The organism is Clostridioides sp. ZZV14-6150, from assembly GCF_020657875.1.
GTDB lineage: Bacteria > Bacillota > Clostridia > Peptostreptococcales > Peptostreptococcaceae > Clostridioides.
The window spans coordinates 1-57,078 of the sequence record NZ_JAGWDA010000020.1 but is presented as its reverse complement, the minus strand read 5'-3'; the positions used below and the strand labels follow the sequence as shown (position 1 = coordinate 57,078).

The 57,078-nt window shown below is 26.9% G+C and carries 74 protein-coding genes and 1 pseudogene; 16 read left to right on the top strand and 59 right to left on the bottom strand.

Annotated elements, in window-relative coordinates; translation table 11 throughout:
• The 39 genes and pseudogenes from KGF41_RS18295 to KGF41_RS18105 all read right to left on the bottom strand — a co-directional run.
• A partial coding sequence (locus KGF41_RS18295; protein WP_227857034.1) for a hypothetical protein occupies positions 1–396 on the bottom strand: 396 nt, incomplete at its 3' end.
• 327 nt (positions 397–723) lie between these two features.
• The gene (locus tag KGF41_RS18290; protein WP_227829918.1) at positions 724–2,379 is read right to left on the bottom strand and encodes a glycine rich domain-containing protein; all 1,656 of its coding nucleotides are present in this window, start codon (positions 2,377–2,379) and stop codon (positions 724–726) included.
• A gap of 128 nt (positions 2,380–2,507) precedes the next feature.
• Positions 2,508–2,645, bottom strand: a complete 138-nt coding sequence (locus KGF41_RS18285) for an XkdX family protein (protein WP_227829919.1) — start codon at positions 2,643–2,645, stop codon at positions 2,508–2,510.
• Between the two features lies 1 nt (position 2,646).
• Entirely contained in the window at positions 2,647–2,970 is a 324-nt protein-coding gene (locus KGF41_RS18280) for a hypothetical protein (protein WP_227829920.1), read from the bottom strand.
• The gene (locus tag KGF41_RS18275; RefSeq protein ID WP_227829921.1) at positions 2,971–4,011 is read right to left on the bottom strand and encodes a hypothetical protein; all 1,041 of its coding nucleotides are present in this window, start codon (positions 4,009–4,011) and stop codon (positions 2,971–2,973) included. It lies immediately after the preceding gene.
• A gap of 13 nt (positions 4,012–4,024) precedes the next feature.
• Positions 4,025–4,240 carry a hypothetical protein gene (locus KGF41_RS18270; protein WP_227829922.1) on the bottom strand — a complete coding sequence of 72 codons (216 nt, stop codon included), beginning with the start codon at positions 4,238–4,240 and terminating at the stop codon, positions 4,025–4,027.
• Positions 4,241–4,272: 32 nt separating this feature from the next.
• The gene (locus KGF41_RS18265; RefSeq protein WP_227830497.1) at positions 4,273–4,455 is read right to left on the bottom strand and encodes a hypothetical protein; all 183 of its coding nucleotides are present in this window, start codon (positions 4,453–4,455) and stop codon (positions 4,273–4,275) included.
• The gene (locus tag KGF41_RS18260; protein WP_021402023.1) at positions 4,455–4,667 is read right to left on the bottom strand and encodes a hypothetical protein; all 213 of its coding nucleotides are present in this window, start codon (positions 4,665–4,667) and stop codon (positions 4,455–4,457) included. The genes KGF41_RS18265 and KGF41_RS18260 overlap by 1 nt, the downstream gene beginning before the upstream one ends.
• A 9-nt stretch (positions 4,668–4,676) precedes the next feature.
• Positions 4,677–5,315, bottom strand: a complete 639-nt coding sequence (locus KGF41_RS18255; protein ID WP_227830496.1) for a hypothetical protein — start codon at positions 5,313–5,315, stop codon at positions 4,677–4,679.
• Positions 5,316–5,328: 13 nt separating this feature from the next.
• A complete protein-coding gene (locus KGF41_RS18250) occupies positions 5,329–6,414 on the bottom strand; it encodes a phage tail protein (protein WP_227850729.1) in 1,086 nt (361 codons plus the stop codon).
• Positions 6,415–6,876: pseudogene (locus KGF41_RS18245) on the bottom strand (putative phage tail protein); the annotation flags it as partial.
• Positions 6,877–6,888: 12 nt separating this feature from the next.
• A complete protein-coding gene (locus tag KGF41_RS18240; RefSeq protein WP_227829869.1) occupies positions 6,889–7,032 on the bottom strand; it encodes a hypothetical protein in 144 nt (47 codons plus the stop codon).
• A 1-nt stretch (position 7,033) separates the two neighbouring features.
• Positions 7,034–8,086: a baseplate J/gp47 family protein gene (locus KGF41_RS18235; protein WP_227483715.1), complete on the bottom strand. Its 1,053-nt coding sequence runs from the start codon at positions 8,084–8,086 to the stop codon at positions 7,034–7,036.
• Positions 8,079–8,510: a DUF2634 domain-containing protein gene (locus tag KGF41_RS18230; protein ID WP_227829870.1), complete on the bottom strand. Its 432-nt coding sequence runs from the start codon at positions 8,508–8,510 to the stop codon at positions 8,079–8,081. The genes KGF41_RS18235 and KGF41_RS18230 overlap by 8 nt, the downstream gene beginning before the upstream one ends.
• A complete protein-coding gene (locus KGF41_RS18225; protein WP_227829871.1) occupies positions 8,510–8,836 on the bottom strand; it encodes a DUF2577 family protein in 327 nt (108 codons plus the stop codon). Before KGF41_RS18225 ends, KGF41_RS18230 begins: the two co-directional genes overlap by 1 nt.
• Positions 8,837–8,850: 14 nt before the next feature.
• The gene (locus KGF41_RS18220; RefSeq protein ID WP_255287872.1) at positions 8,851–10,380 is read right to left on the bottom strand and encodes an NlpC/P60 family protein; all 1,530 of its coding nucleotides are present in this window, start codon (positions 10,378–10,380) and stop codon (positions 8,851–8,853) included.
• Between the two features lie 239 nt (positions 10,381–10,619).
• Positions 10,620–11,255 (bottom strand): LysM peptidoglycan-binding domain-containing protein, encoded by a 636-nt coding sequence (locus KGF41_RS18215; RefSeq protein WP_227829873.1) that lies wholly within the window; start codon positions 11,253–11,255, stop codon positions 10,620–10,622.
• Positions 11,256–11,265: 10 nt separating this feature from the next.
• Positions 11,266–14,655: a phage tail tape measure protein gene (locus KGF41_RS18210; RefSeq protein ID WP_227829874.1), complete on the bottom strand. Its 3,390-nt coding sequence runs from the start codon at positions 14,653–14,655 to the stop codon at positions 11,266–11,268.
• A 3-nt stretch (positions 14,656–14,658) separates the two neighbouring features.
• Complete coding sequence (locus KGF41_RS18205) at positions 14,659–14,808, bottom strand: hypothetical protein (RefSeq protein WP_227829875.1); 150 nt, start codon at positions 14,806–14,808, stop codon at positions 14,659–14,661.
• Positions 14,809–14,834: 26 nt separating this feature from the next.
• The gene (locus KGF41_RS18200) at positions 14,835–15,251 is read right to left on the bottom strand and encodes a phage tail assembly chaperone (RefSeq protein ID WP_227829876.1); all 417 of its coding nucleotides are present in this window, start codon (positions 15,249–15,251) and stop codon (positions 14,835–14,837) included.
• Between the two features lie 15 nt (positions 15,252–15,266).
• Positions 15,267–15,707, bottom strand: coding sequence for a phage tail tube protein (locus KGF41_RS18195; RefSeq protein WP_227437126.1), 441 nt, complete (start codon positions 15,705–15,707; stop codon positions 15,267–15,269).
• A 15-nt stretch (positions 15,708–15,722) separates the two neighbouring features.
• Positions 15,723–16,778, bottom strand: a complete 1,056-nt coding sequence (locus KGF41_RS18190) for a phage tail sheath subtilisin-like domain-containing protein (protein ID WP_227437124.1) — start codon at positions 16,776–16,778, stop codon at positions 15,723–15,725.
• Positions 16,779–17,228 carry a DUF6838 family protein gene (locus tag KGF41_RS18185; protein ID WP_227829877.1) on the bottom strand — a complete coding sequence of 150 codons (450 nt, stop codon included), beginning with the start codon at positions 17,226–17,228 and terminating at the stop codon, positions 16,779–16,781.
• Between the two features lie 8 nt (positions 17,229–17,236).
• Positions 17,237–17,593 (bottom strand): HK97 gp10 family phage protein, encoded by a 357-nt coding sequence (locus KGF41_RS18180; RefSeq protein WP_169470315.1) that lies wholly within the window; start codon positions 17,591–17,593, stop codon positions 17,237–17,239.
• Positions 17,593–17,940 carry a hypothetical protein gene (locus KGF41_RS18175; RefSeq protein WP_227829878.1) on the bottom strand — a complete coding sequence of 116 codons (348 nt, stop codon included), beginning with the start codon at positions 17,938–17,940 and terminating at the stop codon, positions 17,593–17,595. Before KGF41_RS18175 ends, KGF41_RS18180 begins: the two co-directional genes overlap by 1 nt.
• 11 nt (positions 17,941–17,951) lie before the next feature.
• On the bottom strand, positions 17,952–18,332 hold the full coding sequence (locus KGF41_RS18170) for a phage head-tail connector protein (RefSeq protein ID WP_227829879.1): 381 nt from the start codon (positions 18,330–18,332) through the stop codon (positions 17,952–17,954).
• Complete coding sequence (locus tag KGF41_RS18165; RefSeq protein WP_227829880.1) at positions 18,316–18,597, bottom strand: Rho termination factor N-terminal domain-containing protein; 282 nt, start codon at positions 18,595–18,597, stop codon at positions 18,316–18,318. The genes KGF41_RS18170 and KGF41_RS18165 overlap by 17 nt, the downstream gene beginning before the upstream one ends.
• A gap of 11 nt (positions 18,598–18,608) precedes the next feature.
• Positions 18,609–19,532, bottom strand: coding sequence for a hypothetical protein (locus KGF41_RS18160; RefSeq protein WP_021382814.1), 924 nt, complete (start codon positions 19,530–19,532; stop codon positions 18,609–18,611).
• Between the two features lie 24 nt (positions 19,533–19,556).
• A complete protein-coding gene (locus KGF41_RS18155; protein WP_227829881.1) occupies positions 19,557–20,159 on the bottom strand; it encodes a DUF4355 domain-containing protein in 603 nt (200 codons plus the stop codon).
• Between the two features lie 58 nt (positions 20,160–20,217).
• Positions 20,218–20,973, bottom strand: coding sequence for a minor capsid protein (locus KGF41_RS18150; RefSeq protein ID WP_227829882.1), 756 nt, complete (start codon positions 20,971–20,973; stop codon positions 20,218–20,220).
• A complete protein-coding gene (locus KGF41_RS18145; RefSeq protein ID WP_227829883.1) occupies positions 20,951–22,228 on the bottom strand; it encodes a phage portal protein in 1,278 nt (425 codons plus the stop codon). Before KGF41_RS18145 ends, KGF41_RS18150 begins: the two co-directional genes overlap by 23 nt.
• Positions 22,229–22,250: 22 nt before the next feature.
• Positions 22,251–23,990 (bottom strand): hypothetical protein, encoded by a 1,740-nt coding sequence (locus KGF41_RS18140; protein ID WP_227850730.1) that lies wholly within the window; start codon positions 23,988–23,990, stop codon positions 22,251–22,253.
• Between the two features lie 304 nt (positions 23,991–24,294).
• Positions 24,295–24,852, bottom strand: coding sequence for a recombinase family protein (locus tag KGF41_RS18135; protein ID WP_227829885.1), 558 nt, complete (start codon positions 24,850–24,852; stop codon positions 24,295–24,297).
• A gap of 223 nt (positions 24,853–25,075) precedes the next feature.
• Positions 25,076–25,531 carry a helix-turn-helix domain-containing protein gene (locus tag KGF41_RS18130; RefSeq protein ID WP_021382780.1) on the bottom strand — a complete coding sequence of 152 codons (456 nt, stop codon included), beginning with the start codon at positions 25,529–25,531 and terminating at the stop codon, positions 25,076–25,078.
• A 204-nt stretch (positions 25,532–25,735) separates the two neighbouring features.
• Entirely contained in the window at positions 25,736–26,380 is a 645-nt protein-coding gene (locus KGF41_RS18125) for a tyrosine-type recombinase/integrase (protein ID WP_227829886.1), read from the bottom strand.
• Between the two features lie 3 nt (positions 26,381–26,383).
• Positions 26,384–26,926, bottom strand: a complete 543-nt coding sequence (locus KGF41_RS18120) for a hypothetical protein (RefSeq protein ID WP_227829887.1) — start codon at positions 26,924–26,926, stop codon at positions 26,384–26,386.
• Positions 26,927–26,940: 14 nt separating this feature from the next.
• The gene (locus tag KGF41_RS18115; RefSeq protein WP_227829888.1) at positions 26,941–27,618 is read right to left on the bottom strand and encodes a Bro-N domain-containing protein; all 678 of its coding nucleotides are present in this window, start codon (positions 27,616–27,618) and stop codon (positions 26,941–26,943) included.
• A 252-nt stretch (positions 27,619–27,870) separates the two neighbouring features.
• Entirely contained in the window at positions 27,871–28,059 is a 189-nt protein-coding gene (locus KGF41_RS18110; protein WP_227437227.1) for a hypothetical protein, read from the bottom strand.
• A gap of 25 nt (positions 28,060–28,084) precedes the next feature.
• Positions 28,085–29,221: a Fic family protein gene (locus tag KGF41_RS18105; protein ID WP_227829889.1), complete on the bottom strand. Its 1,137-nt coding sequence runs from the start codon at positions 29,219–29,221 to the stop codon at positions 28,085–28,087.
• Between the two features lie 296 nt (positions 29,222–29,517).
• Here KGF41_RS18105 and KGF41_RS18100 point away from each other — a divergent pair, with 296 nt between their 5' ends.
• The 3 genes from KGF41_RS18100 to KGF41_RS18090 all read left to right on the top strand — a co-directional run bounded on the left by KGF41_RS18100 (position 29,518) and on the right by KGF41_RS18090 (position 34,623).
• Positions 29,518–30,273, top strand: a complete 756-nt coding sequence (locus KGF41_RS18100) for a LytR/AlgR family response regulator transcription factor (protein ID WP_227829890.1) — start codon at positions 29,518–29,520, stop codon at positions 30,271–30,273.
• A 280-nt stretch (positions 30,274–30,553) separates the two neighbouring features.
• Positions 30,554–31,939 (top strand): ADP-ribosyltransferase, encoded by a 1,386-nt coding sequence (locus KGF41_RS18095; RefSeq protein WP_227829891.1) that lies wholly within the window; start codon positions 30,554–30,556, stop codon positions 31,937–31,939.
• 50 nt (positions 31,940–31,989) lie between these two features.
• The gene (locus tag KGF41_RS18090; protein WP_227829892.1) at positions 31,990–34,623 is read left to right on the top strand and encodes a binary toxin-like calcium binding domain-containing protein; all 2,634 of its coding nucleotides are present in this window, start codon (positions 31,990–31,992) and stop codon (positions 34,621–34,623) included.
• Positions 34,624–34,943: 320 nt separating this feature from the next.
• Here the strand turns inward: KGF41_RS18090 and KGF41_RS18085 are convergent, their stop codons facing one another.
• The 11 genes from KGF41_RS18085 to KGF41_RS18035 all read right to left on the bottom strand — a co-directional run bounded on the left by KGF41_RS18085 (position 34,944) and on the right by KGF41_RS18035 (position 38,834).
• On the bottom strand, positions 34,944–35,384 hold the full coding sequence (locus KGF41_RS18085; protein ID WP_227829893.1) for an RNA polymerase subunit sigma: 441 nt from the start codon (positions 35,382–35,384) through the stop codon (positions 34,944–34,946).
• A gap of 121 nt (positions 35,385–35,505) precedes the next feature.
• Positions 35,506–35,784 carry a hypothetical protein gene (locus KGF41_RS18080; RefSeq protein ID WP_227829894.1) on the bottom strand — a complete coding sequence of 93 codons (279 nt, stop codon included), beginning with the start codon at positions 35,782–35,784 and terminating at the stop codon, positions 35,506–35,508.
• Positions 35,785–35,798: 14 nt separating this feature from the next.
• Positions 35,799–35,948, bottom strand: a complete 150-nt coding sequence (locus KGF41_RS18075; protein ID WP_227829895.1) for a hypothetical protein — start codon at positions 35,946–35,948, stop codon at positions 35,799–35,801.
• An 11-nt stretch (positions 35,949–35,959) separates the two neighbouring features.
• A complete protein-coding gene (locus KGF41_RS18070; protein ID WP_227829896.1) occupies positions 35,960–36,172 on the bottom strand; it encodes a hypothetical protein in 213 nt (70 codons plus the stop codon).
• A gap of 16 nt (positions 36,173–36,188) precedes the next feature.
• A complete protein-coding gene (locus tag KGF41_RS18065) occupies positions 36,189–36,353 on the bottom strand; it encodes a hypothetical protein (RefSeq protein WP_227829897.1) in 165 nt (54 codons plus the stop codon).
• A gap of 3 nt (positions 36,354–36,356) precedes the next feature.
• Entirely contained in the window at positions 36,357–36,644 is a 288-nt protein-coding gene (locus tag KGF41_RS18060) for a hypothetical protein (protein ID WP_227829898.1), read from the bottom strand.
• Between the two features lie 24 nt (positions 36,645–36,668).
• Positions 36,669–36,884, bottom strand: coding sequence for a hypothetical protein (locus KGF41_RS18055; RefSeq protein WP_227829899.1), 216 nt, complete (start codon positions 36,882–36,884; stop codon positions 36,669–36,671).
• On the bottom strand, positions 36,871–37,185 hold the full coding sequence (locus tag KGF41_RS18050) for a hypothetical protein (RefSeq protein ID WP_227829900.1): 315 nt from the start codon (positions 37,183–37,185) through the stop codon (positions 36,871–36,873). Before KGF41_RS18050 ends, KGF41_RS18055 begins: the two co-directional genes overlap by 14 nt.
• Before the next feature lie 363 nt (positions 37,186–37,548).
• Entirely contained in the window at positions 37,549–38,421 is an 873-nt protein-coding gene (locus tag KGF41_RS18045; RefSeq protein ID WP_227829901.1) for a conserved phage C-terminal domain-containing protein, read from the bottom strand.
• Positions 38,422–38,450: 29 nt separating this feature from the next.
• Positions 38,451–38,657, bottom strand: coding sequence for a hypothetical protein (locus KGF41_RS18040; protein WP_227829902.1), 207 nt, complete (start codon positions 38,655–38,657; stop codon positions 38,451–38,453).
• A gap of 3 nt (positions 38,658–38,660) precedes the next feature.
• Complete coding sequence (locus tag KGF41_RS18035) at positions 38,661–38,834, bottom strand: hypothetical protein (RefSeq protein ID WP_227829903.1); 174 nt, start codon at positions 38,832–38,834, stop codon at positions 38,661–38,663.
• Between the two features lie 157 nt (positions 38,835–38,991).
• Here KGF41_RS18035 and KGF41_RS18030 point away from each other — a divergent pair, with 157 nt between their 5' ends.
• Entirely contained in the window at positions 38,992–39,366 is a 375-nt protein-coding gene (locus tag KGF41_RS18030) for a helix-turn-helix domain-containing protein (protein WP_227829904.1), read from the top strand.
• 9 nt (positions 39,367–39,375) lie between these two features.
• Here the strand turns inward: KGF41_RS18030 and KGF41_RS20975 are convergent, their stop codons facing one another.
• The 3 genes from KGF41_RS20975 to KGF41_RS18020 all read right to left on the bottom strand — a co-directional run bounded on the left by KGF41_RS20975 (position 39,376) and on the right by KGF41_RS18020 (position 41,234).
• Positions 39,376–39,510 carry a hypothetical protein gene (locus KGF41_RS20975; RefSeq protein WP_255287871.1) on the bottom strand — a complete coding sequence of 45 codons (135 nt, stop codon included), beginning with the start codon at positions 39,508–39,510 and terminating at the stop codon, positions 39,376–39,378.
• A gap of 846 nt (positions 39,511–40,356) precedes the next feature.
• On the bottom strand, positions 40,357–40,629 hold the full coding sequence (locus KGF41_RS18025; RefSeq protein WP_227857033.1) for a hypothetical protein: 273 nt from the start codon (positions 40,627–40,629) through the stop codon (positions 40,357–40,359).
• Between the two features lie 209 nt (positions 40,630–40,838).
• A complete protein-coding gene (locus KGF41_RS18020) occupies positions 40,839–41,234 on the bottom strand; it encodes a hypothetical protein (protein ID WP_227829905.1) in 396 nt (131 codons plus the stop codon).
• 236 nt (positions 41,235–41,470) lie between these two features.
• Here KGF41_RS18020 and KGF41_RS18015 point away from each other — a divergent pair, with 236 nt between their 5' ends.
• Both KGF41_RS18015 and KGF41_RS18010 read left to right on the top strand, forming a co-directional pair.
• Positions 41,471–41,782: a DUF6442 family protein gene (locus KGF41_RS18015; RefSeq protein ID WP_169470180.1), complete on the top strand. Its 312-nt coding sequence runs from the start codon at positions 41,471–41,473 to the stop codon at positions 41,780–41,782.
• A 4-nt stretch (positions 41,783–41,786) separates the two neighbouring features.
• The gene (locus tag KGF41_RS18010) at positions 41,787–41,993 is read left to right on the top strand and encodes a helix-turn-helix transcriptional regulator (RefSeq protein WP_227829906.1); all 207 of its coding nucleotides are present in this window, start codon (positions 41,787–41,789) and stop codon (positions 41,991–41,993) included.
• Positions 41,994–42,373: 380 nt separating this feature from the next.
• Here the strand turns inward: KGF41_RS18010 and KGF41_RS18005 are convergent, their stop codons facing one another.
• Positions 42,374–42,892 (bottom strand): FxLYD domain-containing protein, encoded by a 519-nt coding sequence (locus KGF41_RS18005; protein WP_227829907.1) that lies wholly within the window; start codon positions 42,890–42,892, stop codon positions 42,374–42,376.
• Positions 42,893–43,550: 658 nt separating this feature from the next.
• Between KGF41_RS18005 and KGF41_RS18000 the strand changes: the two genes are divergently transcribed.
• The 5 genes from KGF41_RS18000 (at position 43,551) to KGF41_RS17980 (ending at position 48,755) form a co-directional block, all read left to right on the top strand.
• Positions 43,551–44,258: a hypothetical protein gene (locus tag KGF41_RS18000; RefSeq protein WP_227829908.1), complete on the top strand. Its 708-nt coding sequence runs from the start codon at positions 43,551–43,553 to the stop codon at positions 44,256–44,258.
• Positions 44,259–44,506: 248 nt separating this feature from the next.
• A complete protein-coding gene (locus tag KGF41_RS17995; protein WP_227829909.1) occupies positions 44,507–44,701 on the top strand; it encodes a hypothetical protein in 195 nt (64 codons plus the stop codon).
• Between the two features lie 1,284 nt (positions 44,702–45,985).
• Positions 45,986–47,200, top strand: coding sequence for a replication initiation protein (locus KGF41_RS17990; RefSeq protein ID WP_227437176.1), 1,215 nt, complete (start codon positions 45,986–45,988; stop codon positions 47,198–47,200).
• Positions 47,201–47,403: 203 nt separating this feature from the next.
• Positions 47,404–47,553 (top strand): type I toxin-antitoxin system toxin, encoded by a 150-nt coding sequence (locus tag KGF41_RS17985; protein ID WP_227829910.1) that lies wholly within the window; start codon positions 47,404–47,406, stop codon positions 47,551–47,553.
• 818 nt (positions 47,554–48,371) lie between these two features.
• Positions 48,372–48,755, top strand: a complete 384-nt coding sequence (locus tag KGF41_RS17980; protein WP_227829911.1) for a hypothetical protein — start codon at positions 48,372–48,374, stop codon at positions 48,753–48,755.
• Positions 48,756–49,004: 249 nt separating this feature from the next.
• On the opposite strand, the gene KGF41_RS17975 is transcribed toward KGF41_RS17980, so the two are convergent.
• Positions 49,005–49,316 (bottom strand): hypothetical protein, encoded by a 312-nt coding sequence (locus KGF41_RS17975; RefSeq protein WP_227829912.1) that lies wholly within the window; start codon positions 49,314–49,316, stop codon positions 49,005–49,007.
• A 45-nt stretch (positions 49,317–49,361) separates the two neighbouring features.
• Positions 49,362–49,874, bottom strand: a complete 513-nt coding sequence (locus KGF41_RS17970; RefSeq protein WP_227829913.1) for a nitroreductase family protein — start codon at positions 49,872–49,874, stop codon at positions 49,362–49,364.
• A gap of 291 nt (positions 49,875–50,165) precedes the next feature.
• Between KGF41_RS17970 and KGF41_RS17965 the strand changes: the two genes are divergently transcribed.
• From KGF41_RS17965 to KGF41_RS17945, 5 genes are all read left to right on the top strand, one after another.
• Positions 50,166–50,708: an RNA polymerase sigma factor gene (locus KGF41_RS17965; RefSeq protein ID WP_227437164.1), complete on the top strand. Its 543-nt coding sequence runs from the start codon at positions 50,166–50,168 to the stop codon at positions 50,706–50,708.
• Complete coding sequence (locus KGF41_RS17960) at positions 50,701–51,405, top strand: DUF4367 domain-containing protein (RefSeq protein ID WP_227437162.1); 705 nt, start codon at positions 50,701–50,703, stop codon at positions 51,403–51,405. The genes KGF41_RS17965 and KGF41_RS17960 overlap by 8 nt, the downstream gene beginning before the upstream one ends.
• A 452-nt stretch (positions 51,406–51,857) precedes the next feature.
• A complete protein-coding gene (locus KGF41_RS17955) occupies positions 51,858–52,301 on the top strand; it encodes a hypothetical protein (protein WP_227437160.1) in 444 nt (147 codons plus the stop codon).
• Positions 52,302–52,667: 366 nt separating this feature from the next.
• A complete protein-coding gene (locus KGF41_RS17950; protein WP_227829914.1) occupies positions 52,668–53,474 on the top strand; it encodes a ParA family protein in 807 nt (268 codons plus the stop codon).
• Entirely contained in the window at positions 53,474–53,839 is a 366-nt protein-coding gene (locus tag KGF41_RS17945; protein WP_227857032.1) for a hypothetical protein, read from the top strand. Before KGF41_RS17950 ends, KGF41_RS17945 begins: the two co-directional genes overlap by 1 nt.
• Before the next feature lie 114 nt (positions 53,840–53,953).
• Here KGF41_RS17945 and KGF41_RS17940 read toward each other — a convergent pair whose 3' ends face one another.
• The 3 genes from KGF41_RS17940 to KGF41_RS17930 form a co-directional block, all read right to left on the bottom strand.
• Complete coding sequence (locus KGF41_RS17940) at positions 53,954–54,754, bottom strand: N-acetylmuramoyl-L-alanine amidase (RefSeq protein ID WP_227829916.1); 801 nt, start codon at positions 54,752–54,754, stop codon at positions 53,954–53,956.
• Complete coding sequence (locus KGF41_RS17935; RefSeq protein WP_021382756.1) at positions 54,754–55,020, bottom strand: hypothetical protein; 267 nt, start codon at positions 55,018–55,020, stop codon at positions 54,754–54,756. The genes KGF41_RS17940 and KGF41_RS17935 overlap by 1 nt, the downstream gene beginning before the upstream one ends.
• A 121-nt stretch (positions 55,021–55,141) precedes the next feature.
• A complete protein-coding gene (locus KGF41_RS17930) occupies positions 55,142–56,935 on the bottom strand; it encodes a hypothetical protein (protein WP_227829917.1) in 1,794 nt (597 codons plus the stop codon).
• Positions 56,936–57,078 lie beyond the last annotated feature (143 nt).

Below are 57,078 nucleotides of genomic sequence, written 5' to 3'. Positions count from 1 at the left end.
TGTGTAACTATCTTCATTTGTTATTGTATAATTTATATCAAACCCCTTACTTTTAGAACCTAAAGAACTGTCTACACCACTTATGCTTGGAGTTGTTGACTTATATTGACACTGTATATAGAAAGTATCAGAATCTCTAATTCCATTTATTTCTCCATTTGGAGTAAAGAAATAACCATAAGTAAGTTTATAACTATTACCTGGATATAAATCATAAACTGCCCTTTCTCCATAAATAGTTGACTTTCCATCATTTAATGAGCAACTGGTTATACGATACGAGCCATATGAATCATTTTGGTAGTCTTTTACATAATTCCAAGCATTTATAGTAGTCTTAGTAGATGGTTTTTCTACTAAAAAAAGCGATGGAACTCTTAAACCTGGATATGACATTTAATCACCTCTTTCTTAATTTATAGTTTTATTGTACATAATTTTAAAACTATAAAAATCTACAAAGTGTAGACAGAGTTTAGGAAAAATGTGAGTGAACTTATATATTTTTAGGGATAAAAGAGAACATTTATTATAATATATGTTCTCTTTTTGTAGCATTATGTTAAATTGTATATTAACTGCAGAACTTTTCGAAAACAATTATTTTATCTTTAATTCTTCTATCTCTTTATTATGATTATTTATTGTTACTTCGCGTCATTACATATTTTTTTAAAAGTTCTTTATTCATTAAAATCACCTTATTTGTACTAAAATATAAAATTAATTATAAGCCAAAGCAATCCAATTAATTTTACTACTTCCACTTCCAATGATAGGACACGTTATAGTATTACCATTTTTAAATTCGCTAAGACTCCAAAGATAAGAGGAGACTTGTCTTCCAAGTGCAGTATTTTTGGAAGAACAGAAAAAATGGCCACTATAGTAAATAGCTGTAGCATTAGTTGAGCGTGTGTCATTAGTTCCACTTTCAATACTACTATATGCAATAAATATCACAGGGTTATAAGTAATGTTACTAATTGAAATGTAACTACACTGAACAACTGTGGCATTCTCATAAGTATCAAATTTCTTATATGAAGAAGGGCTTATAAGATTTGCAGTTCCTGAATAAAGTTTCATGCTTCCTCTTAAAGAATCCTGTAAATTACTTATAGTATTGTTCTTTTCTATTAATTGATTTTGTAAATCCTGTACACTTGCATCTGAACTATCAAATGACCCCTTTATCTTTTCTGACAACTCCACTAAAGAATTATTTAAACTTGATTCAATATTCTTTAGTGATAATACATTTATTATAGAAGTTTTTCCATTTATTAAACCATGTTTCATTTCTTTAATTTTGGTTTTTATGTCTTGTAAACTTGCATCATCACATAAAGGCATTATATACTTACTTATACTTAATACCTTTTCTGCTATAACATTAGTACTATCTGTAACAACTATTTTAAGTGTGTGCAGCGCATTATCTTCCAATGTATAGTTAATTGTTTTCTCTATTGTTAAATCTGTTGTGATAGTTTCTTTTAATACATCATCAATAAATACTTCAATTTTAGTTAATAATGCAGGGTCTGTGTGGTTTGCTTTAAATATTACTGTAGTGGAATTATATGAGGATATGTTCAAAAATGGTAATGCTTGGATTAATGTTATTCTAGCATAGCCATTAGACATAGATGTATTACCTCCAATACTCATGGTAGTATTTTCAAAATAATACTCAGATGTTGGTGTATACCCTTTTGGTTTATAACTGTCTTTAGTTAAGATATATCCGCTACCACCAGAAGCAGATATATAAGCAGAGCTACGACCACCTGCACCACCATACCATCCTCCTCCTCCTCCAAAAAAACAGTTTGAATAATTAGAGCCACCGCCTAATCCAAATGAACCATCATATTCAGAAGAAGAACCCCTACCACCATCATATTGAGTAGCTCCTGGCGTATATTCACCACCAGAACCACCACCATTACCTCCTTTTAGACCACCACCAGAACTATCTTTCTCACTTTTGTTATAAGCAGCATTAGCGCCAGCACCACCTGCTACAATAATACGAGAAAATAGTCCTTGTTCATTATCCCAAGAACCACCAACTAGCCTTATATCAGTAGCACCACCACCACAAGAATAACCTCCAGAACCACCACCATTAAATAAACGAGATTGACTATTAACGGATTCTCCACTTCTGCCTACATAAACATATAATAAAGTATCTTTTTTTAATGTAATTTCCCCCACAGAGTAACCACCTTTTGGCTTATATGTTGGTGTAAAGTCCGCTCTTGATGTATAGCCACCACTAGCCCCATAGCACTGAATTCTATATTTACCAGGTTTCAATGTAACACTTTGTTCACTTCCTGTATAATTAAATTCATAAACTGTTGCCATTTAATCCACCTCTTTCTTAATTTATAGTTTCATTGTACCTAATTTTAAAACTATAAATGTCTGCAAAGTGTATATGAAGTGTAGGCAAAATGTTAATTAATTTATATATTTTTAGAAATAAAAAAAGACTATGCTATATAGTCCTCTCCTACAATTTCTTTATATTCTGTTGCTGTTATCTTAGTCTTTGCAACTGCTGTTTTAACTTGATCTTTAGTCCAATTCCCATTGCTATAGAAATCTGTTATTATCTTATACCAATTCATATTATATCACCCCATTTGACATTAATTGAAATGTTAAATCTGCTATTGTTTGTTCTGTAGAATTTACTTTATTAATTAAGTTTTCTTTTTCAAGCTCTTCTTTACTTTTTACTATTAATTCATATTTGTAGTGCGTTTCTTTTGTTAATGTATTTACGTATAAAGTAGAGTAATACCCTTCTCTAAGTTCTTCTTGCATAATATTATCTACTAGTATTCCTTGCTTTAATTCCTCACTAGACAAATCAGAAGGTGTATAGTTTATCAATCCAACTTTTTTTACATCTATATAATTTGTATTACTTAAATTACCTAAAAAAATCAATTAAAACATCTCCCTTTTCACATAGAATTTTTTTGTTAATGCCAGCCTTGCTATAGTGCCATTATCAATATTACCATTAATATAAATATTATAATTTTTATAAATTATATTTGGAGAACCATACCCCTCAAACTCATATGAGTTTAGCTCGCTTAAATTACTTGAAAACTTTACTATTTTTGAGTGTTCAAGTTCATATCGACTCTTTGTTGCATAAATATAATTACTATCATTATCTAGACCTATCAAATATTTATATTTATCATCTGATAATTTTATTTGCAAACTTAAATTTGAAGTATATTTATTAAGATAGCCTTCGCCTAGGTAACCTGTAAGACCTCGATTACAAGAAACATAAACTTCGTTATTTAATAACATAATTTTACGTGCTCCATTACTATCACGTAAAATTGCTGATGCAATTTTCTGAGTTAAATTATGATTTAATAAATATATAGATGCTATGTCAGAACTATCTTGTACTAATACATATATACCTGCACTATTTACTTTTATATTTCCAACTGCTGAAAAACTTTTTATAGAAAGAGGAATACAATCTTTAGTTAAGTTTATACTAAATAAATTTGAAGAAGCATTGATTAGTATCATAGTAGCTGTACTATTTTTATAGCAATATAAAATATTATTATAAAAATACATATTGTCAACAAAATTATTAGTTATAGTTCTATTTACAGCTCCAGTTTTTTTATTAATTTGATATATGTTTTCTGTTGTAGAAGCATAAATATAATCTTCACTAATACAGAAACATTTAAAAATAGGATAACTTATTGAGAAAATAACATTAAAATTTAAATCTGTTTTTACTAATTTCGATGCTTTTAATACATAGATATAACTATCATCATAAAGAATATTTATAATACTGCTTGAGTCATTGAAATTCGTTTTTTTATCAACTACTGTAATTGCATTATCATATATTACCTTATTTTCTTCAATTTCCTTTGCAGTATTTTCTAGACTATCCATTATTTCCTTCAAACTGCTATTTTCATTTAATTTTGCCATCATTCACTCTCCTTCACAAAAACATATCTGTTAATGTATTCGCTATTGATATTCCTCTTACTTTTTGACCATTTATTTCTGCATTAAGATTATTTTGTTTGTCAGCTAATTCTTTTAAAGCATATTCTACATTATCACTTATAAAATTATTCTCTATATCTTCGATAGTTACTTTCTTTGCTTCTAAAACAAGATTTCTAACTTTGTTAACTAACTCTTTAAAAGTCAATTAAATCACCTCTTTCCAATAAAAAAGAACCTCTATATTGTTGGTTCTTTTCCTTCTACTACTCCACTTTCTTTAATTATATAATCTTCTACTGCTTTTCTATACTCTGTATTAGTTACATCATCTAGTTGAAATTCTTGATTTTTCAAAGGATTTAATCCTCTGTTTAATATCCTTTCTGCTAATATTCTTACTACAACATTGTTTATATTCATTATAATAATCCTCCCTGTAATTCATTAGTTATAATTAATAATTCATTTTCTAATTCTTCATAACTAAGTTCTTTGTCTTCTGCTGGACTACTTGATAATACTAAATAATTTTCATTTAAAGTTTCATATATTTCTATAATATATAAATTAGAGTTTTCATCAATTATTTTTTCTTTTTCATCTAAAGAATTATAATATACTTGTTTTTTCATAATTTATTCCTACCTTAATATTTTTAATTCTTCTATTTCTGCACGAGCTGCATATGAACCATCTAAATTTCCTGCTCCTACAGATGTTAATAATATTTGTACTTTTATATCCATGCCCTTCTCAACAATAATATCTTTTGTAAATGTTAGACTAGCAGAAGATGCACTAGGAGTATTGTCAGTAACATAAAAGTATTCTTTTCGGTTTCCACATAGTATCTCTATTTTTGCTGTTGCATAATCAGCACGCATTTTAGACGATTGAAGTTCGCCTGTGAATCTTAATGTGCCTTTTATACTAGATACTTCATTGTAAACGATGCTAGGAGTGTTTACAATTGTAGCCTGAATTCTATTTTTTAAAGAAAAAATTTCTATTGATTGAAAAACCCAGTTAACTTTTTCAATCAAATTAGTAAATGTTTCAGATGATGTTGCTGAAACATTTTTAGAATTAATTGTCTCCACTAATACATTTTTTAATGTTTCTATTTTTGTTTTAGTTGTACCAAATTTATCTGTTCCAATAAAAGGACTACCCAATGCACTAGATATATTATTTTTACCAGTTTGAAAATCAGCTTGTACATTTTCTAATGTAGTCATAAGTTCCTCTAAACTAGCATTATCAGTTAACTTTGTTGTCATATTTTCACCTCGCTTATATCATATCTATTAAATTATTTACTATAGTAATTCCTTTAGTCCTTTGGCCACTTATTTCTACCATTATTTCTTCTAATACCCCATCTAACTTATTACTTGTAAATCTATTATTAGCATCTGTAATACTTATACTGGTATCTACAAGTTGTATATTACCAATAGAATCAGTTATCTTTTTAGATGAATAAGTAGTCATTTCACTCACTCTATTATCATCAACGGTCGCATTAATAAAATGAGTCTCTGCATTCCCATTTATCACATAAACATTTAACTCAGTTTTTGTCTCACTTCTAATTTCAATAGAATTATCATCTATAATCCTAAAGTTTGTAACTACATTCTCTTTTGTAGTAGCATCTATAATATTTACAACTATTCTTTGTGTTAATAAGTTATGTGTTACAGTTGCCTTGAATCCACCTTCTTCATCATCTACCCAATCATCAATATCTATTGTTTGAGTAGATGCTACATTAGAACCCCCTGCTATTAGCTGGTCAATTTTGATATTTTGTTTCTCATTTTCTGTGTCAATTCTAGTGTTTAACTCTGTCTTAGTAGTTTCTATGTTACTTATTAACTCTGTTTTAGTTGTATCTATTTTAGTGTCTAACTCTTGTATGTTTTTTAAAGTCGCTAAAATAACAGTTGGGTCTACTTTTAAATTCACGCTTGAAGTGTTAGAAACTACTAAAATAATTTTTATAACTAAATCTTTTACACTTCCCGAATCAGCAGTTGGTTTATATGTTTCAGGATATTTAGATACTGCAATTAATTGATTTAACGAGTCAAATATACCTACTTCCCTTATCATAAATCCACCAACGCTACCTGGTATTACAGTTTCTATTACTATCCAGTTAGGATTTTCTTCATCTACTTTTACATTGTTTACAGAACCTTCCCAAACTACTTTTTTAAGTGTTGTCTGCTCTTCTGTTGGATTATATTCTGTTCCTGCTCCATCACCAAGTTGTAATTTCACCAAATCTACTTTATTGCCAAGTGCTGTAGCATTTGCAATAGATGCCATACCTATCTTTGTTAAAAGGGTATAATATTTTTGTTCTGCCAATTATATCACCTCCTGTTTTGGGTATAAAGTTACTTTTTCCATACTCCTATCATTACCTGTAGCTATAGTTAATTCTCCAAAACTTTCAAAGTTTGTTGGAGTATATGGGTATATGGTAACTGTTTCACCTGTATTCGTTGTAGAACCTGCAAACATGTGATTTTTATTGAATAAAATCATCTCAAATTTGTGTTCAAGATGACATGGTTTTATTTCTTCTATTTTCTTATCTAACTCCAAGATAGTGTTATAACTACAATTATTTGTTATAAAACTAAGTGTAAAACTAAATAGATTACTAAATACCTCTACATCAACATTAGTCTTTGTGTAAGCTTCTGAGATTGCCTTTATAACTTCTATTGTAGTTGTACCCTTACCTCTTAATTTGGCTTTTATATTACTTCTTCTAGTATTAAAATCCAACTTAGAATTTGTTTTTATTTTTAATAGATCTTCCCAGTCATCAAGCCCTCAAGTTGCTGTATCTATAAAAAACTGATCTAATAAATCATTCTTTTCATCAAGTAATGTTAGAAGTTCATTTTCAAGTGCATCTTGAATTTGTATGTCAATTTCATTGTTTGCAAAACTTGGTAAGTGGTCAATTAACTTCAATTTAACTCACCTCGATATTAAATGTAACATTTGAAACAGCAGGAACTTTTTCTTCATCAACTATTATGTTTTTAATATCTTCATTTATAAGTAGATTTTTTATATCATGCACTCCTTCTATGCTTGCTAATAAACTCATTATTTTTATATAAATAATCTCTCTTGAATTTTCTATTAAATAAGAATTTATAATATCTAAGAACACAACTTTTATGGATTCAATATCATATCCATTTTCAAGTGTTAAAGTCGCACTAATAGTAATATCAAAAGTACTTGGTGTAACAATTGTAACAGTAGGTCCAATAGGTTTTTCTTCTTCTATATGTTCAGCACATCTTTGTAATACTTCATTGTCAACTGATTGATTGTTTTGACCATAAATTAGAATTTTAATTGTACCTGGTCCATCCCAACAAGGAATTACTTTTGCATTATAAACACCTTCAACCTCTAAAGCCCAAGACTGGTAATGTGCTTTATTTCCACTCGTTGCTTGATTTTTTTGTATTTTATAGAACCTTTCTTTTAATTCTTCATCAGTTTCTATTTCTGTTCCACCCTTTAGGTCCAGTTCATTATAAATTTTAGTTACACCATTTATATTGTCTATAAGTTTAAATTCTGTGTTAGCTGATAAATTGTACTTAACGCCAACCTCCAAAGCCTGTATAGGGCTTACATTTAACTTACTATTTTCATCTATTGTAATATCTTTAATAACTACAAATAGTAAATCACTGTGAGATACTATTGTTCCATTTGGTATTTGAGTTCCCATTTTGCCTTCAAATGTTACTTCACCTATTGCTTCTGTACCTAACTTTCTATATACTCCAAATTCATTGACTCTTCTATCGAGAAAATCGTCAAAATTATCTTGAATAAAAACTCTTTTATGTATATAAGAAAGTTCTATATATAACTGTGCAAGTTCTGAATTAACAGGTGAAACTATATTATAAAGAGAAGATCCTTGACCTTTGTAAAGAGGAAGGTCTATGTTATTTAATGTTCTATTATTTAAGGTACTAAATGTTTGGTTATCATACAAAAGTAATCTTCTCCTCTCCATAGATTGTTTTTATATTCAAATTTATAGATAAATTATCATCCTTAAATTCTGTATTTGTTACATTAACTTCTAATATATATGGATTAATTAAGAGTGCTTCTTGTATATACCTTTTTGCTTCACTTTCAGTAAGGCCTTTAGTATACTTTTGTCCTATGAGATTTTTTATATCTGTTCCATAATCCCAAGTGTATATTAAATGAACATACTTATCTGTCTTTATAGTTTTATAAATCCATACTTTGATTGCTTCATTTCTTTCAACTACTTTAAAGTCTCCATTTTCAATTATCTTTTCATCTTTTTCAAAATTCCAAGCAAATTCCTTGAAAATAGGTAATTCTTCATTGGATGGAGAAGTATAATCCTCTGGAACACCCATGAAAGGGAAGATTGTACTCATTATAAACTCACCAACTTACTTACAACGGCAAACTTATCGCCTATTTTAAACATTATTACCATATCTCCAGATTCGAGATTATTAATAAAAGGATTTTTTATATTATGTTTGTGTTCTTGATTTATTTCTGTTTCAAATGTTTCTATCTGACTATTAAGTATCCAACTATCTATTAAAAGATTTTCTTTTTCCAATAAAAGAGTATTTATCTCTATCTTTAAATCTGGCAATTTATCTTTAACTTTACCAATAAAAAAAGAAGGCTGATTATGATATTTACCTTCTTTTCTCATTATTCCTATAAATTCATTAATTGGATCTGCCATTCTATCACCTCTTTTTATAAAACTCTTCGAGCTGTAGCAAAGTTTTTAGTGTAATAACTACTGCTTGTTTTGCTTATTTTAACTACATCACCTGTTTGTGGGGCATGTAGAAATTCTCCATTACCTATATATAAACCAACATGACTAACTGGATTATGGAAAAATACTAAATCTCCTGCTTGCAAATTACTTTGTTCTACTTTTTTACCAACTTTAGATTGTTGACTAGATGTTCTTGGTAAATTAACATTAACCTTTTTAAAGCAATATACCATAAGTCCAGAACAGTCAAAGTTACTTGGTCCATTGCCACCCCATTTGTATGGTTTTCCTAGATGTTTTTTTGCCTCTGCTATTACTGCTTTTGCTCTTTCTGTCATGTTTCCAGCATAACCACCTATTACTATTTTTCCTTTTCTTCTTCCAAAAGCCATCATATCTTCTACATTTCCAAATAAAATATCTATGTGATAAGTTCCATCTTTGTCTATAATTATGGCAGATCCAACATCATTTACTTTGTATGTTCCATCTCGATTTGAAACTCCTGTAACTAATTGTATTTCATCACCATATTTTAATAATGGATGTTTATCTAAGAAATCTTTTGTATAGTAAGATTGTTTGAAAGCACCAACCATAGGGGCGGCACATGTTTTTTTAGAAGGGTCTAATTTTTTCTTTCTACAATCTGTATCTCCACCCTCAGATTTTCTAGGACAATAAGCCGTAAATTCAGCAGGAAACTCTGTTCCTCCAGTATACTCTGAACTGCCATCTTCTTTTTGTTCATCTTGACCAGCAGATTTTTCATCCATAATGTTTTGAAAGTTAAGTTCAAGTTCAATCTGATAATCTCCATTTTGCCAAATATGTTTATCTGTATCTATATAAAAAAGTCCTATTAATTTTGTATATGAATCTTTTACTTTTACACCTCTACCAGTTATACAACTTATATCACCATATCCTTTTAAAGAGCAAGTTCTTTCTATGTCTTTAAACTCATTATCTATATCTACAGTGTCATTTTCTTGTTGTTGTATTACCTTTTGCATAATTACTCCAACATTTTTAAATATAGAGTCATTTATTTTTTCGTTAACCTTATTGCCATACTGATCAACAACCAGTACTTTATTTTTAACATTCTCCATACTTTCTGAAAAAGTTGTATTAATAAGATTAAAACCTTCTTCAAAGGTAATATCTAGAGTAACAATTCCTTTTTCAATGACATTAAATTTATCAAGATTGGCTTCTATCATGTATTTTTTCTTTGTTGTTTTGCTTGCTTCTGTATAAACACTCATTATAGTGTCATATCCATTTACACCAATAAACATCTTAGTGTATTTAACATTAGTCTTAGGTAAATTACCTAGTGGGAGTTTATTATCTGTAAAAACTTGTTTAGCAATATCTTCAACTAATTTATCTTTAAAATTATACGAAACTTCACTTTGTAAAAGTAAAAAACCCATATCTTTTGCAGTAAAATCAATACTGTTATTACTTGAATCAAGAGATCTGTCTATTATCATGCCTCTAAAAATCTCTTTATCATCTACATAGAAACAAATTGTACTTGCCACTGGAATATCTATTTGCCTAAAGTTAATATCAGATGATGATTGAATTATAGAAAATTCAAGTGTTCTTGATGGTGATCTATAATCTCCAGACCAGGTACATTTGTCTACTAAATCAGTTATATTATATATATTTCCGTTTTTTATATGAACTTGTATTTTGATTTTATTAATTATAAATCACCATCCTTTTATGGTATTATTAAAATCCATCCATTTTGTATTATGTTTGGGCTTTTAATTTTATCCTTATTGGCTTCGTAAATTTTCTGCCAAAGGTCACCATTTCCATAATATTTCTTAGCTATCTTAAAAAGAGTATCTCCTTCAACAACCTTATGTGTTTTTTGCTTAGTATCAAACCCTTTTGTTAGTGGAACATTCTTTTCAGAAGATAACTTTTCATCATTATTAATGTTTACTTTAGATATTTGTATCCTTCTATATTCTTTTAAACTTAAGGTAAAATAAACATCTCTTGAACAATCTTGCTCTTTGTAATTAAAATCTGCTATGATACATTCAAAGTTTACATTAGTTTCTGTAATTATAAATCTTAATATAAATCCCTCTTTCATCCAACCTTGTATTAAATTTACGCAATCATAAGGTTTTGGGAATCCATTGTAATTACAGAAACTATATTCTTGACTTGGAAAAAGGGACGTTATTTCTATATTCTTAAGTCCAACCCCTCCAAATACTGCGATATCTCCAATGCTTAATATGTTAGATGTATTTATTGTTGCATTTCCATTTATCTCGAAAGAAGGTGGTAGAATAGGGAATCTAAATGCATTATCTGCTTGTCTTAACCATATTTCCATTAGATACCTCCTAAAGAACTCCTCCAGCATTTGCAAGAGATATTTTTCTGTTTAGTTTTTTTACAATTTTATCTATGTCTGCTTCTTCCCTTATAATTATTGTATCTGCTAACTTATCAAGAAATAAACTTCCATTTGAGCTATTTCTCTTATATTGATTGGCCTCTTGTTTAGTTAAAAGTTTTTCTCCTTCATGTGCTCTAATTAGATAATCATTTCTAGGAATTCTATTTATACCAAACGCTCCTCTTGTATTAGTTCCAGCAGCATCTGCACCTTTCCCTATTTGTAAGTTAGGACCTTTTTTAAATATTTCTATTGTTCCTTTAATTGGATGTTTAAAAAATTCTTTAAGTTTATTCCAAGTCTCTTTTACTCCTTTAACTTTATCTTTAAAAAATGAATCAGCAAGATCTATTACAGGTTCTAGTATTCCGCTAACTAAATCGACCAAACCATTCCATATAGATTTAACTATACCTACTCCGCCATCAAATATTTGTTTAAGGCCATCCATTGTCTGGTCAGCATTTCCTGTTATAAGTCCCATTACAACATTTATAATTCCAGATATAAAAGATATAATTCCGTTTATAATTCCAGAAACAGTTGTTATTATTGCTGTTAATGTATTTAAAAACCATATAAATGCTAAAATTATTCCACCAACAACACCAGCTATTGCTATTCCTATAGCTGGTAATAATTGTTGCCCTATTTGTGATAGGAAAGGCATAAATCTTTGAAACCAAGCTTTAACAGGGGCAAGTGCTTGACTTAAGTTTTGAAATGCTAACTTTATGCCATCGGTAGACTTTTTCATATTGTCCATTGGTTGGCTTACCTGGTCTACTGTATCTCCAACCTGTTTGGCTGGAGTAAAAAAGTCAGTAATTGCTTTTTTAACCTTATCAAAACACTCTTTCAAATTATCTAAATGAGGTTTTAAAGGTTCAAATGCTTTTACTAGATTATCTATATTTGTTTTAATATTTCCAGCTAATATATCCTTTAATTCATTAAATTTATCTTTTATTGAAGTTATTGACTCCTTAAATTTATTCTTAAAATTTACTCCAGAATCCTCTAGAATCTTTAGTGCAGGTTTAACATCATTTAATATCTTATTTTGCAGTTCTGTAAATTTAGTCTTTCCAGATTCAACACCTTGACTTATAGAATCTGTCATAGGTTTAATAAAAGTTTTAAAATTACTAAATGAACCTTCTAAATTTGCCATTGTTTGTTTTAAGCCACCTGTATTTGGTGTAGATTTTCCAGCTGCATCTGCCGCTTTACTTCCAGGTATATTCACATTTGTTTTAGTAGATATTTTTGCGGTTGCTTCAATTGGATTTTCTAAGAAGGTTCTTAAATCTCTCCATTTATCTGTAAGCCATTTCGCTTTATCCTTAAATAAACTATCTACAATATCAGCCACTGCTTCTATTGGAGCAGTTATAAAATCTATGAAACCTTTCCAAATTGATTTTATAATTTTTACTCCGCCATCAAATATTTGTTTAACTCCATTCATCATCTTTTTACTATCACCTGTGACAATGCCAATAATTAAATCAAATATTCCATTTAAAATAGATGCTAGACCATTTAATACATTAGTTATAGTATCTACAACAGCTCTAAATGCCGTTGCCAAAGTAGATAAAATTAAAACTAATTTTGCTATATGAAACCCTATTACACCAATTAAGACAGGCCCTAACACCTTCATTATCACACTACCTAAATTTAATATAGATGCAAATAATGGTCCAAGTGAAGATAATAATTCTTTAAATTTTTCACCTAATTGTTTAAGTGCAGGCATACAAAAACTTACTATAGGTTTTGCGAATTCTACAAATGATTTTACTAATGAATTAACTTTATTTCTAAAGACTTCAGACTTAGTATAAGCAACAGTAAATGCTACTGACAATGCAATTATAGCTGTTATAGTCCATCCTATAGGACCCATTACAGCCAAAAATACTGCACTTAATGGTTTCATCCCAATTACAAAAGCTCTAAAAGCAACTTTTGCTCTTAGTATTATTGGAACGAAGAAACTAAATACACCTATAGCTTTTGAAACAATTAAAGATACTGCTCCTATAGTTAGTAAAAGTACGCCAAATGCTCCAACTGAAAGCATTACATTAGTGATAACTCTTTTTATTGGTTCACTTAAGTTATTGAACCAAACCGTCATTTTAGTTAGATTATCAACAACAGATGCTATTGCTGGCTTTAGTTGATAGTAAATAGTAATTCCAGTTTCTTCAAGGGCTGATTTTAAGGTTGCAAGTCCACCCTTAGTATTATCTTTCATTACATCAGACATTGTTTTTAAGGCACCTTTTGAATTATCTATTTTTTTCTTTAAGCTATCATACTCATTTCCAACTCCATCAAGTAACTTTTGTAACGTTTTTAATTGAGTTTTTCCCCCTATGGCTGCTAAGTAATAATTTTTCTGTTTATCAGTCATATCTTTTGTTTTATTTGCAACTTCTTTAAGTACATTTGACATACCTTTAAATTTACCCTGATTATCAAATGCACTTACTCCAAGTTTTTTCATTGCCTTACCTGCTTGGCCTGCACCTGTTGTAAGGTTTATCATGATTGAGTTTAAAGCATGGCCTGCATCTGTACCTTTAACTCCTCTATTTGCAAGTATTCCCATAATAGCAGTTGCTTCAGATAATGGAACTTTTAAGTTACTAAATGTACCTCCTGCAACATTAAATGCTTCCATTAACTGTTGTATGTTTGTATTTGATTTAGTAGATGCATTTGCAACCTTATCTAAGTACTCACTTAATCCAGCGCCAGCTAGTACTTTGCCACTTTTACTTACTTTATCAACTTCTAAACACATAGAACTCATACTATCAGTTACTAAATCAGATGCTAAACCAAGGTCCATAGATGCTGCTTCTGATAAGTTAAGTACTGGCATTAAGGCATGCATTGATTTTTGAACATCCCATCCAGCAAGTCCCATATATTGAAGTGCATTGGCAGAATCAGCAGCAGTTTTAGTTGTAGCTTTCCCAGCATCTCTAGCAGCCTTTGACATAGCTTCAAAATCACCTGGCTTTAAGGAATTTCCAAATGTAGCCTTAACTTGAGACATGGCACTTTCAAATTCTGTTCCAACTTTTGTTGCAGCAGCAAATGCCCCACCAACTCCAGCAGTTATAAGTCCTCCTGCTTTTAATGCACTTGTACCAACACTTTTTAAATTGTTCTGGACATTATTTAATGCTCTTGATGCTTGAGAGGATGAATCATGCAAAGCCCTAGTATTAGCCGTCACTCTTCTTAAAGTTGAACTTGCTTCATCTCTCATTTTTATTACTGCCTGTAAAACTTTTGTACTAGAACTCATAGATTAAAACAACCTCCCAGCACCAAATTTTATTTCTTCTTTTCTTTCATCCAACTCTTGGTCCATAAAAACACTAACAATCTTTGTTTCACCTTTAAGCATGTGAAAAGAAACGGATGGCATTATCCCTTTATACTTAAATAATAAGTACATTAAGTTGACTTTTCCATCCGTTTTAATTAGTTTTTTATTTCTTTATCTTTTTCCTTCTGTCTTTTTCTATCGCCCTCTGCATCTATACCATTTACCTTATTAACTTCTTCATATAAATTATCAATCTCTCCAGCTAATAGTAACTTTTTTATAAGGTCTTTAGGAGTTACCAGTCCGAACTTTTCTACAACTTCCATATTTCTAAACATTGGGCATGATTCAAGTATTGTGTTCACCTTAAGTTCGTAAACATTAATACTCTCTAAATTGCCACTATCAACATCCATTGAATTAACTCTTATCTCATCAAAACGTTCTGGATCAATGGCATTACATTCAATTTCTAAAGTGTCATCTAACTTTTTACAATACAATTCATATATACTAGATGGCATTTTTAATTTACCTGCATCCATTTTTAATAATTTTTCAACTGTGTTCATATAATAAATTTCCTCCTATTTTTCCTTGATTTTATCTAAGTATTTAAAACCTTCAAATGTAAATGGAACCTCTATTTCTCCCATTTTTCCTGCTTCCCAATCAGCTAAAGTTAAATCATCAAACATACATCCATAAAGTGCAATTCTTTCAGCTCCATATGAATCTGGATCTTGTAACTTGCTTATTATAGTAAATCTAAATGCTTTTCCTTCATTTAGCATACTTTCGATATATTCTCCAAATAAAGAACTTAGTTTAAATAATGTTATTGAACCTTTACCAGAGGCTCCCATAAATTTTTGTCCAACCATTACCTGACCACAAATTTTTACTTCTTCTTTTTCTATTTCAATTTTCGCCTCTAGTCCTTTTACAGATGTTAGTTGTCTGTTATCAATCCAACATTCCCCAAATGTACCAGATATTATTCTATTTGTCTCCATTCTAGCTCTCAAATTATAACCTCCAAACTACATAGATATGTCTAAATAGACATCTTCCATAGCATCTATTAATTTAATCTTTGCTTTTAAAAAAACGAGAGTATCTGTGTTATACTCCTTTATTTGTTGTTCTTCCATATTAAATGTATCTATATTTTGTTTTTTTAACCATTCTCTTTGTGCATCTAAATTTATTTCTACTGTTGAACCTGGATCAATGAGACCATCTTTTTCTAATTCTTGAAGATATAATTGTATTGCGACTATAAGTAAGCACTTATTATCATAGGTATTTGGGACTTTTCCTATATAGTTTTTTACAATTATCTTTTTAAGATCATTATGAATTTGGTCTAATGTATCTACTAATTTAATTTTTTTAAATATGTCACCTTTTGAATCTGTGGTTGTTGTAAAGGATGTTACCCCTCTAGCAACAACTATAGAGCCACTTTCTTTTATTAAAATTAACTCTCCATTATTTATTTTTGTATTTGCTTCAACCCTTGTTAGTTTTGGTATGTTAGTTATTTCTGGTATATTTGCATATGTTATAGACTGAGTTGATGGAGTTCCTGAGATAAAACCTGCTAACCTTGGTAGAAATTCATTCGAAGTATATTTCTTACCATTAATTTCAATATCAGTTGTTGTAAAGTTTATTATACCTTCATAATCTGCTACATTATTTGCAGTTATAGCCTTAACCTTTATTTTATTATCTTCTCTCATCTTATTAATCCAGGCCTTAATTTTAGGCAACTCTTGCTCTGTTTCCTCTGGCATACAAAGGTAATTAAACTCACAAGTTTCAAGAAAGTCTAGAGCATCATCTATTAATTCATCTACATCTAATGTGTAAACTAATATTTTATTTGGAGGATATATATTTCCTCTCATTGCCATCTTTATATAGTTTAAATTGTCAGCAGAATAGCCATTTGGAATATCTTCTATTTCCTGTATTTCAATCAATCCTGTATTCTTTGTATCTTTTAAAATAAGTGCTACAATACCACCAGAACGTTTAACAAAAGTTTTTCCAGCTTGAATAAAGGATATATTAATTTCTGGTAAACCCATTTAATCACTTCCTATCTTTAAATCTACACTTTCCATAGTTTCATATGTTTCTTTACTAAAGTAAATCTCTTCAAAATAAGATACAGTAATTAGGAAAGTTAATTTATAACCTACAGAATCTTTTGATATTGAAGGAGATATATTTTCTATATTTAGACCTCTATCTTTAACCTTTATATTTCTATTAAATATTTTTTCTAATCTACTTTGTATGTCATATAGATTTAGTTTATTTTTTCTAGCTCTTTGATAATATTCAATATCTATGAATATCTTTTTAGTATCTAAAACTTTATTTGCAATATTATTAGAAACAGGTAAAAGTTGCACAAAAAAACAAGCCTCCTCAAAGCCTTGTATATTATCCTCATTAATAAAAATATCTGTATCTCTAAACTCATTTTCTATTCTTTCATTAACTGCTATTATAATATCTCTGTTTGTAAGCAACCAATCACCTACCAATCAAATAAATTTGCTTTTGCGCTTGTCATATTTTCTTTTGTTTTTTCAATTCCCTTTTCAACCATAAAAGAACCAGGGACAATGCCACCATTTTTAGTTGAATGGCCATCATTTACTAAAGTAGCATATTCAACCTTATCTTCAACAATATAAGTATCATATTCAGGCTGATTTTCTTCCCATCCATTTTTTAACTTTTCAGTTCTCACAGGTGTTTCATCTCTTATATTTTCTGCTAGTTCTTGCCCAGTTTCTTTTGTAAACTTCTTGATTTTTCTATTAAAATTTGATGCATTTAACTTTAAATCTAAGGCTAATGCTTCAAAAACTCCTAAATTATCTATTCCCATTATATTCTCTCCGCTTCTGTAATAGGTATTTCCATATGGCTTGGATATATATTTGCCCTAGAAACCTTAAATATAGCTTCTTCTCCATGACTATAAGTTGCATTTATAGTGTCGCCTGTTTTTATATCTACTTCTGGTCTACAAAATAACTTTCTATTTATGACTATAACTCCAATATCGCCACTTACAATGGCTTCTTCTTTTCTTGAAATTGCACATGGGATATTCTCAGCTATAATAATATTACTAAAATCATTAGAACATGTTTCTTGATTCCAACCTTTTGACTTTCTGATGATAGTCATTTTATCAAGATAGGTCATTTCTAATATATCTGCCTCTGTCACTTAATCACCCCTTAGTACATATTAACAACACAAAATGGACTTAGAAATTTTTTATCAGCATCAGTTAAAAAAGATGATGAACTTATGCTATTTTCAGCAGTTTGCAATGTTAAAGTATTATATTCTATTTTTGTATCACCTCTAGTTATAGCTTTTAAGTTTTTTTCTAGATTATCAAGTCCACTGTTTTTCTTAAGTTCCTCAAATCTTGAAGATAATATTGATATTACTTTTTCTTCCACAAACCCTTCTAGTGCTATACTTAATTCCTGTCTAGAACAATATTCTAAAACCATTTCACTTATTTTATTTATATAAAGGATTATTAATTTATCATATCTATCATTTTCTATTCCTAAAATTAACTTAATACTATCAAGCATTGTACTCATCTAGTAATTGGATTAATTCTTCTTTAGTTTTAGTTGAATATCCCTTTATATTTTTACCTTTAGCAATTTCCATAAGTTCTGGTTTAGATAGATTAAACAAATCATTAGAGATTAATTTAACTTTTTCGATTTTTTCCTCTTTTTTATCAATATTCTCTTTAGTCACTTCTTCTAAATATATTTTAAATCCCTTTGATGCTAAATTATTACTTTCATATTCATTATTAGCAAGTCTAATAACGTTATCTTTTTTTAATACAAACATTTATTTCACCTCTACTCTTGAGTAGCCTTTGCTTGTTTTACACATGCTCTACAAAGTTTTATTGGTTCATCTAATAGCCATAAATCATGATACTTTCTATAATCTATTTTATAGGCATCAGCTGATTGATTTTGATCTGGAGTGAATATTCTTGGTTTATCTGTCTTAGATATTGCAATTGGAGCAGATGATGGAGTTATTAACCAGTTTATATCTAGTGCTTTTGGCCCTTCCTTAAAACCTCCTGCTGTCTGACCAGATGTTTTCCCATCCATGAATATATATTCTGTTTTCATTCTTTTTGATGGAACTTTTATTATAGGTACATTATCTATAGATTTTACAATTCTTTTTATATCTCCATCACCAAATTCAATATCATCAAGTTGAGTAGACTGTTCTAAGATACTTGCCACTATACTAGACATACTAATAATAAGAGGTATATCACCAGTTGAATCTTGAATTGATGCTATCTGATATTTTAATTCACTTAAAATACTCGCAGCAGATACTTCATAAGAATATTTTACACGTTCATCAACCTTAGAAACTTCTGAAAATATCTTTGAGTATCTATATGCATCTATTTCTGGTATAACATGTTGCTTTTGAAATAATCCCATTACAGAAGAGGCATTTACAACGAAGTTTGTTTCATTTACATCCATTGAATCAAGCATAAACTCTCTACTTCTATCCATTTCCATTCTTCTAGTTTCATACTCAAGTGTTATTGCTCCTGGAGCGTATCCTTTAGATCTATCATAATCCCCTAAACCATCCATAGACACTTTAGGAATCTTTACTTCTCTACCTCCATCATATATAACTTGACCAGAGTTTCTTTCCATCCATCCAGTAGTTGAACCTACCACTATTTGTGAATCCAATTCTTGTTGAAAAAGCGTTACATATTGTAATACATTAGCCATTTATAAAATCATCCTCCTCTTTTTTTAGAAACTATTTAAACCTTGTTTTATCTGCTTTCTAACCTCTGATAGTTCATTATCTCCTTCTTTTCCAGGTGGCGTATATGAACCATCTTTAATCCTTTCATCTACTCTAGATTGAATATATTTTTTCATTGAGTTTTCAAAGATATCTATATTTGCATTTGTTTTTTCATCATCATCAGATAGTAGATATTCAATTAAGTTTGTAGGTATTTTCTTTTCAACTAAAATATCCTTATATTTAGAAATCATTTCTGTGTGTCTTTTTTCTTTTTCTAATCTATCCAATTTTTCATTTAGTTCCCTTATTGCTTTTTGTTCCTCTGTTTCATTTGTAGAAGTTCTTTTTAGAACTTCAGCATTTATAAGTGTTTGCATATCATTTTTCTTGAAATGCTCTAACTTTTCACTATAATATTTACTGTTTTCTTTATCCATAAAAGACTTAAAGTTTGAATCACTTAAAATTAAGGATTTAAATTCATCTATCGTAGGACTTTTGGGTTCTTTTGACTTAAACAAGTCTAAATTTTCTAATAAAGAATCTATCTCTGATTCGTCTTCTATATTTTGTAATAGTTCTATCATTTCTCTTTTTTGCATATTTTTCTCCTTTTTATAAATTTGTACATAGTAAATACACATATCAAATCAATATGTGTTAGATAACAGGTATATATTCACATCTACAAAAACAATGTTGTGGTAATGAGGGTCTTGGTTCATTTACATAGAAGGTTAATCCATTATAAATACTACAATCATTACATGTACGAGAATCTAAATCAGCACAATACATTACTTTTATAATACCTTGTGTTTTGAAAAAATACTCATTTACTTCACTTTGGCACCTAGATACTTCATATTCTACTAATCGCCTTGTCTGACTTGCTCCAGTTGAATACTTATCTCTTATTGCTTTTTCTATCTTATTTACAGAAGTTTTTCCATTTAGAAAACTCTTTATTTCTTTTTTTAAAGACTCTTCTATACCTTTTTTATTCTTCCAAAGTCTGTCACTCCAATGTTTTCCATCAACCTTATTATTCACTATCTTATTTATAACTTTATTGTTCATATCTTTTACTTTCAGTATTACTCCTAATAAAATTATCAAATTTGAATATTTCTTCTTAGATAAATCAGATAAAATAGTTTCTATATTCTTGACTTCATCATCATAATTGTTAGAATACTCATTTATAATTTTATTAAGTTTTGACCTTAGATTTTTCTTATCTTTATTATTAATGTTTAAATATTCATTGATAATATCATGTGTTAGCAATATCTTTGCTATCTCTAATAGAAGTTTATCTCTGTTTTCTCTTTGATACTTATAAAATGGTTTTGTCCTATTTTCAGCAGATTTATATATATCTTCAGTCAATTTAGTTATCGCTTTCTGATTCATCTAATAAAATCTCTCCTTCTGAAACTATTTCCTGCTCTTTTTTTGCTTTTTCCATTTCAGCATGAGGATTATCAATAAAACTTAATTGAGATAGCCCTGTTTCAGTAGATAATTTATCTCCAAGTTGACTTACTATATTTGCTACAACTAAATCATCACGTGGTATTTTAGGTGTAAATTTAGCTTTAATATCTTTGTAATCATACCTAAAACCATATTTCTTATTAAGCCAAATACATAATAGTTTGTGTCTATTAGATAAAGTATCTGCAATACTATCATTATTTTGACTACAAATCCATTCAGTACTTATTAATCTTGCTATAACTGCTAGGCTTGATGTATTACTTTGCATTTTCTCATTATGATTTATATGGGATGTAATTTCATACATATTTTCTTTTATTGAAGATAATGTATTTTGAACAAATGTATCATTCATATCTTTAATAAGCCACTCTATTTTACCTTCTCCATTAACTTGAAGTATTCCAAGTTCCTTCATTCTTGGTAAATCTTCTTCTCGAATATTGCAGCCAGAAAAAGTTAGATAAGCATTTCTGAAATCACTAATTTCATTACTTATATCACTTAAATTAGTTTCATAAGCATCCTGTAACCCTTTTATATCATTAAATATTGTATTTTTTCCTAGTTCTTCACTTCTTTTGCAAATTGATATTGGAACATTACCATCAAATATATTGTTTACTGTGGGTTTTTCTATCTCTTTAAAGTTTGAATCAAAATGATAGATGTATTCTTTATCATATATATCTATATAAATATCATCTTTAAAATCTTTTTTAAATTCTCTAAAGAAATAGATAATCTCTCCATCTTCATTTTCATAATGACAGCCATCTGTTGGTTTTATTATTCTTACTTTCATTTCATTGTTTTTTACATAGTAAAGTTCATAACAAAATCCAAATAATAGTGTATATCTCAATAAATCTGAATCATGCTTTTTACTCCAATGGCAAGTATAGTATTCTAAATCATTTATAATCTTCTCATCACCCAATCTACTTATATAGGTGATTTTATTTGCGAGAGAATAAGCAACTTCTTCATTAATAAACTTTTTTAAGAAATTAGTGTTTATCTTATTATTAGATCTCTTGGTAACCATTTTATAGTTACTAATAGCATCTGTTTCACCTTTATAATACTTATACATAGTGTTGTATTCTTGCTTTTTTAAACTCCAGTCCTCATATATTTCTCTTAATAAACTTAAATCTATTTCCACTTAATGCATCACCTCCATACAATCAAAGACCTAAATTTCTTCTATCTAATAGTGTAATACTTTCATTTACTTTAATATTAAAAATCCTATTTATAAATTCTGCTGATATATCTGGTGCATCATCATGTAGAGAGTACTTTTGTCCTGTAAAATCAAGGATTTGCTGTATAAATGCCTTATCTTCTTCTGCAAAAATCATTTGACCTTTGTTTAAAACTGGAATTAAAGTAGAGATTTTATCATCCTTGTTTTTCTTCTGATGCTCATTAGTGATTTCTATATTTCTGTAGTAAAGGACATCATCATTTTTTATTTTAAGTTCTAATTGATTAGCATCTGCACCATTAAATGTGTTTTTCTCTATATAAACATGTGTTATATCTGGATATATTTTTAATAAATAAATCATGTGTCCTATATACTTATCAAAGTCAGTTCTAGCATTTATTTTAGCTAGTTCTGCTAATCTCCCATATAGTAAACCATTACCTGACTCACTCCCAACAAGAAAAGCACTATAGTCATGTTTAGATCCACCAGCAGATGCTGGGTCACATAATAGCATTGTCTTTTTGAAGTTATGTGTTTCAATACATTCTCTAGATTCAGTTCTGACTGTTTTAAACCATTTTTCACCTATTGAATTTACATCATTTTGTACTTCCTGTTTAAAAGAGGTTGGATTTTCATAATAACTTAAAGCCATATCTAAACAGTCCCAAAAACTTGGCCATAATATAGGAAATTTCATTTCTTTTTCATTTTCCCAGTAAAATTCTTTAGCATCTTCAAGATGATTTGTGTTTTTGAAATCAAATAACAACTCTTTGAATTTTAGCCATAAACCAGAATTAAATAATTCATCTACATTATCAACTAAAACTCCTTTTTCACATTTAAACTTCCATGTTGGTAAATTCTTTAGCCTACTATAGAAACATTCTTTATGTTGCAAAGTTCCTAATGCTATAAAAGTTGTTCCTCTTTTTATAGTTTTACCGTTTCTTATAACTGGTTTTTGTGCAGCATATTTTACATCATCAGAAAATCTTTTAAACTTTTTTTCTCTAGCATCTTCTGTTCTAACATTTTCCTCTGACTGATAGTCATCAAGTATGATAAGATCAGGACGATTATTATTGTATTTTCTTCCTCTCATTGGTGATGAAGATGATATTGCTTCAATAAAGGTTTTATTAGTTAATTCTAATTGAGTACTATTGCAAATATATTTTCTATCATTATCATTTAAAAGTACTCCAAATGCTTTTTTGATATACTCATTTTCAAGTAAAGCATTCTTTATATCTTTTACAAATTTTTCTGCTGTAGAACCTATATCTGAACAAATTAATGTGTACATTTTATGTTTATAACAGTGTGACCATACAGTTGTTGCCAAATCTCCAAATGCACTTTTACCTGTACCTCTTGGATAAATTCTTCCTAATTGTTGTAATCCATCTCCAATTATAGATTCTTGTATATCTTCCCATAACTCATGATGAACTTTAGCTATAGGTGCAGCAGCATTATCTTCCTTTGGTAGATAGGTATCTTGCATAAAATACATACAGAAAAATTCTAAATTTATTTTCCCAAGTTGATAGGCAAGACCATTAACACCAAAAAGATTATTTGCATTAGACTTTATAAGTACATTTGTTTCATTTTCAGCATCTTTTATTGCTACTCCATTTCTTATAAAAGTCTTTGCTAGATAACTAAATATAAGTTGTATATTTCTTTCTAAATTATCCACTCGTATTTACATCCTTTTATCTCTTCTATTTTCTTGTTAGGTTCAGTTAATAATATAATTAATAAAATGAACAATATAATTTTCTCTATAATAAAATCACCTTCTTCAAGATGTATCTCTGGTTTTTAAATTTTGCTAGAAAATTTCCAGAACTCATTTTCCATAAAAAATACTTTTTTCAAAATAGAAGGATACCCCCCTATACTTAAAAACAGTTATTTATAATTATTTCAGACATAATTAAAGGGCATAATTCTATGAATTTGCCCCACTAAAATTAACTTAAGCATATATATTGCTCTTCTTAGTTACTCTCATGGCTCTTTATTAATCTATCTAATGTTGGTCTACTTACTCCCAATTCTTTAGCCAATTGAGTCTTATTAAGTTCTCTAGTTTTATATCTATCATAATAACTACCAAAGTTCTCTATCTTAACTTCTTTACGTCCTTTGTATTTACCCTGTTCTTTAGCTATAGCAATACCTTCTCTTTGTCTTTCTAGCATGTTTGTTCTCTCAAATTCATATATTGCACCAAGCATTGTAAGCATAAGTTTTCCTGTAGGTGTACTTGTATCTAAATTTTCTTTATCACTAATTAACTTTACATGTTTCTTTTCTAAGAGCTCAACTATTTCTAATAGGTCTTTAGTACTTCTAGCAAGTCTACTAAAATCATGTACAATTATTGTATCTCCTTCTCTTACAAAATCTAACATTGCATTTAGTTGTGATCTTTTAGTATCTTTGGCACTTATTTTCTCCTGATATTTTTTTTCTACATTATGCTTTTTCATTGTAACTAATTGTCTATCTTCATTTTGTTCTGCTGTTGAAACTCTCATATAACCTACTACCATCTTTGATCCCTCCACCTATGTTTACTCTATAAATAATATTATAGCATAAATGTAAAATTAGAGTCAAAGACTTATCCTTCTTTTTGTAAATTAATTACGTTTTTAATTTTATTTTTACATCAAAATAGATATTTTACAATGTAAATTTACACCATGCTTTATTTTTACATCAAATATCTATAAAATGGTAGTTTTTTTAATTAAAATTAATGAGTATTAAGTATTACTTTTTTGTTCTTATTCTTATCTTAGCTATGGCTGCTTCTATTTCTGTTGTATCCATACCCATACCACCACTATCATCTTCTGCTTGTATAATTGTATTTGTAGGAGTACCATAGATACGATTTATAAGATACTGATTAGCTGCTAGCATAACCCTCTTATCACTCTTATCACTAGCTAATTCCTTGATGTTATTGATATAAGTTTCTAAATCCTTTAATATCAATAAGTTTCCTTGGTTTGTTAGCTCTTGTTTACGTCTGTCAATTTCTTTCCTAATATGCTCTCTGTTCATCCAGTTATAAATAGTTTGCCTAGTAACACCAATTGCTTTAGCAACCTCTGTTACTGTCAGCCCTGAAATCAATAGATATACTGCATTAGACTCATCTTCTGATAATTCTCTTAACCTCTTATAGCTATCATTAACTATTTCAACATCTTTGTCATTCAAACAATCACTCCTTTGCTTCATTTTTTATGTTTATACATTATCTTAAATTCCTCGTATAAATGTCCTTTAATAGTGTTTTTCAGACTTATTAATAAAACTATCCTGTTCTTTGCAAATTCTATCATTAAGGCTATTTAAATTTATATAATGTCCTATTGTTGAAAAACGTAACATCCTAAATATTAGATATAATATAGGATATTTCTAAACTCTTTTCCTCTTCTTCAATTTATTAGTAAATTTAGTTATCGCTTTAACTTCTTCTTCTTTATCTATTCCAATATATTTCCTTGTCATTTCTATAGTCTTATGACCTAATATTTTTCTTATAAGTTCTAAAGCATAAGTCTTATTTTCTTCTTCATCATAAATATGTCTTGCAAATGTCTTTCTTAAAGAGTGTGTTGCAACATTTTCTTTTATTCCTACCTTTTTTGCTGCTCCTTTTATTATTCTTCCTGCTTGCCTTGTTTGAATAGGTCTATTAAACTTCTTTCTCTTACCACTTTTAAATAAGAACTCCTCTCCAGGTTTATCTTGAGTATAGTTTTCTATAGCACTCTTTATTACATCAGATAAGAAAACTTCTCTATCATAATCCCTTTTTTCCTCTATAACTCTAATCCAATCCTTAGATACTCTTATCTTCTTCCCTTTTTTATCTAATTTTACATCTGTTACATCTGCAACTTTAAGTGCTAATATATCCCCTATTCTAAGTCCAGTACACATTCCAAATAGAGCTAACAAGTAATTTCTTTCATTCCATTCCTCTAAAAAATTTAAAAGCCTAAAGACATCTTCAATATCTTTTATAGGATTAACTTTTTGTCCTTTATGTGCTTCCATTCATTAAAAACACTCCTTATTCCCATAGTAATTTTTTCTTTGTCTCTCTTGAACTAACATTTTTAAATCTTCATCTACATTAGCAAAAGAATCTGTAATTATAGAGGTTATATCATTTGTAGTGTATCTTCTCTCTTTAGAATAAGTACTGGTCTTTATTCTAAATCCTAAGTCATTTACAGTTCTAGTTACTTTCACTACATTTTCTAACTGTAAATATAACTTAAACGTAACTAATTCAACATGATCAGATTCATCAATTATACTTTCTTCTAAAACTTTTAAATACAAATCTAATTTATCAATCTTAGAATGATAGTTACTTTTAATCTTCTTTTTTAGTTTCAGAAGTTTTTCTTGTTTTTTCTTTATAAAATCTAAAGAACATTCCCTTCCATACATACCAGGAGTTTCTCTCATTACATTGTCATAATACTTTAGATTGTCTGGTATATATGCAGCACTTAAAATTTCATCTGTTATATCTCGTTTAATTTCAAACACCTCTTTTAAAAATACTTGTTTTATTGCATAAAAAAATACCATCTATTTAGATAGCATTAAATTATATCTATTAATTCTTTAATTTTCCTATATATCTCTTTATAGTTCATATCTTTATCTATTAACTTAGGTAACTTCATAGATATAACTCTTTCCAGTGCTTGTATATCAAACAATTCACTTTGATTTAATTCATCTCTTTTTACATCTTTTGGGATTCCTAGTTTTTTTCTTACAAGTTCAGTAAAATGTTTATAATACATTTGAGGCTTATTACTACCTTGACTAATAGCATAATAAACAAACTCTTGTATTTCATCTGTGAAGTCTTTTCTTACTTTTTTGCCTTCTGTTCTTATGTTTATCCATTCTTGGTCTTTTTCTGTAGCAATGTAATAACCATGTATTCTAATTTGTTTAAGAGTTTTAGAAACCCACTTTGTAAATAGTTTTGCCTCTGGTTTATTACTTCTAAATGACATATTATATACTGCTTCTTCTGTAATGAAGATAGTACCAAAGTTTGGCAATTTACTTTTAAAATTTCTAGTGTCGGAATCTCCGACAGTAGACTCATTAAATTTCTTTTTATATTCTCTATCTATATTTCTTAATGTATCACGAATATTTGCTATACCTAATTCATCTCCTACATCATTTGCATTAAACCAAACCTCACTACCATCTTTTGACCATATCATCCTTATATTTTTCTCTTGCAAAACTTTCAACATACTACTACCTCCTAATCTAATAATTGAATTTTTGTATAAAAAAAGACTTAGAATATAAATTCCAAGCCATTTTTTATTTAATATATTTTTTCATAATATAATATTATCATGATTAAAAGACACAAATCGTACACAAATCGGTCATAAATCGTACATAAATCGTCTACAAAAAAGACATTATTTACATTTAAATCTATATAACTAAATTAAGAGCATACTTTACAATATGCTCTTAGGAAAGATATTTCTTGTTTATAGGTTATAATATTTCTCTAGAATTTTTATTTTTATAATTTCAAAAATAAAAATTAGAATCACAGTTATTATCATATTTCTTGTACTATTTTCTATAATATTATAACTAAACAATGCAAAAACAATGATTAATAAAATTACATTTATAGCTCCAGAAATCAAAAATGCCTTTTTCTTATTATTCATATATTCCCTCTCTAGATTATCTAAATTAGTCTATATCAAGCATCTTCAAGTACTTATCATTAACTTTATATACATCCTTTTCTCTAGATAAAATCTCTATCTCTTCAAGATTATTAAACACTTCCATTAACTGGTCAACTAATTCGATTTCCTTTATTCCAGCCTTTAAGTACCTACTTTTATTCTTTTTAATATAGTTCTCTAATGTCATAGAATAGTTATCTTTACTACAGATATATTTTAATATATGTTCTTCTGTTGCTGATAGAGTTATATCATTTTCAAATAACTCTTCTTTCAACACACTCTCTAAAGACTTCCTATCATGCATGTCTCTCATTTCATTTATAGATTGTATTATGGACTTTAACATGAACTCTATAAATACAGTTAAATTATATCCCTTATTCTCTACATCAAGTATAGCCTTATAATACTTAGTTCTGTTTTTAGATATCATATATGATATTGAAAACTCTTTAAAAGTATCATATCCTTTATCAATCAAATATAGATATGATAAGGCTCTAGATGTTCTTCCATTACCATCACTAAAAGGATGAACATATACAAAGTAGAAATGAATTATAGCACTCTTAATTAAGTCACTGACTTTGCTATTTTCCATAAACTCTATTAATTTACCCATAAAGTCATATATCTTCAAAGAATCAAGCCCTGTATGTATAATCTTACCTTTTGAATCACATACATATACTTTTTCAGCTCTATACTCGTACTCTTCTGAATCTAAGCAGTTTTCACCCAATATATGATGTAAGTCATATATGAATTTATGACTATACAATTTATCTAGGTTATCTAATCCATATTCTAAGGCTCTATGATTATTATAAATCATATACTCACTTTTATTACTAGGTTTCATCTTTCCTCTAATTATAGATTTTGCAATCTTTCTAGTTGAAAAAGCACCTTCTATTACACTAGAATAATAAGACTCCAGTGCCAAGTCATTTTTATCTTCTATTACTTTAAATATCTTACTTGATGTTAATTTATTTGTTTCATTTATTAAATTTAATATATTCTCAGTTTCATGATAGTATAGTTCTTTGTTATCAAAACTATTTAGAGGAAGTACAATTTTATTTCCAGTAGAGTATTTGTTTTTGTATTCTTCTATTGTCAGTTTAATCACCACCTTAGATTATCTTTATCTATTAATATTAACAAAAAGTATTAGTTTTTACACTATTTTTGATTGTTAATTTTATAATTATCAAATTAATTTTAGCTTTAAACATAATAAATCTTAATAAATAATTCAAAAATTTAAAAATAAATATTTAAAATATATTTTATAAAAGTAAAATATTTTATAAAAGTAAAATATTTTATTGATGTAGTATGTTCAAAGTTATATTATATAAGTATAATAATTTTTTTCTTTATTACTTGTAATTTTCATTTTTACTATATGGAGGAGGAGTCAAAATGGATATATTATTGTTTGATAATGATGCTAGTTTTGCAATGGAATTATGCAATAAAATAAACAACATATTAATTAAAGAGAGATTTGACAATGATTTTGTGAAATTATATCATAATGCAGATTCATTACTTAAAGATATCACTTTGAAAAATAAAGTAAGGCTTTTTTTAATTGGAATTAATTTTAAATATACTTTTAATAATAAAATATGTGACGGATTATGGTTAGCATATAAAATTAGAGAAATTGATTATATAAGTCCTATTGTATTTTTTTCAAATCATGTAGAAATAGCCCTCAGTATTTTCGATTATAAGTTGGAAGTTATGGATTTTATATCAAAATACGACACAGATATTATTGAAAAAAGAATGAAAGATTGTATTCAAATTACACACAAAAGATATCTTAGAAAAATAGATTATCAAGAAAATTTTTTTAATGTATATAAAGATTTTGAACTTTTGAGAATTCCATTTAGTAATATAATTTACTTTGAAACATGTACTATACCTCATAAAATAAAATTGGTAACTAGAGAACATGAAATAGAATTATACAGAAGCTTAAAATCTATAGTAGATTTAGACCAACGCCTATTTCGTATACATAAATCCTTTATAATCAATAAAGAACATATACTTTCTATGAATGTAAAAGAAAAATATGTAAAAATGAGTAATGGAGATAAATGTCCTATATCTGATAAAACCTTACAAGTTGTAAAAAAAGAGTTTAAAATAAAAAAATATTAGTTTAAAAACTATAAAAAAGATGTAAAATAATGCACTATTTTACATCTTTTTTATAGTTTTTAATAATATGTTATTTTACACAAACTGTTATTATATTTCCTAAACACTTATTTTTAAAACATAAAAATTCTTTTTTTTATATCTTAAATTGTTTTTTATATTGTATAAACCATTTAAAGAATAAAAAAATATTGATTTTGAAATCTAGCTAATATTTTTGTATTTAGATTGTATAATTAAATTACTAAATATTTAAAGTAATGTGAGGGAGGTATTTTAAATGAAAAAGATTAGAAATTATATTTCTAGAGTCTTGGTATTATGTCTTATTTTAACAAGCATCTTATTTAGCGAAGGAACTTATGCTGAAAATTTATCTGGATATTCTAAACAGAAAATAAGTACTAATAGTTATAAAGCAGGAATAGAAAGACCAGAAGATTTTCTTAAAGATAAAGAAAAGGCTAAAGAATGGGAAAGGTCTGAAGCTGAAAGAGTAGAAAAAGCACTTGCAAAACCAGAAAAAGAAGCTCTTTCAGAATATAAAAAAGATCCAGTAGAGATAAGTAAATATTCTAAAGAAAGAAATTATTTTACAGCTGACGCGATATCAAATAATCCATTAGAAAAAAAATATGAAGATCTTAAAAGTGCAATATCTAAAAATAAGATAGATAAACCTATGTATGTTTACTATTTTGAATCTACTGATAAATTTGCTTTTAAGGGAGAGCTCAGAGGAAATTCACAGAATGAAATAAGTTTAGAAAAATTTAATGAATTTAAAACTACAGTTCAAGATAGATTATTTTCACAAGATGGATTTAAAGATATTTCTCTATCTGAACCAGATAAATCAGATAATAAACCTACACCATTGTTTGTACATCTAAAATTGCCTAAAGGTACTGGAATATTACCATATCAAAATGGTGAATCCGTAAGCACTCTAATAGAACAAGGTTATAGTATAAAAGTTGATAAAACAGTTCGTGTAGTTATAAGTGGAAAACAATATATAAAAGTTGAAGCATCTTTAGTAAATAGTCTTGATTTTAAAGATAGAGGATTCGAAGGTAATGAATGGGGTATGAATGCTTATTCAGAATTAGGCAAGAGTTTAAGTGATACTGATAAAGCTACATTAAATGATTATATGAGTAGAGGATATCAATCAATTAATCCTTATTTAATAGCAAATGGACCAGTAAATAACCCTAATCCAGAGCTAGATGCTAAAATTGAAATACTTGACAATATAATGAAACGCTATCCTTTGCCAACTAATTTAACAGTATATCGAAGAGTAGGTGTTGCTGAATTTGGTATGACAATTGGTTCTCCAGAAAGTGATTTCAGTAAAACTGAAAATGTTGAAGCATTTAAAGATAAATGGTCAGGAAAAATTCAAAAATATGAAAATTTTATTAGTACTAGTATAAGTAGTAAAAATGAACTTATGTTTACTTCTAGATTAATTATAATACGTTTAAAATTACCTAAAGGTGTTGAAGGTGCTTATGTATCAGGCCTAACTGGTGGTGGTTTTCCGAGTGAATATGAATTTATTTTAAATAAGGGATCTAAATATAGAATTGATAATGTTAGTACCCTTAAAGAAGGAACTAGAACAAAAATAATAATTGATGGGACAGTAATACTTTAATTCATTTATATAAAAAATTATTTTAATATTAAATTAGAGGGGGAAAAATATTGAAAATACAAATGAGAAATAAAAAATTATTAAGTTTTTTAACACTTACAGCTATAGTTAGTCAGGCTTTGGCATATCCTGTATATGCACAGACTACTACAAATAATCATACAACTCAAAAAAGAAAAATAGCAAGTGAAGATATGGTTCCAAGTAATGGACTAATGGGGTATTATTTCGCAGATGAGCACTTTAAAGACCTAGAATTAATGGCTCCAATAAAAAATGGTAATTTAAAGTTTGAAGAAAAGAAAGTAGACAAGCTTTTGGATAAAGACAAATCAGATGTAAAATCTGTACGTTGGTTAGGAAGAATAATTCCTTCAGAAGATGGTGAATATACATTATCAACTAACAGAGATGATGTGTTAATGCAAGTAAATGCAAAAGGTGATGTGGCAAGTAAACTTAAAGTCAACATGAAAAAAGGTCAAGAATACAAAGTTAGAATAGAATTACAAGATAAAAATTTAGGTTCAATAGACAACTTATCATCACCTAAACTTTATTGGGAATCAAATGGTAACAAAGTAGTTATACCAGAAGAAAATTTATTCTTGAGAGATTACTCTAAAATAGAAAAAAATGATCCATTTATCCCAAATAATAATTTCTTTGACCCAAATCTAATGTCTGATTGGGAAGATGAGGACTTAGATACAGATAACGATAATATACCAGATGCATATGAGAGAAATGGATATACTATTAAAGATTTAATTGCAGTAAAATGGGAAGACAGTTTTGCAGAGCAAGGATATAAAAAATATGTCTCAAACTATTTGGAACCAAATACTGCTGGAGACCCATATACAGATTATGAAAAAGCCTCTGGTACATTTGATAGAGCTATAAGTAAAGAAGCAAGAGACCCATTAGTTGCGGCATATCCAATTGTAGGTGTAGGTATGGAAAAATTAATATTATCTACAAATGATCATGTTTCTACAGATCAAGGAAAATCAGTTTCTAGATCTACTACAAACAGTAAAACTGATGCAAATACAGTTGGTATGTCTGTCACTGCTGGATATCAAAATGGATTTACAGGTAGTGTAACAGCAAATTATTCTCATACAACAGACAATTCAACTGCTGTACAGGATAGTAATGGTGAATCTTGGAATACTGGATTACAAATAAGTAAAAGTGAGTCAGCGTATATAAATGCAAATGTTAGATATTATAATACAGGTACTGCACCTATGTATAAAGTTACACCAACAACAAACTTAGTATTGGATGGAGATACATTATCAACTATTAAAGCACAAGAAAATCAAATTGGTAATAACTTATCTCCTGGAGATACTTATCCTAAAAAAGGTGTATCTCCTCTAGCACTTAATACAATGGATCAATTTAGTTCTAAATTAATACCATTAAATTATGAACAGATGAAAAAATTAGATGCTGGGAAAAATATTAAATTGGAAACAACACAAGTTAGTGGAAATTTTGGTACAAAGAATAGTCATGGACAAATTGTAACAGAAGGAAACAACTGGTCAGATTATATAAGTCAAGTTGATAGTATTTCTGCATCTCTTATACTAGATACAGGAGATGGAACTTATGAAAGACGTGTGGCTGCTAAAGATTCATATGACCCCGAAGATAAAACTCCACAATTAACAATTGGAGAGGCAATTGAAAAAGCTTTTGGTGCTACTAAAAAAGATGGCTTATTGTATTTTAAAGGAACACCAATAGATGAAAGCTGTATTGAACTTGTATTTGATGATTATACAGCTGACACAATTAAAGAGAGATTAAAAACTCTAGATGATAAAAAAATATACAATATTAAACTTGAAAGAGGCATGAATATACTTATAAAGACACCTTCATATTTTAATGATTTTGATGGTTATAATACTTATCCTAGTGCATGGAGTAATGTTAATAATACAAATCAAGATGGTTTACAAGGTGCAGCTAATAAATTAAATGGACAAACAAAGATTACAATACCTATGTCTAAATTAAAGCCTTATAAACGTTATGTTTTTAGTGGATACTCAAAAGACCCTTCAGCCTCTAATTCAATAAGTGTAAATGTAAAAGCGAAGGAACAAAAGACAGATTATTTAGTACCAGAAAAAAATTACACAAAATTTAGTTATGAATTTGAAACAACTGGAAAAGATTCTTCTGATGTAGAAATAACATTAAATGGTAGTGGCACAACATTCTTAGATAATTTATCTATTACAGAATTAAATAGTACACCTGAAATACTTAAAGAACAAGAAGTTAAAGTTCCAACTGATCAAGAAATAATAGACGCACATAAAACATATTATGCAGATTTTGAGTGGAATACGAGTACTGGACAATCTTATTATAATGGATACTATTTCAAGCTTACTGATACTAATAAAGATGTACTTAATTATATTAATAAATATCATGTATATGCAACTCTTGAAAATGGAGTATATAAAGATATTGGTACTAGAGATAAAGAACTTCGTAATTATGGAGGAGATAAAAATCAGCCTAAAACTAACTATGTGAACTTTAAAACTTATGATACAGATTTGGCAAAAATATTAACATATCAACCAATGAAGATATATGCTGTAACTCCTGATAATAGAGAAATATTAGTTTATGAATATCATAAGTAAATAATTTTATTTAGAATGTCTATAGATTTGTGTAAATAAGATTTTTTATAATTTATATTACTGGAAATTAAAATTTCCAGTAATATTTTTTTATTTTTGAGAAATACTAAATTGGAATTCTTTACACAATTATTATGTATCTAATTTAGTTATTTATACACTAAATTAGACATAATTTTAAAAAAATTCATATTGTATAAGAGTTAGGTATTAACTGATACAAGATAAAACAAGTTCAAACCTCTTGACACATAAATTATAAATTATGCATAAGAAAATCATATTTTTTCAACGATTTTCTTATGGCATTTTATTAATTCTTAAAGAAGATTTTTTATCTTTTCTATAATCTCTATTCTCATCTGTTTACACTTACTTGTTGAAAATCCAATCATTCTACCAACATATTCCCAAGATGTCCTATTATTTGAAAAATACTTATATTGGACTATTTTCTTTTCTTCTTCACTTAATATTTTCATTGCATTATCTATTTTTTCAACTAACAATTCCTTATGTCTTTTCTCTTTTTCTTTTAATAACATTTTCCTTTCTTTCTCTTCAACTTCTATCTCAACTATACTTTTAGTGTTATATATTCTACTTGATTTCTCTCTAACCTCAATACCACTGCATCCTCTATAGTCATTCTTTATTATTTCTATATCAATACATATTTTCTCTATTTCTGCTTTTGCTTTTTTATAACTATATAATTTACCTTCAGCACTACTGAATAAAGTATCTTTTTTATTGGCCAATGTTACTTCACACTCCCATTTATGTTATAATGATTTTGTGATGACAGTTTTAGAGTTTTGACAAATGGGAGCGTGAAGTAATGCTCCTCTTTCTTTTTTGAATTTTACTTATTACCAAAGCCTATTTTCTTAAAAAATCTTCAATTTTACTTTCATTTTTTTCTATATCCTTTAGCATTTGTTCTTCTTCTCTTTTCTTGATAATAATTATTTCTTTACTATCTTTACATACATTTATAGTTTCTTTATGTATTTCTTCTTGCATAATTTTTCTATATACATCAATTCCACTACTACCAACATTTAGATTAATTAACTCATCTATTGTACTTTCCATGCTTTCCTTCAAATTCTTTATATTTTCACTATGTTCAATAAGGCTTTTCATATTTTCTTCCATCTTAAATTCCTCCTTTAATTTTTCTTACATTCAAAGTCTTGATACATACAACCACAGTCTTTGCATTGCCAAACTATTCCTATGGTTGTTTTAAGTTTAAATACACTTCCACCGCATACTGGACATTCATTTTCCCTACCACCAATTACTTTTACTTTTTTCAAGAGATTTCCCCCTAAACTGTTTTTCTAGTTATTCTAATGATTCTATTATCAGTTACTATTCTAGTTGAAATCTCAATATCATAATTCTCTTTCAAGTCTAAAAGATGCTCATAAAAATGTTCTGCATTATCCATAGTTGAAAATGCTATTTCACACTGTTTACCTCTAACCTTAGTACCTTTTGTTCTGAATTTTACTATGTATTCTTTTTCTCTATTAACCATTTTTCAATTCTCCTCTTTAAGATATATATTCTTCTCTTTTTTCCATTTCTTTTACAACTTCTGTTGCTTTCAACAATGAATCATATCTACTCATTGATGTACATTCAGATTTTATTTCTGATGCTATTTTATTAATGAATTCTGTTTTTTCTAATATGTTCATATGTGATATTTTCTTCATGAACTATACCCCTTTTTGTATATCTTTTTTTAATTGCTCATATATCTTTTGACATTCACTTTCTATTTCTTTAGTCTTTTCTACTGTTTTAATTGCATCATTAAAAGCTCTATTTATTTTGACTGCAATATCTAATGATGAATTAGTACTTTTGTATAAACTGTTTTTAAAGTTATCAATCTCTTTTATATCTTGCTCTATTAACTTAATACTTTTTCTTAATCTAATGTTGTTTCTAATGCTGAAAACTGCATCAAAGCATAATATTAAAATTACAATATTAAATAACATATACTCTCCTTTATCAATGTATTTTTAATTCCAAAACGGTGCTTCTTCTCCATTCAGTTCAAAGATTACAGCATTAACTATCCTGAATTTTTTTAGTTCATTTTTTCTTTCAAGATGTTTTATCCACTCATAAAATTTACTTCTATACTCAAGCGTATACACATAATCAGGAAAATTATCGTATTTATCTAGCAAACTATCAAACTTTGCTAGCGCTTGTGTGATACTAATTCTGTTCATTTTTCTCACCTGCTTCTCTCATTTTAAGCAATTCTTTTTTTAACTGAACAACCTCATTTTTCATGACATTAATTAAAATCTCAATTTCTTCATCCAACCACTGTTTCATATATTTATTTACAAATGTAACATCTATTTTGCTTCCGTTTTTTCTTATAATTTTTACTTTTATTTCTTTACAGTTTTTTATTTCTCTTAAGTATTTGTTTATATCTTTTTCATATTCTTTAGTTTTTTCTATCGCCTCATCTACAGGAATGATAGCTATTTTTTGTTCTTTTGACATATTTTCTAATTTCATTTTTGTACCTCTTTCTATTAAAAGTTATTTTTTCTACGAGGAAATTAATTAATAAACTTTGGCTATAATTTAATAACACTTTTAAAACTTTTTATAAATTTATATAGCCTTTTTATCCTTGCACTACTTTTAAGTTTTTTTGCTAGCATATCTAAATCTGTGTGTACACTGTTAGGAAATTAATTTATATAAGCCTTGCAAATACTATATTTTTAGACTTTTTTTAGTATTGAAATTCAATACTTTTTCAAAATCCGATTTTCAATATTGAAAAATGATTTTTTTCAATATTGAATTTTTATATTCTTCAATATTGAATTTTGTTCAAATTTATTACTTTATAAAATTTCCTATTTTCTACACTTATTTTTCAAACTTTACTTTTTGACTCTTCTTAATAATTTCATCTAACTCTTTATTACTATATTGAGTAAATGTCTGTTCAAAATTAGCAAATCTATTTTTACTCACTTCTTTATCTCTTTTAACCTTCTCATTTCCATTTTTATCCATTTTAGTTTGCTCATTTAAGTAAGATTCAAACTTGTTGCCAAATAACGTCTCAGGACGTAAATAGACGCTCATTTTAGCATCTTCTAACCATGCATGCACTTTGTTATCTATTACTTTGTAAAAATCTTCTTCAACGAATCCTTCTGTGAGTCTCGAGTTAATTAAGGATATAGTTTTTTTGGTTGTACTCTTAAAAGATTTATCTGCTTTTTTATTTAAGTAATCAATAATTCTTTTATGTATCTCTTTATCATTTCCCTTTTCTTCTTGCTCTGTAGGACTATATATATTACTTTTTATATAAGTCTTTTTAATATAAGTCTTTTTACTAGTCACATCATGACCCAGGGGTGGGTTACCACGTGACCTAGGGTAGGTCACATCATGACCTAGGGGTGGGTTACCACGTAACTTGCATTCTTTTGAAGTTAATACGAAATAGATATTGCTATCTTTTTCCTTTGAATTTAATTTACTCCTATTTTCTTTTTTTATAAGTTGTTTATCTTCTAAGTTTTTTATAACTTTCTTAACTTGACTTTCACTGCATCCGCATTTTTTAGAAATAGTTTTGTGGCTAGGAAAACAAAAACTTTCTTCGTTGGAATATCTAGCTAATATTATATAAATCATTTTTTCGTAAACACTTAGATCCTCCCTATCAACTAATGCATTCTCCAGCCAAAACCATTCTTTCTTTCTTGCATCTTTCAAAAGCTCCATTTCATCTCCTCACTTCTAATAAAAATTTTTCAGTGTAATGATACAAGTTCATAATCGTTATATTTTATATCTTCTAATGTCAATACTTTATTTACTATTTCTTTACATTCATTATCGTAATAAGTTAAATTTATTTCATTACCTATAATAGATGTTACTATACAATCTTTTTCAAAATTAAATCTCTTAGATTTTAGTTGTATTGATTCGCCTATTTTACATTTTTTAAAATTCAAATTTTATGCCCCCTTTTCATCATTTAAACTTTTAGTTTTAGATATTTTTGCTATTTCCTTTTTGAGAATTTCAAAGCCTGCATCAATTCTTCCATTTATATATCCAAATTCTCGAGGCTCTACTTCTTGTATACATTCAAGCTTTAAAAATAATTCTTTCATTCTTTCTTGATTCATACCAATGCCCCCCTTTCTATATTTTTATTTTAATACGCATTGCATAGTTTGTCAACACGCTTTGCGCCTTAATTTTGTATTGCGTAGTTTGGTGTCTTTCAATCGTTGCTTTGCGTAATTTTATATGCTATAATTGTACTGGCAGGGAGGTGATTTCATGAAAGAACAAAATTTAGGAAATGAAGAAATACAACAAAGATTAAAAGATATAAGAATAGCCAAGAAGTTAACACAAAAGAATTTTGGTAAAAGATTAGGATTATCACTTTCTCAAATCTCTTCATATGAAACGGGACATAGGAAAATTACGCAAAGAACTATAAATGATATTTGTAGAGAATTTGATGTAAATGAAAAATGGCTCCTAGAAGGCAAGGGAAATATGTTTATAGATCTTACAGAAGATTTAGAAACAAGTGAAGAAATAAAAGTAATGCTAAGAAAGATGCTTGCACTACAAGAGGAAGATAGGGAAGCAATAGAAAAAATAATTGATAATGCTTATTTAAAAATTCAAAATGAAAAATTATAAGAAAAGAGCTTATGTCTCTTTTCTTATAATTTTTCCTATAAACTCTATTTTTTCATCTAGCCTACCTTCTATGTACCCAAACAGTTTAGGATTTTCTTTTAAAATTTTTTCAAGTTTTTTAACTTCCTCTTTTATATTTTTCATATTATCCCCCCTTATTTTCAAAATATTCTGATTTATTCCTCTAAAACTTCGCTATTTCTGAAAAATAACAGACTACTCCTTTCTTCAATATTTAAACTAATATAATTCATATTTTTTTGATTTATGTCATGTCATAAAATAAGTTTAAAATCAAATTGTTATTATTTTAAAAGTATTTTATGTACATAGTTTTGTATGTATTATTTCGATATATATCTCTTTTATACTACAAGTATAGTACCCATTTTAACAATAATCAACTTCCAATTTTTACCATATAAAATTATTATCTTAAATTTGTAAATAAAAAACAGAGCAATTAAAAATTACTCTGCTTGCCACTTAGTTAATATAAAACAGAAAAAACCACTTTGAAAATATTACGTGATGAACTATTTACATACCACTTAGTTAATATAAAACTCCGAAATAAATTGGGCATTTTCAATACTTTAAGATATAGAAAATATTAAAATTTGCAGTGAGCGCAAGGTAGTGTTTTTTGATATTTTCCAAAAGCGCCTTGTAACTCAGTATTTACAAGCATTACAGTGTTTATTTTTAAAATATTGCACACTGCATATTTATATATTTATTATAACATAATTTATCTAATAAAAATTTTCGTTTATTAAATAAACTGAGTATAGAGAACCAAAATTATTTAAATTTATATATACATTTTATAAAAGTTATTATTTAATTTATTTTATAAATTATATGTACACTTCTTTCTTAATTTATATTTCTATTTTTACTTTATATAAAAACAGAGTAGTTTAAAACCACTCTGTTTTCCACTTAGTTAATATAAAACGATAAAAGGAATTTATTGATGATAAAAAATTATATCCTCTTTACATACCACTTAGTTAATATAAAAGTTTTTATAACACTCTGAAGTTGTTCTCCATCACAATTCTTTACATACCACTTAGTTAATATAAAAGGCCAAAATAAATTGAGCATTTTCAATACTTTAAGATATAGAAAATATATAAATTTGCAGTGAGCCACAAGTAGTGCTTTTTGATATTTTCCAAAAACACCTTGTAACGCAGTGTTTACAAGCATTACAGTTTTTATTTTCAAAATATCGAACACTGCATATTTATACATTTATTATAACATAATTTATCTAATAAGAATCTCAGTTTGATAATTAAATTAGATATAGAAAACAACTTTTTAAAACATTATCAATAATTTTATTTATAAGTTATTTTATAACGTATATATACACTTTAGCTATAATGCATTTTTAAATTTTAATTGCAAAAACAGAGTAGTTTTAACTACTCTGTTTTCTACTTATAAAATATATACAATCAAAAAAATGATTTTAGTCTACTTATTAGATATTCTTCACTTTCAATGCTTAAAGCTTTTAGATATATACAATAAGAGTTTTCGTTAGTAAAAATTTCGATAATATTATCTTGTTTATTTACACTTACTATATCTTTAAGGTTGATATGATTTTTAGTATTTTTACCTCTGAAAATATACCTGTTATCAATTAAAATATCATCATCAGTAATTGAAATATAAAGTTTATTTTTATACTTTATTAAAAATTTATATGTTTGTTCAAGATAAAAACCTGCAAGTAATAAGAATAAAAAAGTTACCTTGAATGCACATATTATCGAAAATATTATTACAAGAATACTTGTAATATATATTTGTTTAAAATAACCTCTATCGTAATAATTTATCAGCATTGAAAATCACTCCTATTATTATCTTATTTACATTTCACTTAGTTAATATAAAATCCCAAATCAGAATCTGTATTTTCAACCATTTTAACTATTTTTTAATGTTGCACATTACATATTATACATTCATTATAGCATATTTTTGCCAAGTTTTCTTTTCAAAATTATTGACAACAAAACTTGGCATGATATAATAAAGATACCAAGTAAACTTTGCATTCAAAACGGAGGTGCTTTATATGGATAAAGATGAAATTCTAAAAAAAAGCCGTCAATCAAATAATGATGAATGGCTCGAATATATTGAAAATAAATGGCGAAAAATAGGTTATTCAATTTTCGCTGGTGTATCTTTTTTCATCTTAATATTTGGCTTTTTCACTGGCCAAGAAAATGATGCAGTATTTGCTTTAGTTTGGACATTTGGGGCTGCTGAAAATACTGTAAAATACCAATTTACACGTGATAAAGGGAACTTAATTTTGGCTGTTGCTTCTTCGATTTTAACAATTCTTTCATTAATTAATTTTGTTTCAGCATCATTGAGGTAAATATATGAATGATGAACTAATCTTAAAAAATCACTTAAAAGCAGCAAGAGCAGAGAAAAAGTTATCACAAACTCAATTAGCTGAAATAGTTGGGGTATCAAGAAATACCATAAGTTCAATAGAGACAGGTCAGTTTAATCCGACTGCAAAATTAGCACTTATTTTGTGTATTGCTCTAGATAAAAAGTTTGAAGATTTATTCTATTTTTAATGAATATAAAACTCCTATATAATCTTCTAAATTATATAGGAGTTTTATGTTGCTCTGTTTTAAGCCATAAAGTTTTAAACTTGTGTCTACATTTTCATTAAACTTATTATATAAGTTATTTTATAAATTTTATATATCCTTTTTATTTAATTTATATTTCAGGTAAAAACTAGAGTAGTTTGAAACTCCTTCGTTTTACACTTAGCTAATATAAAAATATTATAATATGATTTAAAATACTATACATTAAGCCTTCATACCTCTATTATATAAAAAGCTATGAAGAATAGATCTTGATTTCTATAGTTCATAGCTTTTAATTATTTCTACTTAAGTAGAGAAATGTAAAACATTTTTACTCTAATTATATTTTCATTCCTCTAGAAACCAGTTATCTCTGATAATTCATAAGAGGCAATTTCTCCATCTGTATTCATTCCCATAGCTTTAAATTTCCAAGTACCATCTTTTTTAAGGTCACTTATATTATCCATTGCAGTTCCTAATTGATTTCCATCTTTATCAAATAAAGTAAATGTTACTTGTGCATACGAAACATCTTCTCCGCTATTGTTTTTGATAACACCTTTTATATATGTTGCCATACTATCAGTTTCTGATGTTATATCACCAACTATTTCATATTTTTCTTTTTTAGGTTCAGCCGGTTTATCTACACTAGCTGTTTGATTTGTTCCATCATCATTACCTTTAGCAGTATCATCATTTCCACCACTTCCGCTAGTTCCAATAGCATATAATAAAACAAATACTACTATAACTATAAACCAACCTCTTTTGTAGAATGGTTTTTTGTTTTTAGCCCCACAGTTAGGACATGATTTAGCATTAGATGCTATTTCCTTTGAACATGATTTACATTGAATCATTTTTGACATTTTGAATCCCCCTCTGATTAATTTATGATAACCTCAATCATATTATAGTATATATGTAATGTCTAAAACTGTAATATCATGCTATTAAAGAAATTTTATTAGGTATGTCCCATATATTTTGTTATATTTAATAGATGCTTGTCCTTAATTGCCTAGCTTTTATACCATTCTTTTTTAAGCTTTATTATTTAAAAATCTTTATTATTTTTTTTTAATTGTCTGTATTAACATTTATTTAAATTATCTTTTTAAATCATATCTTATTTGCATAAAATTGGAAATTTTATAAATACTTATTTAGACATCTTTCGCGCTCACATAATTTTTAATGAAAAACATATAAAATCATTAGACATGTATATTCATCATCACTTACATCATACTTAAGTACTATAAAACTATATTTTTAACATTTAGTTTTAAAAATATAAATTTTTTAAAATTTCTGTCCAGAAATCTATTTTATGTACGTTGTAATATATGTAAAGGTTAATTTTAAAACCTTAAATTTTTTATAGTTAGGAGGATTTACATGAAGAATAAAAGAAATAGTCATCTTTTATCAATAATAAATGCAATGGAAAAAACATAATCAGATAATAATAAAAAATTTGATGATTATATTTAAAATGTAAACATAATACAGGAGGGAAAACAAATGAATAAAATATTAAATTTAATTAATGAAATGTTTAAATCAACAATTACTACAATCTCTAATAAACACAAAGTAATAAAACAGTGTATTGCAACATCTCTTTGTCTTGCTATGATAGTTACAGTAATTCCTAGTAAAGTTTTTGCTGGTGAAAATGAAAGTAATCTGTATTCACAAAACGCAACAGAAAATATAAATATTGAAGGTATAAATTATACATACAAATATTATTATGATAGTAAGGGTCAAAGAAGTATTTTAATTACAGACACAACTAATTCTGTGTCAAACATATTGACATACAATGAGAAAAATTCAACTTTTTATTTAGATAATGAAAAATTAGGTGAAGTTAAAACAGTTTCTGAAAATGATCCTCAACTTGATAATTCTAATATTTTATCAAAACTTAATTGGAAACTTCAAGGCACTTATCATAATAAAATTTCTTGGTCAAAAGGAACAACAGTTGCTGTTGTAGCTGGTGCAATAGCAGTATATCTAGCTACTCTAGGTGCAGCTGGTGTCATAGCAGCTATGGGTTCAGGTGCTTTAAGTGTATTAGCAAGTAATGCTATTGGAGGAACATTGCATAGAACACTTTATCGTGCAACAACAGGATCAAAACAAAATTATAAATATAATTGGTCTTTTGTATCAAGTACTAATCAAAGATTTGGAACATACACTTACCAATATACTGTGTAATAAGCATTATTTAAAGAAAAAAATGGCACTTTTATTAAGGTTGTAAAAATATGTTACTTAAGAAACAGTTAAAAGCTGATTCTCAATATTGTATGGGAATCAGCCTTTTTAAACCCCTCTTTTAAGTGTCCTAAAAAAATTATAGAACATAGCCCTAAACTTTTTTTATCAAATAAATTTTGTGTCTGAGATAGTAAAATTTTAGTTAAAATCAAATATATAAGATTAGGGTATAGGAGATGATATTTATGAAAAAGAATACATTAAAAATTGTAAATGGATGTATGTATATAGTGGCAATTATTCTTTTGCTTTTAATCTGGCTTGTAGGAATAAAAAATATTTCCATACAACCGATTTTAACAACTTTAGTTAAAGTATATATTTGTTTTGCATTTGTAATTATAGCTATTAACTTACTAAAATACTTTCAGAAAAAATAACTAAATTTATGTATACTAGTTTTTAAATTTAGTCATTTTTTATATAAAATAAATGCCCTATAATCTGAATAAATAGATTTTAAGGGCATTTATTTTATATATTTAATTTATTAGAGATTAAAATAACTTATTAACATTAATAAATTATCTTTAAATTTTATAAATAAATTTATATATAAGTTATTTTATAAAATTTAAAGACTTATTTTTAAACTTGAATTTACTTTGTATAAAAGCCATAAAAAAAACTAAAATAACCAAGATAATCTGAATTATATATGTTTTAATTAATGCCCAAAAAAAACCATCCATTACTTTTCCTCCCTTTTTAAGTTCCTCTTAGATAAGATATTGTTATATATTTTATGATTTTTCAATAACACATCTTTTTTTAAATTATTAACCTTTCATTAACAAGATTGAGTTGTCTAATTAGATATAACTCTATTATTATCCAATATATAATGTATTGCATTTTATTGCCATTTTAAGGTAGTTTGTCCTTATCATAAAGTAAATTATTGTATTTATTATTTAAAAACGTTACAGACGTTTTTAAACTCTTTAAAAAGCCCTTTTAAATTTATTCGAGAGATGCATCTTTTATCTAAAATGTTTCTATAAGTAATAAGAATTTAGATATTATTTATATAACTTGATAATTTATAAAAGAAAGGTATTTATATTTTTTATAAGCAGCACAGAATAGAAAAGTATTCACGTTTTCCCTTTTACTATTCTATTCTATTTTAAAAACATTTTATTTATTTTATATTTTATTATTTTAGGCGATTTGGACGCATTGAAATTACTTATGTACAGAGGTCGAACGACGAGTATTTGGGAATTTACGACGAGTATTTGGGAGTTTAACGACGAGTGTTTGGGAATTTACGACGAGTATTTGGGAATTTAACGACGAGTGTTTGGGAATTTAACGACGAGTGTTTGGGAATTTAACAACGAGCATTTGGGAGTTTTTAATGACGAGTGTTTGGGAATTTATTAATTTGAGATAAAAGCATAAAAAATAAAATCTTTGTAGATATAAAAAATAAAAAGTCTTATAAAACCTTTAAATTTCAATATTTTGGTATATTTTAAGATAAACTTTTAATAATTAATTTCAAATAAATTATTTCAAAAAATGAAGAAACGAGCATTTGGGAAAATAAAAACGAAAAATAATATATTTTTCGTGAAAAATAGGTTAATATATAGCTGTAACTAAAAATGTATTATTGTTTTATTAGAAACTAAAGAAGGAGGCATGTATTAAGATATATGGGTAATGTAAAAAGAGTTATTTATAATAAATATGATAAAAAAGAAATATTTAAAGACTACAATAGTCTTGTAAAACACAATAATCTTATACAAGGAAAATATACTCTTTCTGCTTCTGAACAGAAATTTGTTTATAAGCTTTTTGAAATAATTCAAAAGAGGAATTATTCTTCAAGAGAGATCTCTTTCAAATTCGATACTATATACAAAGACTATAGTGGAATAGTAGATAAGAATATAACTAAACAGGAGTTTAAAAATCTAATTGAAGGAATCCAAAACAATCAACCTCGTGTAATTATAGGAGATCAGTTTATAAGAACTCAATGGTACGCTATAAAAGGGGATTTGGATTATAACGAAATAACTCTAATAATAGACGAGCATATATTTAAATACATACAAGCAATAGAGGAAAATTTTACTAAATTAGATTTTGCAAGTATTTATTCTTTTACAACTTTTTTTGCTATGCGAATTTATGAGTTATTAAAACAATGGAGTGGGACAAGGCAAGGAATAGTTTTTAAATTAGATTACTTTAAAGAACTTCTAGAAATACAAGATAAATACAAAAGATATTATGATCTTGATAAATATGTATTAAAAAAGAGTACAGAACAGATTAATGAGAAGTCAGATATATTTGTTGAATATAAACCAATAAGAAAAGGTAGAAGTGTTGAATCAATAGAATTTTCCATAAGAGAGAAAAAGGAAAATATAGAAACATCATATGAAAATAAAGAAGATGTTATTGAAAAAAGGCTTGAAAATAAAAATATAAACTTAAATAAAAAAGAGTTTTTTATACCAGAAGAAATCTCTCTGAGTGATAAACTGAAAAATCTATTTAAGATAGAATTTGGAGAATACAATTTTAGTGAACCAAAATATTATAAACTATTATTAGAAGCAGAAGAAATTGCTTTAAAAAAGGACAACTCTTCTAAAATAGTTGCAACAAATTATGAATTATTTTCTTCGATTTTAAGAAATAAAATATCTTACTTAAAAGCAAAAGAAAATGCAATTGAAGTAGAACTTATAGAAATGAGTTTAACCGAGGAACAGTTAGAAGAAATGCAAATACTTGATATGAATCCTGTTACTTTTCTTGAAAGAATAATTAAACCTGATGAGAAAAAATACAAGGCATTCAAAGTAGTCTATGATAAATGTGAAAAAGAAAAAGATAGAATAACTTTTTAAACAAGTTATATTTTAATTTATTAATTAAATTATATAATAAATTAAAATAAAATTGATATATAACTTATTAATCATTATTAAAATGAAGTTAGTTAGGTACCAAATTATGGTATAATAAATTTTAGCAGAATAAAATATATAATCTATAGAGTGGAGTTCATACGAACGAAAGATATAGCCTCCAGAAGAAAGGAGGTGTTGGTATGAATGAATTTTTACTTAATGTAATTGCTGGCATTATTGCTAGTTGGATATTTTACTTAATTAGTAAAATATTTGCGAAAGTAAAAAGCCACTCTGTGCGAAAGAGTGGCTGGGAATTTGATTTAAAAATCAAATTCCGCAAAAAATAGTTTTAATTTTAAAATTATGAACTCCACTTTACTGCTAAATAGATTGTAGTTCTTCTTGCTTTTATTATATCACAAAATTAATAAGAAGATACAATTTTACATAATTTTAAAATTCACATAAAAAAATCAAGATTACTTATAATAATTGTAACTTTAATATAATATAAATTGTAATAGAGTTCGTTTTTGTATCTAACAAAAAACAAGAGGTATTAACCTCTTATTTTTTTATGATTTTTTTTATAATACATTATAATCATCACTATATATAAAGTTAAAAGTGTTCCAAACATAAATATCTCTAATTGAAGTTGACCATAAACAATACTGAATAAATTATGTGAAATCATTAATAAAACTTGTGGGATTTGTATGATTATTATCAAAAACATGCCTATAATCAAAGATATTATATGAAAACTCTCTTTTTTTATAAAAAACTTATATATAAATAATGCAAATATTAAAAAATAAACTAATATAAAAACCATAACTTGAAGTTTATTAATATTAAATCTTATTATCTGCTCATGTAATAATGAGTTAAAAAACATAGATATTAATATTATAATTGGATAAATAATAAGAAACATATCATTGAATATATTTTTTTTATTCATAATCATCAACAACCTTCAAAATTTTAATAATATGTTTAAAATAACTTTTTTATTGGAAAATACCCCTTTTTTAAATTATATCATAGACTTCATTGTAATAAAATAAAAAAGTGAAAATATTTAGAATATTAAGAAAAATATTAGAAATAAGTCATTTTAATGATATAATACAAGTAATTATTTAAAGGAGGGATTGATATGGTAAAAAAACTTTTTTTAGGTATTTTTATAGTTTTTGCAATCTCTATATTTTTTATATTTAGTAAAACAGATGATGAAAATATTTTTATTGGAGAGTCTGAACATTGGACAGCTAAGTTTGTGACTACTGAAGAACGATCAGAATTAGAAATAAAATATAAAGATAGTAAAAAAGTATTTGACCAAAAATTCGATTGTTCATATGAGTTTATAGATGGTAAAGATGCAGTTGTAATTGTAAATGGAGAAGTTTTAGAAGCAGGCCGAGAAAAGACAATAAAAATACAAAGATCAGGTCTTTATTCAAATAGAGAATCTAGTTATAAAGTAATTATATCTTGGAATGGAAATGAAGAAACTATAAATTTAAAGAAAAAATAGTAATTGGATGCGATGAAAAAAGATATTATAAATTTGAAAATGATTTATAATTAAAATTATTTTTAAATTAGTATAAAAATAGAATATAACTTATTATATAAGTTATATTCTATTTTTGTATGAAGTCAACTAAAAACTGAACTATATTAGAATTAATTTTATAGATAAGATAAAAAATACAATCTATAAAAGTGAAATTCATGCATGAAAGATTATTGTTAAAATTAGCAAAAATCAATTTGAAAAGGATTAATTATGCCTAGAAGATATTTTCTTTTTAACTAAGAAACTTCCAATACCCAACATATTATAAACTATTAATAAATCTATACAATTTCCCATGTTATACATTAAATTTACAGGTACTATAAATGCTATAGATGATAAAATGAATCCTAGAAGCAATTCCTTTTTGAAATCTGAATACATTATCCCTTGTATAACAAAGATGATTGGAAACAGTAAAAATAATCCAAGTAATATATTTTTTTCAGCCCGACCCCATAGAGTTATTGCAAGTATTATCATGCTTGGTAATATCATAGAAAGTATTTTCTTCATAAAAGCCCCCTTTTTACTATGTATTTTCATTTATATTACTAAATATTATCTATCTTTATATATATTTATATGTATTTTATCTTTATCAAATCTATCTATAAATTCATTTTTTTCTTCGCTATATCCTATAGATACTATGGCATAAGGTACTAATTTTGCTGGTAAATCTAGAGTTTGTCTAACCTTATTTACTACTTTATTTTTAGGAAAAACACCTATCCAACAAGCAGCTAATCCTTGATTTGTAGCTTCTAACAATAAATTCTGTGTACAAGCACCTAAATCTTGCATCCATTTACCAGGCTTCAAGAATCTATCTCTATTTCCAAGTACTACTATACATAGTGGTGCGAATTCTATATGCTTTGCTCTATGCTGTGACTCTGATAGTTCTTTTAAGAGGTATTTATCATCTACTACAATAAATTCCCATGGTTGAGCGTTTTTTGATGATGGTGCTTGCATAGCTGATTTTAGTATTTCAGTTACTTTGCTTTCTTCTACTTTTTTACCTATATAGGTTCTTATTGAACGTCTATTTTTTATAACTTCCAACATATAGATTCTCCTTTAAATAAAATTATTTATATTTATATAATATCATTACTTTAAATTCAATCTATAGATTCTATAAAAAAATAAACACCTATTTTTTTATAGAATAATAGAATTTATAAAGTAATATAAAAAATAAATTATTTTATAAGTTAATATATAATTTAAAACATGTAATATTAGTTCTAAATACAGGTATAATAATACTCTATTTAAATAGAATTATATATGCATATATGTTATAATTAGACTCTAAAATATTGATTCGAGATATTTACTTTGGAGGAATTATAAATGTTAATTTATTTATCAATGCTTGAGTTTGAAGAAGATAAAATCAAGTTTGAAAAGATATATGAAAAATATAGACAGATAATGTTTTATGTGGCCAATAAAATATTAAAGGATGATCATTTAGCAGAAGATGCTGTACATAATGCTTTTCTAAGAATAATTAAAAATATAGATAAAATTGATGAAGTAGATAGTCCAAGAACGAAGGCTTTTATCGTTATAATAGTAGAAAGGATTGCTATAGACTTTTACAGAAAAAGAAAAAGGGAAAAAGTATCTGATATTGAAGAAGAGTATAAAAACAGGGCGATAAATTTTTCTATAGAAGATAAAGTATGTGAAAGTAATTTAGCTATAGCACTTGCAAAACTTAATGAAAGTTACTTTCAAGTACTTTCTTTAAAGTTCCAGTATGGTTTTTCAAATAAAGAAATAGCAAATGCATTAAATTTAGGGGAGGAGAATGTATATAAGAGGATTCAACGTGCTAGGAAAAAATTAAAAGAAATATTAGAAGAAATGGAGGTTGGAAATATTGAGTAATAAAAAAGATGATTTTGATATTACAGATGATATGCTTCAAGAAAGTATCCCAATCGCGACAAAAATTATTCTTGACAGCCTTCCTTCAGATGATGAATTAAATCATGTTTTTTCAAAAGGTTTTGAACGAAAGATGAAAAAACTTATTAAGCAGCAAAAAAGAAGTAGTCTTACAAATAAGATTATTTTTTATTCAAAACGAACAGCTATTGTATTTTTAATAGTTTTAGCTAGTTTATTTACTATTACTATGAGTAGTGAGGCATTGCGTACACGTTTATATGAATTGGTAATAAGAGTATATGAAGATTTAACTTCTTTTGTATTTTCAAATAAGGAAAATATTGAAATCAAAAACCTTAAGATTAAAGAACCAGGATACATCCCAGAAGGATTCAAAGAAGCAGATAGGGTTGATAATTTTATGATTGCATATGAAAATGAAAAAGGTATAAGAATAGAATATACAAGTACTGAAATTGATACGAATTCTATTATATTAGATACAGAAAATGCAAAAGTTAAAGATATATTTATAAATGGGTATAAGGCAAAATATATAGAAAAAGAAACTTTCTTACAAGTATTTTGGAATGACAACAACTTTATATATCTGTTAAATGTAGATTATCAAAATAATAAGGATTTAGAATTATATAAAAATATTTTATTAAAAATGGCTAAAAGCATAAAATAATTTCTTAAGTGTCCAAAAACCATCTCTTTATTCGTTATATATTTGATGTTATAAAAATTTATAAGAAAAAGAGGTGGTTTTTATAGTTTAAAAAATGGAATGTAAGTCAAATACAAATATATCTTAGCTATTATAACTAAGACAAGACAAAGCAATAAGCCTTTTATATTAGAAAAATGATTTAAAACTCAAAGAACCTATTTATTAGTAAAACCTGATCTAAATTGGGTATTTATGATTTATTAATATAATTACAAGTTTATATATGTTTATTGGGGGATAGTTACAATATATAGTATTCTAGGTATTTATAACTATTATAGCTATGAATATCTATTTTGTAATTATGATAAAAATTTAATAAAAAATTTTATATAAGTGTCCAGAAATCACTTCTTTATTCGTTATATATTAAGTAAAAAATAATAAAAAGCAAATGAAGGGGTGATTTTATGGTTTGGAAAAAAATGATTATAAGTAGTATGTGCGCTTTAATATGTTCATCAGCAATTGCAATGCCTATATTTGCCGATGAATATAAAGACAAGAATATTGAGCAATATTCAGCTGTAGACTATATAGATGATACTATGGTAAAAATGTCTTATATTAAGTCTGGTACTTGTACTTTAAATATTTCAGGAAATACAGCGAGAGTAATCTGTTCCATTAGAGGTTCATCAAATGTGAAAAGTACATCAATTATTGCTAGGTTACAGAAAAGTAATGACAATGGAAAAACATGGTCAACAATTCAAACTTGGAATGCTTCAGGAAATAGTTCATGTACTCTTTCTAAATCAAAAACTATAGGAAGAGGATACTACAGAGTTCATTCTACAATAAAAGCAAATTCTGAAAGCAAAAATATAGTAAGTAGTGAAAAAAGATATTAAAAAAATATTGCATACATAAGATGAGGTGACTATAAATAATATATCTTGAATGGCCAATTATATTAATTCAGTCTGCTAATTTTCTATTATTAATAATAATACTTATACTTGTAATTGATATTTTTAAAAAGTAATAAACTTCAGGTAATTTTACATATAACACAAATATAAAAGGAATAGATAATATCTATTCCTTTTATATTTGTGTTATCTTTGAGTAATTGAGTAAAACTTATAAATAAATTGTTTTATAAATTATATGATAAATTATTTATAAGTTTTATATAATTTTTTTACAAAAAACCCGAATGTAGGCGGAAGTGTGATATAATATCATATATCAATAGAACTCACAGGAGGATTAAAATGAAAATAGTAAGTTTATTTAATGTAAAAGGTGGGGTTGGGAAAACGACATTAGCATATCTAATGGCTCTTAATTTATCAAAAAAAGACAAAAAAATACTTATACTTGATGGAGATACCCAAGCAAACTTTACACAATTCATATATAAAATAGTACATAATAAAAAAACAATTCTAGATGCATTTAAGGATGATATAAGTGCAGAAGAATTAATAATAAAATCTCCATTAAAAGATTATCCAAATGTAAACTTAATACCAAGTGATTTATCTTTATCTGTTTTATCAGAGTATTTAACTATAAAAACTAGTAGAGAGAAAGTTGCTTTTAAGTGGTTTAAGAAAAATATTTCTACTCTTAAAAATTATGATTATATATTAATAGATTTATCTCCTTCATATGATTTGATTGCTAGAAATTTCTTATTCATTTCAGATAGTATTATTACTCCTCTTGAATTTCAAGATATAGCAAGTATAAGAGGTTGTGAACTATTTTATCAAAAATACAATGAAGATCTAGAAGATATGGGAGAAACTAATGAGGCAAAAAGAGCAGTTGTAATAAATTCTTTTACTTCAAGAAAGTTAACTTCTGGAGATATATTTATGGATTATTTAGATAGGTTTGATAGTATAAAAAAAGATTTATCAGATGTAAAAATAAGTGAAAGCACTATAGTAAAAAATTGCGTGCTAAATAAGTTAAGTATAGATGACTATTGTAGAAAGATAAAAAAGGCTCATAAAGTTAGAGAAGAATTAAATGATTTAATAGAAGAACTTACTAATAAGGGGGTATTATAATGAGTAAATTTGAATTAGAAGAGGAAGAAATATCTGTACCTAGAAAAGACTATAAAAATGAAATCAATAAAGAAATTAAAAATAAATTTAATGAACATACAGAACTTCCAGGGATAAACTTATTAGATTTAAAAGAAAATAAAAAGACTAAAAAGGGACAAGTTACATTATATATCGATGATGAGGATTTGAAAGTATTAAAGACTATAGCACACCTTAAAAAGACTACATTAAATAAAGTAATAAATGAGTTTATTAGGGCTAATGTAAGGGCAACTAAAGAGCACTTACCAGAAGAATTAAACATAGATAAGATAGCAAAAGAGTATGATAAAAGAAATAAGAATAAAGGACCTAAAAAATAAGTTGGTTTATAAAATATATATTAATGTAAATAATAACTTAAAAATAAGTTATTATTTACATTAATATAAAATGTATAATATAGCTAATAGAATACATTTTATATTAATTTGACATTATAATTTCTTTATAAATTCCAGTGCTTTATAAAGGGTATCAAATCTATCGCTTCCCTCTATCATAGTATATTTTTCTTTAGTTATATTCATTATTTTATTACATGCTTTTCCTCCTATAACATATAAATTTTCTGTTCTTCCTGGAATATAATCTTTTATATCACATATTAATATTTTTCCATTATTATATCCCCAACCAACCACAGTTGCAGGTATTTTATCAATTTCTCCATCATAAACTATTGTATGTTTATACATTTTATTTACCTCTTCGCTATCTATTTTCTTATTTAGAATACCCTCTGCTATTAATTTTGCAACTATATCTTTATGCCTAATATAATAATCTGTATCTGCTTTACTGTCTACAAAGCATACTTCTATTAATATTGCTGGTGCTTTTGTATGGCTAAGCCAATAGAGGCCTATTACATCTGATTTTGCACCTCTATTTTTAAATACAGTTGCTAATTTATCATTTACTCTATCTGCATACATTTTGCCATTACTAGTTTTATATATTGTTTCTGTACCCATTGGGTTTAGGGTTGTACTATTTGCATTGAAATGAACTTGCACTGCTAAATCTACATCTTGCTTGTTGGCTATTTGGCATTGTTCTGACAAGTAGTCATTAGAACTGTCTACTTTGTCAGTATATACAGCTACTCCTCCTCGTTTTAACCATTTAACAATTAAATCAGTTAGGATTCTATTTTCTTTTCCTTCATCTATATATCCAACTGCTCCTGTTCCTTTTCCTGTTAGGGTATGCCCTGGTACTATTGCTATTTTCATTATTTATCACCTTCTTTTTGTAGCATAACCTTTATATCTGTTACATCTTCTTTTATTTCTTCTACATCTGTTTTCATTACACCCATTTCCATAAGTAAATTTTTATTTATTTCCTGTTGTTGAGTGGATAATTCAATAAAGTTTTCTACAGTTTTTTTATACATGTCTCTATCCTCTTTTTTCTCTTGCATTGTATTTTTAAATAGTAGAGCACATAATATGCCTATTGCTCCTAGGCTACTTAATTGTGTTACTAGCTCTTCCATAATAACCTCCTTTTATATTAAAAAAGACTTAGATTCAAACTAAGTCTCTTTTATTTAATGTTTAATTGTAAAAGATTCTTTATATTTTTAAATGTAATGAATAATTAATTATATATTTATATTATCCAATAGCATAAACAGTAATAGTAGTATAATAAGTATATATAGTCTTAGTAGAAATATAAGCATGGAAAATATTTTGACCAAGGCTAATAGCTTGGTCGCTAACCAAAGAACTAAAATAAACACTAGAGTCTGAATTGTTTATATATGCATATCTCATTTCTGTTAAAGAATTATATGCACCTTCAACTTTAGCAGGTTTATAACTGTTACCTGGCAAAGTACCAGGAACACCAGTAACAAGAAAAAATTTAGGTTTAAAAGGTAAAGGAAAATACCAATGTCCTCTGCTATTACCATATCCGCCAAAATTATTAGAATCACCAGTTTCAATATATCCTGAAAATGTGTAAATTTTTAATCGACTATTTACCTCTTCTTGCAAATTACTTATAGTACCATTTAACTGGGTGATAGTATTATTTTTCTCTGTAAGTTGACTTTGCAAATCTTGCACACTAGCATCTGCTGAACTGAATGCTGTGCCTATCATCTCTCCCATTTCTATCAACGTATTATTTAATGTAGCATTTATATTTTTTAACACTAGTTTATTAATGATATGTGTTTTACTATTTATAAAGGTATTTTTCATTGTAGATACTGTACTTTCAATTTCTTGTAAGGAAGAATCATCCTGTGGTGGTTGTATCTCTTTTGATACACTTATTAACTTTTCGCTTAATCCATGCATATCTGTAGCTTTAATTTTAACTGTGTGTATTGCACTATCATTTAATGTATAATTATATGTTTTTTCTAAATACAAATCTGTGGTTATAGTTTCTTTTAATACATTATCTAAAAACACTTCTATTTTATTTAAGTTGCTATCTAAATCAGATACAATGTATTTAACTTTATTAGTGCTAATTTCATTTAATTTTATAGTAGGCAGATTATTTGTTCTAGTAAATGTGTATGTTCTTGTTATACTTATGCCATTATTGTCAGTAGCAATGATACTTATATTATTAGTAGAATCAATTGGAAGTGCTAGTATATAATCATCAGTTAGTATAAGTTCTTTTTCTCTATTTTTTTCTATATTTGTAATATTTTCTAAAATTATAGAGTTTAATTTAATAGTAACATTTACAGTATCCTGATAATCTAAATCATTAACTATATATTTTAAAGAAAATCCTCTGCTTTTATTTCCTATATCTTCGTTTATGCCACTTATAGTAGGAGGATTATTAGATTTTATGAATGTATAATTTCTATATATTGCACTTATACCATAGCCTCCGGTTACTTCTATTTTTAACTTATTATTAGAATTTAATTGCAATGCAAAAACTAGTGAATCTGGCACATTTATAGTGTACTGTGTATCCTTTACAGCTTGTTTTGTATCAAATAAAGTATCATTTAGATATGCTCTTACTGTATATGTGTAACTATCTTCATTTGTTATTGTATAATTTATATCAAACCCCTTACTTTTAGAACCTAAAGAACTGTCTACACCACTTATGCTTGGAGTTGTTGACTTATATTGACACTGTATATAGAAAGTATCAGAATCTCTAATTCCATTTATTTCTCCATTTGGAGTAAAGAAATAACCATAAGTAAGTTTATAACTATTACCTGGATATAAATCATAAACTGCCCTTTCTCCATAAATAGTTGACTTTCCATCATTTAATGAGCAACTGGTTATACGATACGAGCCATATGAATCATTTTGGTAGTCTTTTACATAATTCCAAGCATTTATAGTAGTCTTAGTAGATGGTTTTTCTACTAAAAAAAGCGATGGAACTCTTAAACCTGGATATGACATTTAATCACCTCTTTCTTAATTTATAGTTTTATTGTACATAATTTTAAAACTATAAAAATCTACAAAGTGTAGACAGTTCTTTAGGTTCTAAAAGTAAGGGGTTTGATATAAATTATACAATAACAAATGAAGATAGTTACACA

Excerpts from the sequence above, each read along its gene's own strand:
- KGF41_RS17980 (WP_227829911.1), top strand. The coding sequence starts at position 48,372 with ATGGTAAAAAAACTTTTTTTAGGTATTTTTATAGTTTTTGCAATCTCT.
- KGF41_RS18255 (WP_227830496.1), bottom strand. The coding sequence starts at position 5,315 with ATGACAACAAAGTTAACTGATAATGCTAGTTTAGAGGAACTTATGACT.
- KGF41_RS18035 (WP_227829903.1), bottom strand. The coding sequence starts at position 38,834 with ATGAATCAAGAAAGAATGAAAGAATTATTTTTAAAGCTTGAATGTATA.
- KGF41_RS17970 (WP_227829913.1), bottom strand. The coding sequence starts at position 49,874 with ATGTTGGAAGTTATAAAAAATAGACGTTCAATAAGAACCTATATAGGT.
- KGF41_RS18260 (WP_021402023.1), bottom strand. The coding sequence starts at position 4,667 with ATGAAAAAACAAGTATATTATAATTCTTTAGATGAAAAAGAAAAAATA.
- KGF41_RS18065 (WP_227829897.1), bottom strand. The coding sequence starts at position 36,353 with ATGAAGAAAATATCACATATGAACATATTAGAAAAAACAGAATTCATT.
- KGF41_RS17950 (WP_227829914.1), top strand. The coding sequence starts at position 52,668 with ATGAAAATAGTAAGTTTATTTAATGTAAAAGGTGGGGTTGGGAAAACG.
- KGF41_RS18020 (WP_227829905.1), bottom strand. The coding sequence starts at position 41,234 with ATGCTGATAAATTATTACGATAGAGGTTATTTTAAACAAATATATATT.
- KGF41_RS18165 (WP_227829880.1), bottom strand. The coding sequence starts at position 18,597 with ATGTTTGTATTAAAAAAAGATAACGTTATTAGACTTGCTAATAATGAA.
- KGF41_RS18100 (WP_227829890.1), top strand. The coding sequence starts at position 29,518 with ATGGATATATTATTGTTTGATAATGATGCTAGTTTTGCAATGGAATTA.
- KGF41_RS18215 (WP_227829873.1), bottom strand. The coding sequence starts at position 11,255 with ATGGAAATATGGTTAAGACAAGCAGATAATGCATTTAGATTCCCTATT.
- KGF41_RS18030 (WP_227829904.1), top strand. The coding sequence starts at position 38,992 with ATGAAAGAACAAAATTTAGGAAATGAAGAAATACAACAAAGATTAAAA.
- KGF41_RS18000 (WP_227829908.1), top strand. The coding sequence starts at position 43,551 with ATGAATAAAATATTAAATTTAATTAATGAAATGTTTAAATCAACAATT.
- KGF41_RS18265 (WP_227830497.1), bottom strand. The coding sequence starts at position 4,455 with ATGAATATAAACAATGTTGTAGTAAGAATATTAGCAGAAAGGATATTA.
- KGF41_RS18230 (WP_227829870.1), bottom strand. The coding sequence starts at position 8,510 with ATGAGTACAATCTTCCCTTTCATGGGTGTTCCAGAGGATTATACTTCT.
- KGF41_RS18290 (WP_227829918.1), bottom strand. The coding sequence starts at position 2,379 with ATGGCAACAGTTTATGAATTTAATTATACAGGAAGTGAACAAAGTGTT.
- KGF41_RS17965 (WP_227437164.1), top strand. The coding sequence starts at position 50,166 with ATGTTAATTTATTTATCAATGCTTGAGTTTGAAGAAGATAAAATCAAG.
- KGF41_RS18115 (WP_227829888.1), bottom strand. The coding sequence starts at position 27,618 with ATGTTGAAAGTTTTGCAAGAGAAAAATATAAGGATGATATGGTCAAAA.
- KGF41_RS18015 (WP_169470180.1), top strand. The coding sequence starts at position 41,471 with ATGGATAAAGATGAAATTCTAAAAAAAAGCCGTCAATCAAATAATGAT.
- KGF41_RS18060 (WP_227829898.1), bottom strand. The coding sequence starts at position 36,644 with ATGTTATTTAATATTGTAATTTTAATATTATGCTTTGATGCAGTTTTC.
- KGF41_RS17990 (WP_227437176.1), top strand. The coding sequence starts at position 45,986 with ATGGGTAATGTAAAAAGAGTTATTTATAATAAATATGATAAAAAAGAA.
- KGF41_RS18170 (WP_227829879.1), bottom strand. The coding sequence starts at position 18,332 with ATGAGTACAATGCTTGATAGTATTAAGTTAATTTTAGGAATAGAAAAT.
- KGF41_RS17985 (WP_227829910.1), top strand. The coding sequence starts at position 47,404 with ATGAATGAATTTTTACTTAATGTAATTGCTGGCATTATTGCTAGTTGG.
- KGF41_RS17940 (WP_227829916.1), bottom strand. The coding sequence starts at position 54,754 with ATGAAAATAGCAATAGTACCAGGGCATACCCTAACAGGAAAAGGAACA.
- KGF41_RS17975 (WP_227829912.1), bottom strand. The coding sequence starts at position 49,316 with ATGAAGAAAATACTTTCTATGATATTACCAAGCATGATAATACTTGCA.
- KGF41_RS18095 (WP_227829891.1), top strand. The coding sequence starts at position 30,554 with ATGAAAAAGATTAGAAATTATATTTCTAGAGTCTTGGTATTATGTCTT.
- KGF41_RS18205 (WP_227829875.1), bottom strand. The coding sequence starts at position 14,808 with ATGTACTTATTATTTAAGTATAAAGGGATAATGCCATCCGTTTCTTTT.
- KGF41_RS18125 (WP_227829886.1), bottom strand. The coding sequence starts at position 26,380 with ATGGAAGCACATAAAGGACAAAAAGTTAATCCTATAAAAGATATTGAA.
- KGF41_RS17955 (WP_227437160.1), top strand. The coding sequence starts at position 51,858 with ATGGTTTGGAAAAAAATGATTATAAGTAGTATGTGCGCTTTAATATGT.
- KGF41_RS18150 (WP_227829882.1), bottom strand. The coding sequence starts at position 20,973 with ATGAATCAGAAAGCGATAACTAAATTGACTGAAGATATATATAAATCT.
- KGF41_RS18225 (WP_227829871.1), bottom strand. The coding sequence starts at position 8,836 with ATGGCAGATCCAATTAATGAATTTATAGGAATAATGAGAAAAGAAGGT.
- KGF41_RS18160 (WP_021382814.1), bottom strand. The coding sequence starts at position 19,532 with ATGGCTAATGTATTACAATATGTAACGCTTTTTCAACAAGAATTGGAT.
- KGF41_RS18055 (WP_227829899.1), bottom strand. The coding sequence starts at position 36,884 with ATGAACAGAATTAGTATCACACAAGCGCTAGCAAAGTTTGATAGTTTG.
- KGF41_RS18155 (WP_227829881.1), bottom strand. The coding sequence starts at position 20,159 with ATGCAAAAAAGAGAAATGATAGAACTATTACAAAATATAGAAGACGAA.
- KGF41_RS18025 (WP_227857033.1), bottom strand. The coding sequence starts at position 40,629 with ATGTATAAATATGCAGTGTTCGATATTTTGAAAATAAAAACTGTAATG.
- KGF41_RS20975 (WP_255287871.1), bottom strand. The coding sequence starts at position 39,510 with ATGAAAAATATAAAAGAGGAAGTTAAAAAACTTGAAAAAATTTTAAAA.
- KGF41_RS17995 (WP_227829909.1), top strand. The coding sequence starts at position 44,507 with ATGAAAAAGAATACATTAAAAATTGTAAATGGATGTATGTATATAGTG.
- KGF41_RS18045 (WP_227829901.1), bottom strand. The coding sequence starts at position 38,421 with ATGGAGCTTTTGAAAGATGCAAGAAAGAAAGAATGGTTTTGGCTGGAG.
- KGF41_RS18180 (WP_169470315.1), bottom strand. The coding sequence starts at position 17,593 with ATGGGAATAGATAATTTAGGAGTTTTTGAAGCATTAGCCTTAGATTTA.
- KGF41_RS17935 (WP_021382756.1), bottom strand. The coding sequence starts at position 55,020 with ATGGAAGAGCTAGTAACACAATTAAGTAGCCTAGGAGCAATAGGCATA.
- KGF41_RS18190 (WP_227437124.1), bottom strand. The coding sequence starts at position 16,778 with ATGGGTTTACCAGAAATTAATATATCCTTTATTCAAGCTGGAAAAACT.
- KGF41_RS18135 (WP_227829885.1), bottom strand. The coding sequence starts at position 24,852 with ATGGTAGTAGGTTATATGAGAGTTTCAACAGCAGAACAAAATGAAGAT.
- KGF41_RS18050 (WP_227829900.1), bottom strand. The coding sequence starts at position 37,185 with ATGAAATTAGAAAATATGTCAAAAGAACAAAAAATAGCTATCATTCCT.
- KGF41_RS18080 (WP_227829894.1), bottom strand. The coding sequence starts at position 35,784 with ATGGAAGAAAATATGAAAAGCCTTATTGAACATAGTGAAAATATAAAG.
- KGF41_RS18275 (WP_227829921.1), bottom strand. The coding sequence starts at position 4,011 with ATGGCAAAATTAAATGAAAATAGCAGTTTGAAGGAAATAATGGATAGT.
- KGF41_RS18285 (WP_227829919.1), bottom strand. The coding sequence starts at position 2,645 with ATGAATTGGTATAAGATAATAACAGATTTCTATAGCAATGGGAATTGG.
- KGF41_RS18070 (WP_227829896.1), bottom strand. The coding sequence starts at position 36,172 with ATGGTTAATAGAGAAAAAGAATACATAGTAAAATTCAGAACAAAAGGT.
- KGF41_RS17945 (WP_227857032.1), top strand. The coding sequence starts at position 53,474 with ATGAGTAAATTTGAATTAGAAGAGGAAGAAATATCTGTACCTAGAAAA.
- KGF41_RS18005 (WP_227829907.1), bottom strand. The coding sequence starts at position 42,892 with ATGTCAAAAATGATTCAATGTAAATCATGTTCAAAGGAAATAGCATCT.
- KGF41_RS17930 (WP_227829917.1), bottom strand. The coding sequence starts at position 56,935 with ATGTCATATCCAGGTTTAAGAGTTCCATCGCTTTTTTTAGTAGAAAAA.
- KGF41_RS18010 (WP_227829906.1), top strand. The coding sequence starts at position 41,787 with ATGAATGATGAACTAATCTTAAAAAATCACTTAAAAGCAGCAAGAGCA.
- KGF41_RS18200 (WP_227829876.1), bottom strand. The coding sequence starts at position 15,251 with ATGAACACAGTTGAAAAATTATTAAAAATGGATGCAGGTAAATTAAAA.
- KGF41_RS18210 (WP_227829874.1), bottom strand. The coding sequence starts at position 14,655 with ATGAGTTCTAGTACAAAAGTTTTACAGGCAGTAATAAAAATGAGAGAT.
- KGF41_RS18220 (WP_255287872.1), bottom strand. The coding sequence starts at position 10,380 with ATGATAATAGACAGATCTCTTGATTCAAGTAATAACAGTATTGATTTT.
- KGF41_RS18110 (WP_227437227.1), bottom strand. The coding sequence starts at position 28,059 with ATGAATAATAAGAAAAAGGCATTTTTGATTTCTGGAGCTATAAATGTA.
- KGF41_RS18120 (WP_227829887.1), bottom strand. The coding sequence starts at position 26,926 with ATGGTATTTTTTTATGCAATAAAACAAGTATTTTTAAAAGAGGTGTTT.